Raw genomic sequence first — 54312 nt, 5'->3', positions numbered from 1 at the left:
GGACAGCCACCCAGACATCGACGCCACGCCGACACCAGCGCGCTCACCGCCGGCCGAGGCGAGAGCCACGCCCAGGAGGAGCCCGTGGCCGGCATGGGACGGAGCGAGCCGATGATGCGAGGATCCACCGCCGCACCCCGCACCTGAACACCGGCCCGCCCCGGACAGCCACCCAGACATCGACGCCACGCCGGCGCCGACGCCAGCGCGCTGGCCGCCGGAGGAGGGGCGGGCCGGGGCTGATGCCGGTGCTGCGTTCCGGTCGGCTGAGCGGGTCGGGCGAAGTCCGGTGCGGTTCGGCAGCGTCCCGAAGGGCGCGGGGCTGTACCGATATGCGGCTCCGCCGCGTGGGCGCGACCTGCCGGGGCGGACCCGCGGCCGGCCGACGGCCATGGCGCGGCACCGCGAGCGGAGCGCTCAGCGCAGGCCCGTGACCGCGCGTCCCAGGAGGGGCAGCGGGGCTTCTCCCCTGCGTCGCATCCGGTACCAGCGGTGGCCCATGTCGTAGGTCCGGCGGACCCTGCGCAGGGCCGGGAACTGGGTGGCCAGGTGAAGCTGGTAGCGCCAGTGGGGCTGGCGGCCGGTGCGGACGGCCATGGCGTAGGCGAAGGACACCGGGTCGCGGTCCAGGAAGTCGTCCAGCCGCTCGAACCAGGCCATGCTGGAGCGCGCTCCGGCCTGGACGCGGTGCAGATCCTGGCGGCGGCACTCGTCGTACGCCCGTAGCGCCGTGCCCGGATCCGCGTGCCGGGAGAGGCTGCGGGCCAGCGCGATCCCGTCGATCATCGCCAGCCGGGTGCCGGAGCCCAGGGTGAAGTGCGTGGTGTGCGCGGCGTCGCCGGCCAGGACGAGAGGACGCCCGCCGTCGGTGGCGTCGACCCACGTGCGGTTGGCGAGGTGGGTGAAGCGCTGCCATCGGGCCGGCGCGCCGCGGGAACTGCTGAGCAGCGCGTGGCCGTCGAGCGCCCGGTGGAAGACCTTCTCCAGCAGCGGCACGCTCTCCTCGGACTCGGCCGCGTCCAGGCCGAGGCCGTGCCACGTCTCGGGGGAGCACTCCACGATGCAGGTGCTGATCCCCCGGATCGAGGGGTACGCGTGGAACCAGATCCAGCCCGCCTCGGTCTGCTCGAAGCAGAACACGAAGCTGTCGAACTGCCGGTCCGTGCCGAGCCACAGATAGGGGTTGCGGCCGGTCTGCGTCGTCGTGCCGAAGTGCCCGGCGCGGCTCTGCCGGATCCGGCTGCCCGCCCCGTCGGCGGCCACGACCAGGTCGGCATCGGGCAGCTCCGCGAGGTCAGTCAGGTGTTCCCCGTGCCGCACCTCCACACCGAGGGACCGCGCGCGCCGGGTCAGCACCTCCAGCAGGGCCGCGCGGCCCATGCTGTAGCCGTAGCCCCCGAAGTACGCCGTACCGTCGTGGCCGCCGCCGTGCACCTGGATCTCCTGCCCCTGCCAGAGCACGGAACCGGCGCTGATCGCCCGGGCGCTCTCGGGGTCGTTGGCGTGCAGGAGGTCCAGCAGGCCCTCCCAGTACACGACGCCCCAGCCGTAGGTGGCCTCGGGCGGGTCGCGCTCGATCACCGTGATCTCGTGCCCGGCGTCGCGCAGCTTCGCCGAGATCGCGAAGTAAAGTCCGGCCGGGCCTCCGCCCACGCACACGATCCTCATCCGGTCACCGCCTTCACGGCCGCGGGTCGAACGGTCATATGAATCCGGGTGCCCTTGGAGCGGGCACCCGGGTCCCCTGCCTTGCCAGGGGTGTCATGTCAGCGGGGGGCAGTCGTCGTCAATCGCCCCAGCCCCAGCCGCCGTCGCCGCCGTGGTCGCCCCAGCCGCCGCCGTGGTCGCCCCAGCCGCCGCCGTCGCCCCAGCCGCCGTGGTCGCCCCAGCCGCCGCCGTGGTCGCCCCAGCCGCCGCCGTCGCCCCAGCCGCCGCCGTGGTCGCCGTGGTCGCCGTGGTCGCCGTGGTCGGCGACGACGTTGGTCGGTGCCGCGGCGGTGGTGGCGCTGGCGACGCCGGCTCCGGCCGCGAGGGCCAGTGCGGGCGCCGAGAGGACGGCGATGGCCAGTCTCTTGATGCGGGTGGTGTGCGCGCGCATGATGTGCCCCTCTCCGAGGGATGTGTGGATTTCTTCCGCGGCCGCTTCAGGGCCGACCTCTGGCGCTCCGGAGCCTGCGCGCAGCTCCGGGCGCGGTCCGCCGCCCGCGATGGCGATCCGCGGCGGATCCGTCACTTCAATGCCATATCAGACATAAGTGACGTTCAGGATTAAACCTACGTTGAGTGGCCGGGGAAGTCAAAAGCAGGCTCAGCGGGGGATAGTAAGAACGGGTAAAAGAACCAGCGCACTTGAACGCTTCAACCACCCGTAAAGCATCGGGGTCCCGCCATGACCGTTCAGGACATCCGCTCCTTCAACCGCTTCTACACCCACGCCATCGGCGCCCTCGACTACGGCCGGCGTCTGGGCGCGCCCTACACCCTCACCGAATGCCGGGTGCTCTACGAACTGGCGCACGCCGCGGGCCCCGGCGAGGACGGGCTGCGCACCCGACTCGGGCTGGACGGCGGGCACTTGAACCGGATCCTCGGCTCCTTCGAGGAGGCCGGACTGGTCGGGCGGGACGCCTCGGGCGCGCGGGTGGTGCTCACCGCGCGGGGGCGACAGGCCGCCACGCTGCTCGACGAGCGGGCCGGGGAATCGGCCGGCGTGCTGCTCGGGGCGGTCGGCCCGGCGGAGCGGGCGCGCCTGGCCGAGGCCATGCGGACCATCCGGACGATCCTCGGCGACCCGCCCCCGGCCCCGCAGGGCCCCGCCGAGGCCGTGCTGCGCGCGCCGATCCCCGGTGACCTGGGCTGGATCGTGCAGCGCAACGCCGCGCTGTACGCGGCGGAGTACGGCTGGAACGCCGACTACGAGGGGCTGGTCGCCCGGATCGTCGCGGACTACGCCGAGGACCACGACCCGCGTCTGGAGCGGGTGTGGATCGCGGAGCTGGCCGGCCGGCGCGTGGGGTGCGTGATGTGCGTGCGGGACGAGGCCCCGGACACCGCGCGGCTGCGGCTGCTGCTGGTCGAACCGGAGGCACGGGGGCACGGCATCGGGGACCTGCTGGTCGGCGCGGTCGTGGACTTCGCGCGCGGCGCCGGCTACCGCTACCTGGTGCTGTGGACCAACGACGTGCTCGCCGCCGCCCGGCGCCTCTACCGGCACCGCGGCTTCGTGCTCACCGCCGAGAAGCCGCACCGCTCCTTCGGCAAGGACCTGATCGGCCAGGACTGGCGCCTGGATCTGCACCGATCGGGCGAGTGACGAGTAGGGTCCGTGACCATGAAGCTAGCCTTCTCCACCCTCGGTGTTCCCGGTCTTCCGCTGCCCGACGTGCTGGCGCTGGCCACCACGCACGGCTACCACGGTGTCGAGCTGCGCGCCCATCCGGAGGAGCCGGTGCATCCGGGCCTCACGGCGACTCAGCGCGCCGACGCGGCCGCCGAGTTCGAGGCGGCCGGGGTCGAGGTCCTCGGCGTCGCCGGGTACGCGCGCGTGGCCGCGCCCGGCGCGGACGAGCCCGTCGTCGACGAGATACGCGCACTGCTGCGGCTCGCCCACGACCTCGGCGCCCCCTTCGTCCGGGTCTTCCCCGGCGCCGACCCCGGCCTGCCCGCCGCCGAGTCCGACGCGACCGCCGCCCGGCGGCTCGGCACGGTAGCCGAGGACGCGTCCGCACTCGGGGTACGGGTCCTGCTGGAGACCCATGACTCCCACCGCACCGGCGCCGCCGCGATCCGGGTGCTGGGCCCGGTCGGACACGGCCACGTCGGCGCGCTGTGGGACGTCATGCACACCTGGCTGGGCGGCGAGCAGCCCGCCGAGACCTACGCCGCCCTGGCCCCGCATCTGGGGTACGTGCAGGTCAAGGACATCGCGTCGGCCGACGACACGACCCCGCTGCCGCTGGGCGCGGGGGTGCTGCCGCTCACCGAGTGCGTGGACGTGCTGTGCCGGCACGGGTGGGACGGATGGCTCTGCTGGGAGTACGAGAAGCGGTGGTACGAGGCGGCCGCCCCGCTCGGCGGGCTGCTGGGCGGGGGCCGCGAGCACCTGCTGCGCCTGCTCGGCGAAGCGGCCTGACGCCCCTACAGGGTGCTCAGCTGCGCGAACGCCTCGTGGAAGCCCGGGAACGTCTTGCGGACGCAGCCGGGGTCGTCGTACGTCAGGCCGGGCGTGCGCAGCCCGGTCACGGCGAAGGACATCACGACGCGGTGGTCGCCGAAGGTCTTGATCTCCACGTCCGGCAGCGGGCTGCCCGGCTGGATCTCGATCCAGTCCGGGCCGGTCGTCACCCGCACGCCGAGCCGCCGGAGGTTGTCCGCGCAGGCCTCAAGCCGGTCGCACTCCTTCACCCGGGTGTTCGCCACGTCCTCGATGCGCACCGGCCCGCCGGCGAACGGCGCGATCGCGGCCAGCGTCGGCATGGTGTCGGAGATGTCCCGCATGTTCACGGTGAGCCCGCGCAGAACTCCCGTGCCGCGCACGGTCGTCCGGTCGGCCGCGATCTCCACCTCGGCGCCCATCCGCCGCAGCACCTCGACGAAGCGCAGGTCGCCCTGGAGCGCGCCCGCGCCGAGGCCGGGCACGGTCACCTCGCGGCCCGGGGTGACGGCGGCCGCCGCGAAGAAGTAGCTCGCGGTGGAGGCGTCCGGCTCGATCGCGTAGGTGGTGGCCCGGTAGCCGCCCGGCGGGACGTCGTACACCCGGCCGTCCCGGGCGACCTCCACCCCGAAGGCCCGCATCATCGCCAGCGTGATCTCCACGTACGGCGCCGAGACCAGCTCGGTGACGTGGATCCGCAGCCCGGTGCGGGTGAGCGGGCCGAGCAGGAGCAGCGCGGTCAGGTACTGGGACGACTGGCCGGCGTCCAGGGAGACCTCGCCGCCCTCGACGCCGCAGGCCCGGACGGTGAGCGGGTGGTGGTCCTCGGCCTCCTCGTGGCGCAGGTCGACGCCGAGGTCGCGCAGGGCGCGGGTGAGCGGGCCGAGGGGGCGGCGGCGCATCTGCGGGGAGGCGTCGAAGCGGTAGGTGCCGTGCCCGGCGGCGGCCAGGGCGGGCAGGAAGCGGGCCGTGGTGGCGCCGTCGCGGCAGTAGACGTCGGCCTCGGCGCGCGCCGGGCCCTGCGGGCGGCCGTCGACCTGCCAGGTGTCCGGGGTGCGGCCCACCCGGTAGCCGAGCCGGGCGAGGCCCTCGGCGAACCCCTCGGTGTCGTCGGAGCGCAGCGGCCGCACCAGGGTGGTGACGCCGTCGGCGGCCGCCGCGAGGAACAGGGCGCGGTTGGTGAGGGACTTGGAACCGGGGATGTCGACTGCGGGCATGGCCGCCATGATGGCCGTACGGGCCGCGGACCGGGACGCGATGTCCATGAACTGGGACACCCCGGCCATCGGCACGCTCCCTCAATGCGTCGGTGGCGACCCCTCCTGCGGTTACTGTGCAGTCCCTTGACGGAAAGAAACTTCCCGGATAGTGGTGACCTCGCGGAAGTTTCCTTCAGCGGTTCCCCCTGGAAGGAGCGCACGTGTCCGACACCAGCAGACCCTCCAGACGCGCCGTCCTCGCCGCCACCGCGGGTCTCACCGCCGCGCTGACCGTACCGGCACCGGACGCGCAGGCCACCGTCCCCGCCCCGCCACCCGACGACCGCGCGCTGCGCGCCCTGATCTCCCGGATGACGCTGGAGGAGAAGGTCGGCCAGCTCTTCGTGATGCGGGTCTACGGCCACTGCGCCACCGCCCCCGACCAGGCCGACATCGACGCCAACCTCAAGGAGATCGGCGTCCGCACCGCCGCCGAGCTGATCGCCGCCTATCGGGTCGGCGGCATCATCTACTTCAGCTGGGCCCACAACACCCGGGACCCACGGCAGGTCCGGGACCTGTCCGACGGCATCCAGCGGGCCTCCCTGGAGCAGCCGCGCGGCCTGCCGGTGCTCATCACCACCGACCAGGAGCACGGCGCCGTCTGCCGGATCGGCAGGCCTGCCACGCTCTTCCCGGGCGCGATGGCACTCGGCGCGGGCCGCTCACGGGCGGACGCGCGGACCCTCGGCCGGATCTCCGGTGCGGAGCTGCGCGCGATGGGCGTCAACCAGGACTACTCCCCCGACGCGGACGTCAACGTCAACCCGGCCAACCCCATCATCGGCGTCCGCTCCTTCGGCGCCGACCCGGCGGCGGTCGGCGAGCTGGTGGCCGCCGAGGTGAGGGGATATCAGGAGTCCCGGGTCGCGGCCACGGCCAAGCACTTCCCGGGCCACGGCGACACCGCCACCGACAGCCACACCGGGTTCCCGGTCATCACGCACAGCCGGGAGCTGTGGGAGCGGCTGGACGCCGTCCCGTTCCGGGCCGCGATCGCCGCCGGCATCGACTCGATCATGACCGCGCACATCCAGTTCCCGGCCCTGGACGGCTCCGGCGACCCGGCCACCCTCTCCCGTCCGATCCTCACGGGCATCCTGCGCGGCGACCTCGGCTACGACGGCGTCGTCGTCACCGACTCCCTCGGCATGCAGGGCGTGCGCGCCAAGTACGGCGACGACCGGGTGCCGGTGCTCGCGCTCAAGGCCGGGGCGGACCAGTTGCTCGACCCGCCCTCGATCTCGGTCGCCTGGCACGCCGTGCTGAAGGCCGTGCGGGACGGCGAGCTGACCGAGTCCCGCCTGGACGAATCGATCCTGCGCATCCTGCGGCTGAAGTCCCGGCTCGGCCTCTTCGCCGAGCCGTACCCCGACCGGGCGGACGTGGAGCGCACGGTGGGCACGAAGGCGCACCTGGCGGCGGCCGACCGGATCGCCGAGCGCACCACGACGCTGCTCGTCAACGAGGACCGCACCCTGCCCTTCACGCCGCGCGCCGAACGCCGGATCCTGGTCGTCGGCGCGGACCCCGACTCCCCCTCCGGCACCACCGGCCCGCCCACCCGCGTCCTGGCCGCCGCCCTCACCGAACTCGGTTTCGCCGCGACGGCGTTGGCCACCGGCACCGCCCCCTCCACCGCCACCGTCGCCGAGGCGGTCGCGGCGGCCCGGGACGCCGACGCGATCGTGGTGGCGACCTACAACGTGACGGCGGGCAGCACACAGCGCACCCTGGTGGACCAACTGCTCTCCACCGGCAGGCCGTTGGCGGCCCTCGCCGTCCGCAACCCCTACGACGTGGCCCAACTCCCCCCGGTCAAGGCCGCCTTGGCGTCCTACGGCTGGACCGACGTCGAGGTGCGGGCCGCCGCGCGGGTGATCGCCGGGCGCGTGTCGCCGCGCGGGAGGCTGCCGGTGCCGGTGCGGCGGGCGGACGATCCGGCGCAGGTGCTGTACCCGATCGGGCACGGGCTGACGTACTAGGCGTACGTCACGCACCGGGCGCGGTCGCGGCGGGCGGGCGCAAACCCGCCCGCGCCGTCTGGCGTGGCACCGGCGCCGCGGGCCACGCTGGGCGGGGGTGTTCGGGGGGATGACGATGCGTGCGAACGACGCCTGGGGACCGGTGTGCCTGCTGCTGGCCGGCGCCCTGCTGACCGGCTGCCGGGGCGGCGCGGGCGCGCCGGTGGCCGACGCCCGCCCCACCGCGGACGGCGGCCGCGGCGCCGGGTTCCTCGCCGTCGGCGCGTGCAGCTCCTTCGGCACGGCCCACGTCACCGAGGTGCCCTGCGCCGGCGAGCGGGCGGCGGCGCGGGTCGTCGCCCGCTACGACGGCGCGCCGGCCGACGGCCCCCTGTGCCCGCCGACCACCGACTTCGTCCTGCACATCGCCGCCGAGGGCTATGCCTGCATGCGGAACCTGGAACCCCCGCACCCCGGCGACCCCGGCGGCGGAGGCGGCCCGCGCACGATCCCGGGCGACTGCGTCTACACCTCCGGCGCCGGACAGGTCCGCGAGACGCGGTGCGACGGCACGGCCGCGCACCGGCCGCAGTACCGGATCACCACGGCGGCGGCGACGCGGGAGCGGTGCCCGGCGTCGACGGTGCTGTACGTGCAGCTGGGCGGCAGCGAACCGGTGGGCTGCGCCCGGCGGATGTGAGACCTCCGCCGGGCGGGTTTCAGCACATGATCCAGCCCGAGCTGACCGAACCCCGGCCCACCGAGCCCTTGATCCACACGCAGCGGTGGCCGGCGTGGACGGTGACCGGGCCCGCCTGGTACCGGTAGCCGCCGCTGTCGACCACCGGGCGGTTGCCGCGGGCCTGGACGCTCACGGACATCGTCTGCACGGCGCCGGGCCGCCGGGCGACGGTGAGCGCGCAGACGTATCCGTCCCGCTTGTACACGTGCGTGACGCCGGTGCCGAACGCCAGGGTCCGCACCTCGCGCCCCACGCAGGCGTCCGCCGGGGCGGCCTCCGCAGCGCCGGACGCCAGCAGGGCGAGCGTGGCCGACGCGGCCAGCACGGCCGCCCCGAGCGCCAGACGCCGGCGTGTCCCACCACGGTCCACAGCTGTTCCTCCCCGTTTCACGAACGCCTTCCCCCGACGGCCCGTACTGATGTACGGACGCTCGGGTGTGTCGGAAGGTTGCACGACCGTCAGCGGAACGCCTCAGCGGGTGGCCGCCACCGGCTCCTCCGGCTCGGATCCCCCGACGAAGGTGCGCCACAGCTCGGCGTACCGGCCGCCCCGGGCGAGGAGTTCGTCGTGGGTGCCGTCCTCCGCGACCCGGCCGTGGTCCATCACCACCACCCGGTCCGCGCGGGCGGCCGTGGTCAGCCGGTGCGCGACCACCAGCGTCGTACGACGGCCCGCCAGCCGCTCGGTGGCCTGGTTGACCTGGGCCTCCGTGGCCAGGTCCAGGGCGGCGGTGGCCTCGTCCAGGAGCAGGACGTCGGGGTCGACCAGCTCGGCGCGGGCGAGCGCGATCAGCTGGCGCTGGCCGGCGGAGAGGTTCCGGCCGCGCTCGGCGACCTCGTGCAGGTAGCCGCCCTCCAGCCCGGCGATCATCTCGTGCGCGCCGACCGCCCGCGCCGCCGCCTCCACCTCGGCGTCGGTGGCCTCGGGACGGCCGTAGGCGATGGCGTCGCGGACGGTGCCCGGGAACAGGTACGCCTCCTGCGGGACCACTCCGAGCCGGTGCCGGTAGGAGGTCAGGTCGAGGGCGCGCAGGTCCGTGCCGTCCGCCGTGACCCGGCCGGCGGTCGGGTCGTAGAACCGCGCGACCAGCTTGACCAGCGTCGACTTGCCCGCACCGGTCTCGCCGACGAACGCCACCGTCTGCCCGGCCGGGATCGTCAGGTCGATCCCGGTCAGCGCCTCCTCCTCGTCGCCGTAGGCGAAGTGCACGTCCTCGAAGGCGATCTCACCGCGCAGCGACAGCACCTCCAGCGGTTCCCGCGCCGCCTGCGTGGACGTCGGCTCGCGCAGCAGCTCCTGGATGCGGCCCAGCGAGACCGTGGCCTGCTGGTAGCCGTCGAAGACCTGCGACAGCTGCTGGACGGGGGCGAAGAACAGGTCGATGTACAGCAGGTAGGCGACCAGCGCACCCGTCGTCAGCGTGGCCGCCTCCACCCGGTGCGCGCCCGCGATCAGCACGGACGCCGAGGCGACCGACGACAGCAGCTGCACGAAGGGGAAGTAGACCGAGATCAGCCGCTGGCCCCGGACGCGGGCGCGGCGGTAGTCGTCGCTGCGCCCGGCGAACCGCGCCCCGCCGTCCCGCTCGCGCCGGAAGGCCTGCACGATCCGCAGCCCGGCGACCGACTCCTGCAGGTCGGCGTTGACGACCGACACCCGTTCCCGGGCCAGCTCGTACGCCTTCACGCTCGCCCGGCGGAAGAAGAACGTCGCGACGATCAGCGGCGGCAGGGTCACGAAGACGACGAGTGCGAGCTGCACGTCGATCAGCAGCAGGACGAGCATGATGCCGAAGAAGGTGACGACCGAGACGAAGGCGGTGACCAGGCCGGTCTGCAGGAACGTCGACAGGGCGTCGACGTCGGTCGTCATGCGGGTCATGATCCGGCCGGTCAGCTCGCGCTCGTAGTAGTCGAGGCCGAGCCGCTGGAGCTGGGCGAAGATCTTCAGCCGCAGCGAGTAGAGGACCCGCTCGCCGGTACGGCCGGTCATCCGGGTCTCGCCGATCTGGGCGGCCCACTGGACGAGGACGGTCAGCAGGGCGAGCAGGGAGGCCGCCCACACGGCGCCGAGGGCCGTCTTCGTGACGCCCTGGTCGATGCCGTGCCGGATCAGCACCGGCAGCAGCAGCCCCGCGCCCGCGTCCACGGCGACCAGCCCCAGGCTGATCAGCAGGGGCACACCGAAGCCGCGCAACAGCCGGCGCAGCCCGTAGGAGTCCTCGCGGCGCACCGCCCGGGCCTCGTCGACGTCCGGGGTGTCGGTGGCCGGGGGCAGCGCCTCGACCTGGGCGAGCAGTTCGGGGCTGGCGGGCGTGCCGCTGAGCGCCAGGTCCCTGGGCGCGCGGTCGCCGGTCCACAGCCGGGGGGTCACGCCCCGCTCGGCGTCGAACTCGGCGTCCAGCTCCGCGCGCAGGGTCGTGTCCTCGGCCGGACCGGCGGCCACGGCGTGGCCCGGGGAGACCCCGCCCAGCTCGTCGGGGTCGGTGAGCAGCCGGCGGTACAGGGCGGAGCGCTCCTGGAGTTCGTCGTGCGTGCCGATGTCGGCGAGCCGGCCGCCGTCCAGTACGGCGATGCGGTCGGCGAGGTTGAGGGTGGAGCGGCGGTGCGCGATCAGGAGCGTGGTCCGGCCCCGCATGACGTGCCTGAGGGCCTCGTGGATCTCGTGCTCGACGCGGGCGTCGACGGCGGAGGTGGCGTCGTCCAGGACGAGCAGCCGGGGGTCGGTGAGCAGGGCGCGGGCGAGTGCCACGCGCTGGCGCTGGCCGCCGGAGAGGGTCAGGCCCTGCTCGCCGACCTTGGTGTCGTAGCCCCTGGGCAGTTCCCGGATGAAACGGTCCGCCTGGGCGGCGCGGGCGGCCTCGCGGATCTCCTCGTCGGTGGCGTCGGGACGGCCGTACGCGATGTTGCCCCGCACGGTGTCGGAGAAGAGGAAGGAGTCCTCGGGGACCAGCCCGATGGCGGCCCGCAGGCTGTCCAGGGTGAGTTCGCGGACGTCGTGGCCGCCGACCAGGACGGCGCCGTGGGTGACGTCGTAGAAGCGCGGCAGGAGCAGGGAGAGGGTGGACTTGCCGGAGCCGGAGGAGCCGACGACGGCGAGGGTCTCGCCGGCGCGGATCTCGAAGCTCAGCCCGTGCAGCACCGGGCGCTCCTCGCCGTACCCGAAGGACACGTCGTCGAACTCGACGGTCGCGGGCGCGTCGGCGGGCAGGGTCTTGGTGCCGTCCCGCATCGTCGGCTCGGTGTCGATCAGCTCCAGCACGCGCTCGGTGCCGGCGCGGGCCTGCTGGCCGACGGTGAGGACCATGGCGAGCATCCGCACCGGGCCGACCAGCTGGGCGAGGTAGCTGGAGAAGGCGACGAACGTGCCGAGCGTGATGTGCCCGCGCACCGCCAGCCAGCCGCCGAGGGCCAGCATGGCGACCTGGCCGAGGGCCGGGACGGCCTGGAGGGCGGGGGTGTACCGGCTGTTCAGCCGTATGGTGCGCAGCCGCCCCGCGAAGAGCCGGCGGCCGACCTCCCTGAGCTTGCCGGTCTCCTGCTCCTCCTGCCCGAAGCCCTTCACCACGCGCACGCCGCTCACGGCGCCGTCGACCACGCCCGCGACGGCGGCGGCCTGGGCCTGGGCGTACCAGGTGGCGGGGTGCAGCCTGCTGCGGCTGCGCCGGGCGATCCAGCCGAGGGCGGGCGCGACGGCGAGGGCGACCAGGGTCAGCGGCAGCGACAGCCACGCCATGATCGCCAGGGAGATCAGGAAGAGCAGGACGTTCCCGATGGTCATCGGGAGCATGAAGAGCAGCCCCTGGATCAGCTGCAGGTCGCTGGTCGCCCGGCCGACGACCTGCCCGGTGGACAGCTCGTCCTGGCGGCGGCCGTCGAGCCGGGTGATCGTCCCGTACATCTCCGTGCGCAGGTCGTGCTGCACGTCGAGGGCGAGCCGGCCGCCGTAGTAGCGGCGGACGTAGGTGGCCGCGTAGACGAGGAGGGCCGCGCCGATCAGGGCGCCGGCCCAGGGGGCCATGGGGCGGCTGTGGTTCCCGATCACGTCGTCGATGATCATCTTGGTGATCAGCGGGACCACGGCCATGACCGCCATGCCGGCCAGGGACGAGCCGAGGGCCAGGACGACGTCCTTCGGATACCGCCAGGCGTAGGCCGCCAGCCGTCTTGCCCATCCCCGTTGCGCTGCCACGCCGGTGCCTCCCGTGAGTCTCGTCCACCGGAACACACCAACGCCCACGTGAGCGGATTTCATCCCTCCGCAACGAACCGGGGGCGTGATCGCATGCCTTCGACGTCGTCCGGGAGCGGGTTCGGCCGGGGCTGCCCGGCCGTGGCGCCGGGCGAGGGGCGGGCGGCGACGCCGGCCACGTGGTGGCCGCCGCCGGACCGGCGGCCAGGGCGGCGAGCACCGCCCCCAGGCGCATGCCCGCCACCGTGGAACGAGCGGGCGCACGGCAGGCCGCCCCGCCCTTCAGCCCGCGTCAGCCCTGCGGCGGCACCGCGACGAACGCCTCGCTCGGCCGGCTCGTCGGCACGTAGACGGCGGTCTCGGAGGTGATCGGCACGAGGTCCTTGTGGATGGCCTTGGCCACGTTCTGGATGGTCGTCACGCCGTCGTCCATGGTGCTGTTGTCCTGGGTCAGCACGGAGATCATGTAGTCGTGGCCGGCGCCGTTGAAGGTGCCGAGGCTGTGCACCCGCCAGCCGTGCGTCGAGCGCTGCAGCCAGCCGTTCTTGACGTGCACGGAGACGGTGGACGGGGCCCCGGCCGGGGTGCCCCAGCGCTGCGAGGAGATGACCTGGCCCATCAACTTCAGAATGTAGGCGCGGGAGTTGTCGCTCAGCACACTGTTCTTCGCGGTGACGAGCTTGAGCAGCTTCTGCTCGTCGGTGACGTTCTCCTGGGTCAGACCCCAGTAACCGCCCGTGCCCGGCACGGTCTTCGTCATCCCGGCGGCGGACAGGAAGCCCTTGATCTTCGTCAGGCCCAGCTGCTTCCACAGCTTGCTGGTGGCGGTGTTGTCGGACTGGGTGATCATGGCCTTGGCGAGCGACTGCTCGGTGCTCGTCAGGTACCGGTCGTGCTTCTTGGCGTCCCACAGCAGCGTCGCGAGCACGGTGACCTTCACGGTGCTGGCCGAGTCGTAGGCGCTGGTCGCCCGCAGGGTGCAGGTGGTGTTGGTGCCGCGGTCGTACAGCCCGAGGGCGACCGTGCTCCTGCGGCCCGCCAGGGCACCGGTGATGTCCTTCTGCAGCTTCGTGGCGAGGCCCGCCTTGGCGGACGTACAGCTGACGGCGGGCGCGGCCGCGGCGGCCGGGGTGGCGGTGGATACGGCGGTGGCCGCCGGTATGAGCAGGGCGGCGGCGAGGGCGGCGGTACGTACGCCGGTACGTCTTGATATCCGGTAATCCATGCCCACGTTGACTCACCGGGTCGGCGGAATGGTTGCACGCCTTTTCCCGTCAGGAGAGTTCGAGGGATTCGCGAGGGTGGGCAGGGGCAATGATTCGCTCATGCCAGGGGAGAGCGAGAGTCAGGTCCGGCGGTCGGGGCGGTTGTTCGCGGCAGTGGCGGTGCTGCGCTTCCTCGCGGATCCGGGCAAGCGCCTGCCCGGCGCGGACGCCTTCACGGGGAAGGACAGCCCGGAAAAGCGGATCAGCGACCTGAAGTCGAACCCGTACGACGCTCTGCTGGCGACATGCAAGAGGGGTGGCACGAACGGGGAGGCGGCGGCCTCGGTGTTCCGCTCCATACCGGGCCTTCTGGAGCAGGGGCCATTGCCCTACACCGACACCATCGGCCAGGACCGCCTCCCGGACTTCATCGCGGGCTACGACGCCCAACTGGCTCAGATCAGAGAGGACTTTCCCAAACTCCTGGACTGAGGCGGGCACCCCGGCTCTCGGCGATCCTGTGTACGTCGGCCAACGCCTCGCGCATCCGGGCGAGCAGGAACCGGAGCTGGGCAGAGGTCGCCCGGTCGTCGGCGAGCAGGTCGGTGGCGTGATCACTGGGCAACGCACTGCCGCTCAGGGAATCACTGGCTCTGCTCAGGACAACAGCGAGGGACTACGAACGCCATGGCTGACCGCATCAACGCTTGGCGGAAGTCCTCCCACAGCAACGACCAAGGCGGCAGCTGCCTCGAAGTCCTCGCCAACCACCCCTCAGACCGCGTGCCCGTCCGAGACTCCAAGACCCCCGACGGCCCCGCCCTGTACTTCCCCGCCCTCGGCTGGTCGTCGTTCGTCGCGGCGGTCAAGAACGGCGAGTTCACGGCCTGAGCCGATTCACAGGCCACAGCAAGGCACACCACAGCACACGCCCAAACCGCCTCTGCACGCTGCCACCGTGACATCTGCCACCGATCCCCTCCCCCGCGCCACGACCGAGACCGCGACCCTGGGCCCACCGGCTCCGGACGTCGACGTACCGCCGGGGCGCACCCCGCGCTGGTCGCTTCCCGTGCTGCTCGCGATCCTGCTGCTGGCGGCCGTGCTCTACACCTGGAATCTGTCCGGGTCGAACCTGAACACCTTCTACAGCGGTGCTGTCTGGGCCGGTACGAAGAGCTGGAAGGCCTGGTTCTTCGGCTCGCTGGACCCGGGCAACTTCCTCACCGTCGACAAACCGCCGTTCGCGCTCATGGTCATGGGCCTGTCGTGCCGCCTCTTCGGCTTCGGCACCTGGCAGATGATGGCGCCGATGATCGTCGTAGCGCTGGCCACGATCTGGATCCTGCACACGTCCGTGAAGCGGGTGTGGGGGCACGGGGCGGCGGCTGCTGCTGCCCTGGTCCTGGCGCTGACGCCGATCACGGTCGCCATCAACCGGGACAACAACCCCGACACGCTGCTGGTGTTCCTCATGGTGTCGGGCGCGGCGCTGGCGCTGAGGGCCACGCGTGAGGACCGGCTGCTGCCCCTGCTCGGCTCGGCGGCCTGCTTCGGCCTCGCCTTCCACACCAAGCTGCTCGCGGGGTACATCGCGCTGCCCGCCGTCTTCGCGGTCCACCTGTACGCGTCGCGGGCCCCGTGGGTGAAGCGGCTCGTCCATCTGCTGGGCGCGGCGGTCGTCCTGGCCGTCTTCAGCTTCTGGTGGGCGCTGGCGGTCTCCCTGGTCCCGGCCTCGGACCGGCCGTACATCGGCGGCTCGACGGACGGTACCGCCTGGGACCTGATCATGGGGTACGACGGTCTGGGCCGCGTCTTCGGCGGCGAGGGCAACGGCACACGCGGCGGGGGCGGCGCGAGCTTCTCCGGCACCTCGGGCCTCGGCCGGATGTTCAACGACGTCCTGGGCGGCCAGATCTCCTGGCTGCTGCCCTTCTCGGTGATCGCGCTGATCGGCGGCCTGGTGCTGTGCGGGCGAGCCCCGCGCACCGACCTGAAGCGGATGGCACTGGTCCTGTGGGGCGGCTGGACGCTGCTGCACTACTCCATCTTCGCCACGGCCCAGGGCACCATGCACCCCTACTACACGACCGCGCTCGCCCCGGGCATCGCGGCACTGTGCGGCGGCGGTGGCGTGATGCTGCTGAACGCGTTCCGCGCCGACAAGCGCTGGGCATGGGTGCTGCCGGCCGGTCTCGCGGTCACGGCGATCTGGGCGATCGTCCTGCTCCGCCGGGCCTCCGGCTGGAACACCTGGCTGTGGCCGACCATCGGTGTGGTCATGGCGGCGGCGCTCGTCGGCCTGTTCGTCTCCCGGTCCGGAGGTCGGGCATGGCTCCTGGCGGCCTCCCTCGCCGCGGCGGTCGTCGCCGCGCTCGCGGGCCCGGCGGCGTACGCCTGGTCGGTGCTGTCCGGTTCGGGCGGCGGGATGGGCGGTACGAACCCGACGGCCGGTCCGTCGACGGACAACGGCTTCGGCGGGCCCGGCGGGGGCGGCCGGGGTGGCTTCCCGGGCGGCGGCCGAAGCGCCGAGGCGGGTGGCGGCTTCCCCGGGGGTGCGATGCCGGGCGGCGGCGGACAGCAGGCTGGAGGCTTCCCGGGCGGCGGGGAGAACGGTGAACTTCCCAGCGGACAGGGTGCGTCGGGCGGTACGACGCCGGGCGGCGCCGACGCCGCCACGGGCGAGTCGGGACGCGTGGGCGGCCGTACGGGAGCCGGCATGGGCGGCGGAGGTATGCGCGGCGGCGGTATGGGCGGCGGCGGTATGGGCGGCGCGAGCAGCGAGCTGATCACGTACCTGGAGAAGCGCCGGGACGGCGCCACCTGGCTGCTCGCGGTCTCCAACTCCCGGAGCGCGGCCCAGATCGAGCTGAGCGCGCAGGTGCCGGTCATCTCCATGTGGGGCTTCACCGGCACCGACAAGGCGATGACCGTCGCCAAGCTCCAGGAGCTGGTCAAGAAGGGCGAGCTGCACTACGTCCAGCTCGGCGGCGGCATGGGCGGCGGCCCCGGCGGCGACAACAGCAGCGTGTCCTCCGAGGTCACGGCCTGGGTGAAGAGGCACGGCACGCTGGTGAAGGAGAGCGCGTACAGCAGGACGGGTTCGTCCACGTCCTCGTCGGGCACGGCGTCACGGTCCAACCAGTCGGCGCTCTACCGCCTGGACCCGTCGGACGTGAGCTGACGCAACGCGAACCACAGCTCCATGCGCACGTCCGGGTCGTCGAGGTCGGCGTCCAGCAGGGCGGCGCAGCGGGCGATGCGCTGGCGCACGGTGTTGCGGTGGACGTCCAGGGCGACCGCCGCGCGGTCCCAACTGCCGTGCAGTGAGAGCCAGTTGCGCAGTGTCTCGGTGAGGGCCGGCCGGCCGGCGAGCGGCGCCAGGAGGGTGTGGGCGTGGGCCTCGGCGTCCGCGCGTGGCACCAGGTCCGCCAGCGCCGGCCGCGCCCCGTGCCGGACCAGCGGGGCGCGGGTGGCGCGGGCCCGGGCCAGGGCGCGGGCCGCCTGGGTGTCGGCGTCCGGCCACGCGTCCGGCGCCACGACGGCACTGGCCCCGAGCGTCCAGCCGGGCTGCGCCTCCGGCTCCCGCCCGCCCGGCACCGAGACGGGCACGAGTACCCGTACGACCTCACGCCCGAGGTCGACCAGCGGCGACCCCAGGGCGGCGCCGAGCGCCGAGGCGGCGACGGCGTCCGGGAGCTGGGTCTCGGGCCGGGCGTGCACGACGACCCAGCCGCCCTCCCCGAGCAGCGGCGCCACCTCGGCGGGCCGCGCGCCGAGCAGCAGCCGTACGAAGGCCGAGGAGCGCGCGGCCCCGGCTCCGCTGTGGTGCTCGCCGGTCAGCAGTGACAGCAGGACGGAGGCCACGGAGGCGATGGTGTGGTCGCCGGGCTCGCGCCGGGCGCTCGCCACCGCGAGGACGAACCCCTCACCGGCCCCGAGGGCGTAGGCGGTCAGGTGCGTGTCGCCGAGGGTGTCCGTGGCGGAGGTGGGGGCGGGGGGCGCGCTCCCGCCGGGCCGTACGACCCGCGCCAGCTTCGTCAGCGCCCGCCCCACCCCCGCCGCCGGTTCACGGCCGGCGGCGGCGATCCGGGTGCCGTCGGGGCCGTAGAGCACCGCGTGGCCGGCCAGCCGATGGGCCAGCTGGCGCAGGACCGAGGGGACCGGGTCGGGCCGGGCGGCGGCGGAGGCGAGGCTCTGCTGGGCCTCGGTGACGCGCCGCAGCTCGGCCAGCCGGGCCTGCGCCATCAGCTGCCACACCGCGCGCGCAACGCCGGAGAAGGTGGTCTGCGGGGGGACCTCCAGGAGCGGGAGGCCGTGGCGGTCGCAGGCGGCGACCAGGGCGCGCGGGACCGTGTCGTGCACCGGGGCCACCCCGAAGCCGAGGGCCGCGCCGCCCGCCGCGACGATCCGGGCGACGTAGTCGTCGAAGTAGGTCCCCGAGCCCGCCGCCTCAGGGACGTGCACCCCGGCCGTGAGCAGCAGCTCCCCGCCGAGCAGGTACGGGTACGGGTCGGCCATCTCCGACGTGTGCGCCCAGTGGATCACGGTCGAGGCGTCCGCCGGGCCCGCGATCCGCCGCAGGGCCAGGTCCTCGCGGGCCAGCAGGGCCGACAGCGGGATCGGCGGGGTCGGCGGGACCGCCGGGGCAGGCGAGGACGGTGAGGTCGCCGCTGGGGTGATCGGTTCCGGCATGGTGTGCGTTCCCTCCACTCCACCCCGTGCATATGGATGAAACGTACACTTCGCAGTCGCTTTCCGGCCACCTAGTGTCAAGTCCGTACGGCAGCCGCGGGTACGGGCGGATGTCCCCGCGAGCCCCTGCCGTCGTCCCCACTCCCCTGCATCTGCACGACACGCCACCGACAGTGCGCGAAGGAGGGCCCCCACCATGGCCGTCGACTACACAGTGATCGTCGTCTATCTCGCCGGGATGCTGGCGATGGGCTGGTGGGGCATGCGCCGCGCCAGGTCGAAGAGCGACTTCCTGGTGGCGGGCCGCCGCCTCGGGCCCGCCATGTACTCCGGCACCATGGCGGCGATCGTCCTCGGCGGCGCGTCCACCATCGGCGGTGTGGGCCTCGGCTACCGGTACGGCCTCTCCGGCGCCTGGATGGTCTTCACCATCGGTCTCGGCCTGCTGGCGCTGTCGGTCTTCTTCTCCGCCCGCATCGCCCGCCTGAGGGTCTACACCGTCTCGGAGATGCTCGACCTGCGCTACGGCGGCAGGGCGGGCGTCATCTCGGGCGTGGTCATGTGGGCGTACACCCTGATGCTGGCCGTCACCTCGACGATCGCCTACGCCACGATCTTCGACGTCCTCTTCGACATGAACCGCACGCTCGCGATCGTCATCGGCGGCTCCATCGTCGTCGCGTACTCCACGCTCGGCGGCATGTGGTCGATCACCCTCACGGACATGGTCCAGTTCGTGGTGAAGACCATCGGCGTGCTGCTCCTGCTCCTGCCGATCGCGGTCGTCAAGGCAGGCGGCTTCGGGGCGATGCGGGCCAAGCTGCCGACCTCCTACTTCGACCCGCTGGGTATCGGCGGCGAGACGATCTTCACCTACGTCCTGATCTACACGTTCGGCATGCTGATCGGCCAGGACATCTGGCAGCGCGTGTTCACCGCCCGCAGCGACAGGACGGCCAGGTGGGGCGGCACGGTGGCCGGGACCTACTGTCTGGCCTACGCCCTGGCCGGCGCGGTGATCGGTACGGCCGCCAAGGTGCTGTACCCGAAGCTGGGCAGCCCCGACGACGCCTTCGCCACCATCGTCAAGGCCGAACTCCCCGTCGGTGTCCGCGGGTTGGTGCTGGCCGCCGCGCTCGCCGCCGTGATGTCGACGTCCTCCGGCGCCCTGATCGCCTGTGCGACGGTGGCCAACAACGACATCTGGTCGCGGCTGCGGGGCCGCACCGGGCGCCCGTCCGGGGACCATGACGAGGTCGGCGGCAACCGCGCCTTCATCCTGATCATGGGCGTGGCGGTGATCGGCACGGCGATCGCGCTGAACAACGTGGTCGAGGCGCTGACCGTCGCCTACAACCTGCTCGTCGGCGGCCTGCTCGTCCCGATCCTCGGCGGTCTGCTGTGGAAGCGCGGCACGGCCCAGGGCGCGCTCGCCTCGGTGGTCGCCGGCGGCCTCGCGGTCATCGGCCTGATGGCCGGGTTCGGCATCCTCGCCAACGAACCCGTCTACTACGGCCTGCTCGCCTCCCTCGCCTCCTACGTCGCCGTGTCCCTGGCCACCCGGCCCACCGACGAGACGGTCCTCGCCACCTGGCGGGAACGCCTCGCCGGACGGAACCCCGAACTCACCTCCGATCCGGTCCCGGCTCCCCAGTAGAGTCGTACGACAAGCAGTACATGCGCGACGAAGCGCAGGAAAGAAGGCATTTCACCATGAGCAGCAACGAGACGCCCCGCGGCCCCGTCGACTCCTCCCGCGTCCCGCGCTACGCCGGACCCGCGACCTTCGCCCGGCTGCCCCGCCTGGACGAGGTCGGCACCGCCGACGTCGCCGTCGTGGGCGTGCCGTTCGACTCCGGCGTCTCGTACCGGCCGGGCGCCCGCTTCGGCGGCAACGCCATCCGCGAGGCGTCCCGGCTGCTGCGCCCGTACAACCCGGCGCAGGACGCCTCCCCCTTCGCGCTCGCCCAGGTGGCGGACGGCGGCGACATCGCCGTGAACCCGTTCAACATCAACGAGGCCGTGGAGACCGTCGAGGCGGCGGCCGACGACCTGCTCGGCACGGGCGCGCGTCTGATGACGCTGGGCGGCGACCACACCATCGCGCTGCCGCTGCTGAGGAGCGTGGCGAAGAAGCACGGCCCGGTGGCCCTGCTGCACTTCGACGCCCACCTGGACACCTGGGACACCTACTTCGGCGCCGAGTACACCCACGGCACCCCGTTCCGCCGCGCGGTGGAGGAAGGCATCCTCGACACCTCGGCGCTGTCCCACGTCGGCACGCGCGGCCCGCTGTACGGCAAGCAGGACCTGACGGACGACGAGAAGATGGGCTTCGGCATCGTCACGTCGGCGGACGTCATGCGGCGCGGTGTGGACGAGATCGCCGACCAGCTGCGCCAGCGCGTCGGCGACCGCCCGCTGTACATCTCCATCGACATCGACTGCCTGGACCCCGCCCACGCGCCCGGCACGGGCACCCCGGAGGCGGGCGGCATGACCTCGCGGGAGCTGCTGGAGATCCTGCGCGGCCTGGCGTCGTGCAACCTGGTCTCGGCGGACGTGGTCGAGGTGGCCCCGGCGTACGACCACGCCGAGATCACCTCGGTCGCGGCCTCCCACACGGCCTACGAACTGACCACCATCATGAGCCGCCAGATCGCGGCGGCCCGGAAGGACGCGGAAGCGAAGTGACCCACGACCACGACCTGGTACTCCGCCCGACGCCGGCGCAGATCACCGCCGCCCTGAACCCCCCTGCGGGCCGCAACGGCGGGGACCTGGTCGTGGAGACGCTGACCGGGCTCGGCGCGACGACGGTCTTCGGCCTGCCCGGCCAGCACGCGCTCGGCATGTTCGACGCGCTGCGCAGGTCGTCGCTGCGGTACGTGGGCCTGCGGGTGGAGAACAACGCGGGCTTCGCGGCGGACGCGTACGGCCGCGTCACGGGCGAGGCCGCCCCGCTCCTCCTCTCGACGGGCCCCGGCGCGCTGACGTCGCTCGCGGCGCTCCAGGAGGCGGCGGCGGCGAGCGCGCCGGTGCTGGCGATCAGCAGCCAGGTCCCGACGGCCGGCCTGGGCGGCGGCCGGCACGGCTACCTGCACGAACTCCCGGACCAGTCCGCCTCGTTCCGGGGCGTCGTCAAGTCCGTCCACACGGTCCGCACGCAGTCCCAGGTCCCGTCCGCGATCGCCGACGCCTGGAGGTCGGCGCTGACGGCCCCGCACGGACCGGTGTGGGTGGAGATCCCCCAGGACGTCCTCCTCGCGCCGACCGCCCTGCCGGTGGTGACGGCACCGGACGCAACCCCGGAGGACCTGCCGCCCCGCCCCGAACTGACCGCTCTGGCCGCGCACCTGCTGTCCCGTGCCGCCCGCCCGGCGGTCATCGCGGGCGGCGGGGTCGTCCGCGCGGACGCCTCGGGCAAGCTGAGGCTGCTGGCCGAGAGACTCAAGGCCCCGGTCGTGACGACGTTCGGCGGCAAGGGCGCGTTCCCCTGGAACCACCCCCTCTCCCTCCAGTCCTGGCTGGAGGACCGGCACACGACGGACTTCCTTCAGGACGCGGACGTCCTCCTGGTCGTCGGCTCGGGCCTCGGTGAACTCTCCTCCAACTACCACACGTTCAAGCCCCGTGGCCGCGTGATCCAGATCGAGGCCGACCTCGGCAAGCTGGAGTCCAACCACCCGGCTCTGGGCATCCACGCGGATGCCCGCCTGGCGCTCCAGGCCTTGCTGGAGACGGTGCAGGAGCGCACGGACACGACGGCGCCGCAGCGGGTGCGAGAGCTGCTGGAGAAGGTGGCGGCCCGCATCGCCGGGCAGGAACTGGCGCTGGAGCAGCAGGTGTTGGGGGCCGTCCGTGACGCGCTGCCCGCCGGCTCCCCGTCCTTCTGGGACATGACGATCCTCGCCTACTGGGCGTGGTCGGCCTTCGACGCCAAGGGCCCGAACCTCATGCACTCGGCCCAGGGCGCCGGCGGCCTCGGCTACGGCTTCCCGGCGGCGCTGGGCGCGGCGGCGGCCGACCCGGGCCGCCCGGTCCTCGCGGTCTCCGGCGACGGCGGCGCCCTGTACTCGATCGCGGAACTGGCCACCGCGCGCCAGTACGACCTCCCGGTCACCTGGCTGATCGTCGACGACGGCGGCTACGGCATCCTCCGCGAGTACATGACGGACGCCTTCGGCCGGCCGACAGCCACGGAGCTGACCCGCCCGGACTACGTGGCCCTGGCGGAGTCCTTCGGCGTCCCGGGCGTACGGACCTCTGCGCAGACCCTGCGGGAGGACCTGGCGAAGGCCCTCGCGACGCCGGGCCCCTCGGTGGTCGTACTCCCCGCGCTGCTGCGGATGTTCGCGCCGACGCACCTGGGCTGACCGGCCCGCTTCAGGGGTTCGACGGGCGGGTCACGCCAGGGCCGTCGCCGTCGCGCGGGCGAAGCCTTCCGGGTTGTCCAGCATGATGTTGTGGCCGCACCCCGGCACCCGGGCGACCGTGACGCCGGCCGACTCCAGGGAGCCGATGCCGGTGAGCGTGTCGTCGTCCTCGGGGAGGAGGAAGGTGCGCGGGATCGGCAGGCCGGCGAGGAGTTCGCGCAGGGTGGGGGTGGTGCCGCGGACCAGGTGCACGGCGCTGCGGTGCAGGGCCTCGCGGCCCGCCAGGCGCATGGTGGACCACCAGTGGGGGCCGACCCGGTCGCGGACCTCGGCCCAGCCGCCCGCCAGGAACTCCTCCTCCGGGTAGTGGGCGATGCCGCTGCTGCCGGGCCCGCCCGGCCGGGGCGTGAGCGGGTCGAGGTTGGCGTCGATCAGCACCAGGCGCGAGACCAGCTCGGGATGCCGGGCGGCCAGCACGATCGCCACGGAGCCGCCCATGCTGTGCGCGACGAGTCCGGCGCCCGTGACACCGGCGGACCTCAGGGCTGCGGCCAGCGTGTCCGCGTGGGACTCCAGCGTGTAGTCGAAGTCCGCGGGGCGGTCGCTGATGCCGTGGCCGAGCAGGCCGACCAGGAGGCAGCGGCGCCCGGACAGCAGGGGGTGGCACGCGGCCTCGGCGAAGTAGGCGGGCGCGGTGGCCCCCAGGCCGTGCACGTACACGCGGGCCGGTTCCTCCCCCGGCAGTTCGACCCAGCGCATCAGGTCGCCGGCGGGTGTCCCGACGGCGGCACGCATTTCTTCCCCCTTTGCGAATATGTCGTTTCGACATACCCTAGCCGCGGCCGCCCCCTGCCCCACAATGGGAGGCATGCCGATACCCGGGACACCCAGCCGCGCCCAACTCGTCGACCACCTGGTGAGGACCCGTATCGCGGGGGACGTCGCCACGCCCCGCGAGAACAACCTCTCCCACTACCGCAAGCTGGCCAACGGCGACCGTCACTACTGGCTCGGTCTGGAGCTGGGCGACCGCTGGGCGGACGAGCAGGACGTGCTCGCCGTGATGGCGGAGCGGGCCGGAGTCAACGACGACCCCGAGTACCGGTACGGACAGGACACCATCGACCCGGAGTTGACCGTCGACGCGCTGGAGCGGATGGCGGCGCGGCTGCGCAAGGCGGCCAAGGGGCGGCAGCGGGTGCTGTTCGCCACCGGCCACCCGGGCGGCCTGCTCGACGTGCACCGGGCCACCGCCGCCGCGCTGCGCGCCGCCGGCTGCGAGATCGTGGTCATCCCGGACGGGCTGCAGACGGACGAGGGGTACGTCATGCAGTTCGCGGACGTGGCCGTGCTGGAGCACGGGGCGACGCTGTGGCACACCCACTCCGGCGAGCCGATGCGGGCCGTTCTGACGGGACTTGAGCGCACGGGGCGCCCGCTGCCCGATCTCGTCGTCGCCGACCACGGCTGGGCCGGGTACGCCGGACAGCACGGCGTCGACTCCGTCGGCTACGCCGACTGCAACGACCCCGCGCTGTTCCTCGCCGAGTCCGAGGGCACCCTCCAGGCCGTCGTACCACTGGACGACCGGGTGCCGAGCCCGCGCTTCTACGACCCGATGACGGCCTACCTGCTGGCACAGGCGGGGCTTTCCTGACCGCCGGGGTCAGCGCGGTACGCGGACCACGCCCTCCTGGATCACGGTGATGGCGAGCTGCCCGTCCTGCGTGTAGATGCGGGCCTGCCCCAGGCCCCGGCCGCCGTGCGCGGACGGCGACTCCTGGTCGTACAGCAGCCAGTCGTCGGCGCGGAAGGGGCGGTGGAACCACATCGCGTGGTCCAGGGAGGCCCCGACCACGTCCCCGACCGCCCAGCCGCCGCGGCCGTGCGCGAGCAGGACCGAGTCGAGCAGCGTCATGTCGGAGACGTAGGTCGCGAGGACGACGTGCAGCAGCGGGTCGTCGTCGAGCTTGCCGTTGGTGCGGAACCACACCTGGCTGTGCGGCTCGCGCGGCGCGCCGAACTGCCCGTACGGCGGCTCCTCGACGTAGCGCAGGTCGACCGCCTCGCGGGCCTCCAGGAACCGCTCGACCACGGCCGGGTCGAGGTGGCCGTAGCCGCGCAGCCGCTCCTGGGAGGTCGGCAGGGTCGCCGGGTCCGGGGCGGACGGCATCGGCGCCTGGTGGTCGAGTCCCTCCTCGTGCGCCTGGAAGGAGGCGGAGAGGTGGAAGATCGGCTTGCCGTGCTGGACGGCGACCACACGGCGCGTGGTGAAGGAGCGGCCGTCGCGGATGCGGTCCACGGTGTAGACGATCGGGGCGCCGGGGTCGCCCGGCCGCAGGAAGTAGGCGTGGAGGGAGTGGGCGGGCCGGTCCGCGGGGACCGTCCGGCCGGCGGCGACCAGCGCCTGCGCCGCGACCTGCCCCCCGAAGACGCGGGGGACGACGGCGGAGCGGGACTGGCCGCGGAAGATGTCCTCCTCGATCTGCTCCAGGTCGAGCAGATCGAGGAGGTCCTGAAGTGCCTGGCTCATGGCAGGTAGTTGTACAGGGCAGAGATTGCGCGGCCCTTACAGGCCCATGTCCTTGGCGATGATCGTCTTCATGATCTCGCTGGTGCCGCCGTAGATGCGGTTGACGCGGTTGTCGGCGTACAGGCGGGCGATCGGGTACTCGTTCATGTAGCCGTAGCCGCCGTGCAGCTGGAGGCAGCGGTCGATCACGCGGTGGGCGACCTCGGTGCAGAACAGCTTGGCGGAGGCGGCCTCGGCGGGGGTCAGCTCACCGGCGTCCAGGGCCTCGGTCGCGCGGTCGGCGACGGCCTCGGCGGCGTCCACCTCGGCCTGGCAGGCGGCCAGCTCGAACTTGGTGTTCTGGAAGTGCGCGACCGGCTTGCCGAAGACGGTGCGCTCCTGCACGTACTGCTTGGCGAACCGGACGGCGGCCTTGGCCTGCGCGTAGGCGCCGAAGGCGATGCCCCAGCGCTCGGAGGCGAGGTTGTGGCCGAGGTAGTAGAAGCCCTTGTTCTCCTCGCCGAGCAGGTCCTCGACCGGAACCTTGACGTCGACGAAGGCCAGCTCGGCGGTGTCGGAGGTCTTCAGGCCGAGCTTGTCGAGCTTGCGGCCGACGGAGTAGCCCTCGGACTTGGTGTCCACGGCGAACAGGGAGATGCCGTGGCGGCGGTCCTCGGCGGTCGGCGCGGCGGTGCGGGCACACACGATCACGCGGTCGGCGTGGACGCCGCCGGTGATGAAGGTCTTGGCGCCGTTGAGGACGTAGTGCGTGCCGTCCTCGGAGAGCTTGGCGGTGGACTTCATGCCCGCGAGGTCGGAGCCGGTGCCCGGCTCGGTCATCGCGATGGCCCACATCTCCTCGCCGGTGACGAACTTCGGCAGGTAGCGCTTCTTCTGCTCGTCCGTGGCCAGCATCTTGATGTAGGGCAGGGCGAGCAGCACGTGCACGCCGGAGCCGCCGAACTGGACGCCCGCGCGGGCGGTCTCCTCGTAGAGGACGGCCTCGAACTTGTGGCTGTCCAGGCCCGCGCCGCCGAACTCCTCCGGCACGTTGATGCCGAAGATGCCCAGCTCACCGAGCTTGTAGTAGAAGTCGCGCGGCGCCTGACCGGCGGCGAACCACTCGTCGTAGACCGGCACGACCTCGGCCTCGATGAAGGCCCGGAGGGTCTCCCGGAACGCCTCGTGATCCTCGTTGAACACCGTACGGCGCACGGCTACCTCCACGTCCCTCGGCACATCGGCATGTCTAAGCGCTTGCTCAGATTCGAAGATACCGGCGAGTACGGCAGCCGTCCAGGGTGAGCTAGCCCACCCGCCCCGCCCCGGCTACTCCTCTCCCGCCGCCTCGAACGCCCCGCACGCCATCCGGTGCAGCAGGGCGGCCGTGGCGGCCCGGCCGGGGAGGGTGCCGGCGCGGCCGAGGTGGGGGGTGGAGTTGAGCAGGCCGAAGACCGAGTGGACGGCGGAGCGGGCGGCGGGCTCCCGCAGCGCCGGGTACACCTCGCGGACCACCTCCACCCACAGCTCGACGTACTGCCGCTGGAGCTGGCGCACCAGCTTGCGGTCGCTGTCGCGCAGCCGGTCCAGCTCGCGGTCGTGCAGGGTGATCAGCGGGCGGTCGTCGAGGGCGAAGTCGATGTGCCCCTCGATCAGGGAGTCCAGGATCCGGCGCGCGGGCACCCCGTCGGCCTCCGCCAGGCGCCGCTTGGCCCCCGTCAGCAGCTGGCCGCTGATGCCGACCAGCAGCTCGGCGAGCATCGCGTCCTTGCCCGGGAAGTGGCGGTACAGGCCGGGGCCGCTGATGCCGACCGCGGCGCCTATCTCGTCCACACCGACGCCGTGGAAGCCACGCTCGGCGAAGAGCCGCGCGGCTTCCTTCAGGATCTGCTCGCGCCGGGTGGGGGCGTCGGTTCTCGTGACCATGCGAGTAATTCTAGACAGGGAGGTTAGCGGTCGTTAACCTGGAGGAGATGGTTAACGCTCATTAACAGGCGATCCACGGACGTCGATCACCGGTGAGGGGACCGCAGGATGCAGGAGGCACCGGAGCTTCGGAGCGCGGCAGATCCCGCGTCGGAGGCGTGGCGGGCCAATGAACAAGCCCATCTCGCGCTCGTCGAGGAACTGCGCGGCAAGCTGGCCGCGGCGGCGCTGGGCGGCGGCGAGAAGGCACGCGCCCGGCACACCGCGCGCGGCAAGCTGCTGCCCAGGGACCGGGTGGACACGCTGCTCGATCCGGGCTCGCCGTTCCTGGAGCTGGCCCCCCTCGCGGCCGACGGGATGTACGACGGCCAGGCCCCGGCCGCCGGCGTGATCGCCGGGATCGGGCGGGTCAGCGGGCGCGAGTGCGTGATCGTCGCCAATGACGCCACCGTCAAGGGCGGCACGTACTACCCGATGACCGTGAAGAAGCATCTGCGCGCCCAGGAGGTGGCCCTCGACAACCGCCTGCCGTGCGTGTACCTGGTGGACTCCGGCGGCGCGTTCCTGCCGATGCAGGACGAGGTGTTCCCGGACCGCGAGCACTTCGGGCGGATCTTCTACAACCAGGCGCGGATGTCCGGCGCGGGCATCCCGCAGATCGCCGCCGTCCTCGGCTCGTGCACGGCCGGCGGCGCGTACGTGCCCGCGATGAGCGACGAGGCGGTCATCGTACGGAACCAGGGCACGATCTTCCTCGGCGGCCCGCCCCTGGTGAAGGCGGCGACGGGTGAGGTCGTGACGGCGGAGGAGCTGGGCGGCGGCGAGGTCCACTCCCGGGTCTCCGGCGTCACCGACCACCTCGCCGAGGACGACGCGCACGCGCTCAGGATCGTGCGGAACATCGTCGCCACGCTCCCGGCCCGGCGGTCCCTGCCCTGGGACGTCCAGCCGTCGGTGGAGCCCAAGGCCGACCCCTACGGGCTGTACGGCGCGGTCCCGGTCGACTCCCGTACCCCCTACGACGTACGCGAGATCATCGCGCGGATCACGGACGGCTCCCGGTTCGCCGAGTTCAAGAGCGAGTTCGGGCAGACGCTCGTCACCGGCTTCGCGCGCGTGCACGGCCACCCGGTCGGGATCGTCGCCAACAACGGCATCCTGTTCTCGGAGTCCGCCCAGAAGGGCGCCCACTTCATCGAGCTGTGCGACCAGCGCGGCATCCCGCTGCTGTTCCTGCAGAACATCTCGGGGTTCATGGTCGGCAAGGACTACGAGGCGGGCGGCATCGCCAAGCACGGCGCCAAGATGGTGACGGCCGTCGCCTGCACGCGCGTGCCGAAGCTGACCGTGGTGGTCGGCGGGTCGTACGGCGCGGGCAACTACTCGATGTGCGGCCGGGCCTACTCCCCCCGCTTCCTGTGGATGTGGCCCAACGCCAAGATCTCGGTCATGGGCGGCGAGCAGGCGGCCAGCGTGCTCGCCACGGTCAAGCGGGACCAGTTGGAGGCGCGCGGGGAGCACTGGCCCGCCGAGGACGAGGAGGCCTTCAAGGCGCCGATCCGCGCGCAGTACGAGCGCCAGGGCAACGCCTACTACGCCACGGCCCGCCTGTGGGACGACGGCGTGATCGACCCCCTGGACACCCGTCAGGTGCTGGGCCTCGCCCTGACGGCCTGCGCCAACGCGCCACTTGCCGAAAAGGACTCCACGACGCCCCAGTTCGGCGTCTTCCGGATGTGAGGAGGGGACCCGTGTTCGACACAGTGCTGGTCGCCAACCGGGGCGAGATCGCCGTACGCGTCATCCGTACGCTCCGTTCGCTGGGCGTGCGCTCGGTGGCGGTCTTCTCCGACGCCGACGCGGACGCGCGCCATGTCCGGGAGGCCGACACGGCGGTGCGGATCGGCCCGGCGCCGGCCGCCGAGAGCTATCTGTCGGTGCAGCGGCTGCTCGATGCCGCCGCCCGCACCGGCGCACAGGCGGTCCACCCCGGCTACGGCTTCCTCGCCGAGAACGCCGGCTTCGCGCGCGCGTGCGAGCAGGCGGGGCTCGTGTTCGTCGGCCCGCCGGCGGACGCGATCGCGCTCATGGGCGACAAGATCCGCGCCAAGGAGACGGTGCGGGCGGCCGGGGTGCCGGTCGTCCCGGGCGGCCGCGATCCCGAACTGGCCGAGGCCGCCCGTGCGTTGGGCGCGCCCGTGCTGCTGAAGCCGTCGGCCGGCGGGGGCGGCAAGGGTATGCGGCTGGTGCGGGACATGACCGTCCTGGAGGAGGAGATCGCCGCCGCCCGCCGCGAGGCCCGCGCCTCCTTCGGCGACGACACCCTGCTGGTGGAGCGGTGGATCGACCGGCCCCGGCACATCGAGATCCAGGTCCTCGCGGACGGGCACGGGGGCGTCGTGCACCTCGGCGAGCGCGAGTGCTCGCTCCAGCGGCGCCACCAGAAGATCATCGAGGAGGCGCCGAGCGTGCTCCTCGACGAGGCCACGCGCGCGGCGATGGGCGAGGCGGCCGTGCAGGCGGCCCGCTCCTGCGGGTACCGGGGCGCGGGCACGGTGGAGTTCATCGTGCCGGGCGGGGATCCCTCGCAGTACTACTTCATGGAGATGAACACCCGTCTCCAGGTGGAGCACCCGGTCACCGAACTCGTCACCGGCCTGGACCTGGTGGAGTGGCAGCTGCGGGTGGCGGCCGGGGAGAAGCTGGGCTTCGGGCAGCAGGACGTGACGCTCACCGGGCACGCCGTCGAGGCCCGCGTCTGCGCCGAGACCGTGTCCGTCAAAGAGGGCGCGCGCGGCTTCCTCCCCTCCGGCGGCACGGTGCTGCTGCTGGACGAGCCGCAGGGTGACGGCGTGCGCACCGACTCCGGGCTCAGCGAGGGCAGTGAGGTCGGCAGCCTGTACGACCCGATGCTGAGCAAGGTCATCGCCTGCGGTCCCGACCGCGAGACGGCGCTGCGCAAGCTGCGGGCGGCGCTCGCGCGGACGGTGACGCTGGGCGTGCCGACCAACGCGGGCTTCCTGCGGCGGCTGCTCGCGCATCCGGCGGTCGTCCGGGGAGAGCTGGACACCGGGCTGGTCGAGCGGGAGATGGACGGGCTGGTGCCGGACGGGGTGCCGGAGGAGGTCTACGCGGCGGCGGCACTGCTGCGCCAGGCCGCGCTCGCCCCCTCACCCGCACCCGCCGGCGCCCCCGGCTGGACGAACCCGTTCGCCGTCGCGGACGGCTGGCGCATGGGCGGGGAGCGGGCCTGGACACCGCACCACCTGCGGGTGCCGGGGCACGAGCCGGTCACCGTGCGCGTGCGCGGCACCCGGGACGGCGGCACGGAGCTGCTGCTGCCGGGGGCGGACACGCCGGTCCGGGCGTCCGGGGGCGTGCCCCCGCGGCCCGGCACCCGGGACCGGTTCGGCTTCCGGCTCGACGGCCTCGCCCACACCTTCGCCGTCTCGCCGGACGGCGGCTGGCTCGGCCGGGACGGTGACGCCTGGCAGGTGCGTGACCACGACCCGGTCGCCGCGTCCCTCACCGGGGCCGCGCACACGGGCGCCGACTCCCTCACCGCGCCGATGCCCGGCACGGTCACCGTGGTCAAGGTCGCCGTCGGCGACGAGGTGGCCGCCGGGCAGAGCCTGCTGGTGGTGGAGGCGATGAAGATGGAGCACGTCATCTCCGCCCCGCACGCCGGCACGGTCGCCGAGCTGGACGTGGCGCCGGGTGCGACGGTCGCCATGGACCAGGTGCTGGCCGTGATCGCACCGCACGGGGAGGTGGCGCCGTGAGCGCCGCGCAACTGCCCATGGTCGTGCCGGCCTCGGACCTGCCCGCGCGGGTGCGGATCCACGAGGTCGGCGCGCGGGACGGGCTCCAGAACGAGAAGCGGACCGTCCCGTCCGAGGTGAAGGCGGAGTTCATCCGCCGACTGGCCGACGCGGGGCTGACGACGATCGAGGCGACGAGCTTCGTGCACCCGAAGTGGGTGCCCCAACTGGCCGACGCCGAGCAGCTGTTCCCGATGGTCCAGGACCTTCCCGGGGTCGCGCTGCCGGTGCTGGTGCCCAACCAGCGCGGCCTGGAGCGGGCCCTGGCCCTCGGCGCCGAGCGGATCGCCGTGTTCGCCAGCGCCACCGAGTCCTTCGCGAAGGCCAATCTCAACCGCACGCTGGACGAGTCGCTGGCGGTGTTCGCGCCGGTGGTGCGCCGGGCGAAGGACGAGGGCGCGCACGTGCGCGGCTATGTGTCGATGTGCTTCGGCGACCCGTGGGAGGGGGCGGTCCCCCTGCACCAGGTGGCCCGCGTCTGCACCGCCCTGAGGGACATGGGCTGCGACGAGCTGAGCCTCGGGGACACGATCGGGGTCGCGACCCCCGGCCATGTGCTCGAGCTGCTGTCCCTGCTGAACGAGGAGGGGGTGCCGACGAACATGATCGGCGTCCACTTCCACGACACCTACGGCCAGGCGCTCGCGAACACCTACGCGGCCCTGGAGCACGGGGTGACGACGATCGACGCGTCCGCGGGCGGCCTCGGCGGCTGCCCGTACGCCAAGTCCGCCACCGGCAACCTCGCCACCGAGGACCTCGTCTGGATGCTGCACGGCCTCGGCATCGAGACCGGGGTCGACCTCGGCCGTCTGACCGCCACCAGCGTGTGGATGGCCGCCCATCTGGACCGGCCCAGCCCGTCCCGTACCGTCCGCGCTCTCTCCCACAAGGACCAGTGATCAGCATGGACCACCGCCTCAGCCCCGAGCTGGAGGAACTCCGCCGTACGGTGGCCGAGTTCGCGCACGACGTCGTGGCGCCGAAGATCGGCGACTTCTACGAGCGGCACGAGTTCCCGTACGAGATCGTCCGCGAGATGGGCCGCATGGGCCTGTTCGGGCTGCCGTTCCCCGAGGAGTACGGCGGCATGGGCGGCGACTACCTGGCCCTCGGCATCGCGCTGGAGGAGCTGGCGCGGGTCGACTCGTCCGTGGCGATCACCCTGGAGGCCGGGGTCTCGCTGGGCGCGATGCCGCTGCACCTGTTCGGCACGCAGGAGCAGAAGCGGCAGTGGCTGCCCCGGCTCTGCTCGGGCGAGATCCTCGGCGCGTTCGGCCTGACCGAGCCGGACGGGGGCAGCGACGCGGGCGCGACCCGTACGACGGCCCGCCTCGACCCCGACACCGGCGAATGGGTGATCAACGGCACCAAGTGCTTCATCACCAACTCCGGCACCGACATCACGGGTTTGGTGACGGTCACCGCCGTCACCGGCCGCAAGCCCGACGGCAGGCCGCTCATCTCCTCCATCATCGTCCCGTCCGGCACCCCGGGCTTCACCGTCGCGGCGCCGTACTCGAAGGTGGGCTGGAACGCCTCCGACACCCGCGAGCTGTCGTTCGCCGACGTCCGGGTCCCGGCGGCCAACCTGCTGGGCGAGGAGGGCCGGGGCTACGCCCAGTTCCTGCGCATCCTGGACGAGGGCCGCATCGCCATCGCGGCGCTCGCGACGGGTCTGGCCCAGGGCTGTGTGGACGAGTCGGTGAAGTACGCGAAGGAGCGCGAGGCCTTCGGCCGCCCGATCGGCGCCAACCAGGCCATCCAGTTCAAGATCGCGGACATGGAGATGAAGGCCCACACGGCCCGGCTCGCCTGGCGCGACGCGGCGAGCCGGCTGGTCGCCGGGGAGCCGTTCAAGAAGGAGGCGGCCCTGGCCAAGCTCTACTCGTCCACCGTCGCGGTGGACAACGCCCGCGACGCCACCCAGATCCACGGCGGCTACGGCTTCATGAACGAGTACCCGGTGGCCCGGATGTGGCGCGACTCCAAGATCCTGGAGATCGGCGAGGGCACGAGTGAGGTCCAGCGGATGCTGATCGCACGGGAGTTGGGGCTGGTGAGCTGATCCGCGAGCCACCCGACCCTGGACATCAAGAAAGGTTAGGCTAACCTTTCTTCGAACCTGTCCAGCGGGCGCTCCGCCCCGGTCGAAAGCAGTCAGACCCATGCCCCTTGCCCGTGCCACCCACCTGACTCGCCGCGGAATCCTCTCCGCGGGCGGCGCCCTCGGACTCGGTGCCGCGCTCGCCGCCTGCGGGGACGGCAAGGGCAAAGGCAGTGGCTCGGACAAGGGGGCGGCCGGCGCCTCCGGGCCCTGGTCGTTCACGGACGATCGCGGCACGACCGTGAAGCTGGACAAGGCCCCCGCCCACATCGTCGCGTTCACCGGCGTAGGCGCCGCGCTCCACGACTACGGCATCCAGGTCACCGGCGTCTTCGGCCCGACGACCACCAAGGACGGCAAGGCCGACGTCCAGGCCGGCGACATGGACGTCAGCAAGGTCACGGTCCTCGGCAACGCCTGGGGGCAGTTCAACATCGAGAAGTACGCCTCGCTCGCGCCCGACGTGCTGATCTCCACGATGTTCGACGACGCCGGCACACTCTGGTACGTCCCGGAGGAGTCCAGGAAGAAGATCGCCGAGCTGGCTCCCAGCATCGGCATCTCCGTCTACGACCGCCGGCTGACCCGCTCACTGGAGCGGATGTGGGACCTCGCCGAGTCGCTCGGCGGTGACATGAAGGCCGCGAAGGCGACGGACGCCAAGAAGCGGTTCGAGGACGCCTCCGCCCGGCTGCGCGCCGCCGCCAAGGCCAAGCCGGGCATCAAGGTGATGGCCGGCTCGGCGAGCGACACCCTCTTCTACGTCTCCGGCACCCGGCTCTCGGTCGACCTGGAGTACTTCACGTCCCTCGGCGTGAACTTCGTCGAGCCCCCGGATTCCGCCAAGGCGAGGACCGGCGGCTGGTTCGAGTCGCTGAGCTGGGAGAACGCCGACAAGTACCCGGCCGACATCATCATGATGGACGACCGCACCTCGGCGATCCAGCCGGCCGCCCTCACCAAGCCGACGTGGAAGCAGCTGCCGGCGGTGAAGGCGGGCCAGGTCATCGCGCGCTCCCCGGAGCCGATCCTCTCCTACGACAAGTGCGTGCCGCTGGTGACGAGTCTGGCCGAGGCGCTGGAGAAGGCCAGGAAGGTCAGCTGACCGGTGAGCCGACCGCAGGGCCTGACCGCCGGACAGGCCCTGGCCAAGCCCTGACACCACCCCTCTCAGGAGCCCCCCATGACGACGGCCGTAGCCGCCCCGTTCCGCTTCTTCTCCCTCCAGGTCGTACGGACGAGGCGGCTCGGTCCGTCTCTGGTCCGGGTGACCTTCGCCGGCGACGACCTGGGCGAGTTCCGGTCGCTGGGGCACGACCAGTCCCTCTCGCTCTTCCTGCCGCACCCCCACCAGAGCGCGCCCGCCGTGCCCCTCGACCTCGGCGACGGCTGGTGGCAGGGCTGGCGCGAACTCCCGGACGACGTGCGGGCGGTGATGCGCTCGTACACACTGCGGGCGCTGCGCCGGGACCCCGACGAGATCGACGTCGACTTCGCCCTGCACACCCCCGCCGGCCCCGCCTCCCGCTGGGCCGCCCGCGCCGCGGCCGGCGACCGGGTGCTGGTGCTCGGCCCGGCCCTCGCCGACAACCGCGCCATCCGCTTCCGGCCGCCCGCGGACACCGACCTCGTCGTGCTGTGGGGCGACGAGACCGCCGTACCCGCCGCGACCGCGGTCCTCGAAGCCCTCCCCGCCCACGCCCGCGTCCGCGCCTGGCTGGAGGTGCCGCACGCCGGTGACATCCAGGACGTGCGCACCGCGGCGGACGCGGAGATCACATGGCTCGTGCGGCACGACGGGTCCCCCACGGCCGTCGACGCCGTACGGGCCGCCGAACTCCCCGCCGCCGAGCGGCCGTACGTGTGGCTCGCCGGCGAGTCCGGCCGGGTGAAGGCGCTGCGGCGGCACTTCGTCGCGCAACGCGGGGTCGACCGGCGGCGGGTGACCTTCGTCGGGTACTGGCGGCAGGGGATGACCGAAGAGCAGCTGCGGGCCGCCGAGTAACACACCGTCACGTGATCGTGATCACGGGTGAGGCATGCCTTGATCCAAATAACTTAGGTTAGGCTAACCTGAGTTAGGCGCTCCCGCAGCGGCTTCCGCTCCCACCCCCGCACGGACTGTCCCCCCGGAGGACCCCCACATGCGCTCGCACCTGCTCAATGGCCTCACCGCGGAGCACTACCGCAGCTCCGTGACCGAAGGAGTCGAGCGGGTGGCGGCCAGACTCGCCACCACCGACCGTCCGTTCACCGGCGTCACCGTGGACGCCCTCGCCCCCCGCGTCGACGCCATCGACCTGGACCGGCCGCTCGGCGACACCGCCGCCGTCCTGGACGAGCTGGAGGACGTCTACCTCCGCGACGCGGTCTACTTCCACCACCCCCGCTACCTCGCCCACCTCAACTGCCCGGTCGTCATCCCCGCGGTGCTCGGCGAGGCGGTGCTCGCCGCGGTCAACTCCTCCCTCGACACCTGGGACCAGTCGGCCGGCGGCACCCTCATCGAGCGCAAGCTCATCGACTGGACGGCCCGGCGGATCGGCCTCGGACCCGCCGCCGACGGCGTGTTCACCTCCGGCGGCACCCAGTCCAACCTCCAGGCGCTGCTGCTGGCCCGCGAGGAGGCCAAGACCGGCTCCCTCGCGAAACTGCGGATCTTCGCCTCCGAGGCCGGCCACTTCAGCGTGCAGAAGTCCGCCCGGCTCCTCGGCCTGGGCGAGGACGCGGTCGTGTCCGTCCCCGTCGACCACGACAAGCGCATGCGGACCGTGGCCCTCGCCCGCGAACTGGAGCGCTGCGCGCGGGGCGGCCTCGTCCCCATGGCCGTCGTCGCCACCGCCGGCACCACCGACTTCGGCTCCATCGACCCGCTGCCCGAGATCGCCGAGCTGTGCGCGCAGTCCGGCACCTGGCTGCACGTCGACGCCGCCTACGGCTGCGGGCTGCTCGCCTCGCCCACCCGGCGCCACCTCCTCGCGGGCATCGAGCGCGCCGACTCGGTCACCGTCGACTACCACAAGTCCTTCTTCCAGCCGGTGAGTTCCTCCGCCGTGCTGGTGCGGGACGCGGCCACCCTGCGCCACGCCACCTTCCACGCGGACTACCTCAACCCGCGCAGCACGGTGCGCGAACGCATCCCCAACCAGGTCGACAAGTCCCTGCAGACCACCCGCCGCTTCGACGCCCTCAAGCTGTGGACGACGCTGCGCGTGATGGGCGCGGACGGCATCGGCGCGCTCTTCGACGAGGTCTGCGACCTGGCCGCGCAGGGCTGGCGGATGCTCGCCGCCGACCCCCGCTTCGACGTCGTCGTGGAGCCCTCGCTGTCCACCCTCGTCTTCCGCTACATCCCGGCGGCCGTCACCGATCCGGCCGAGATCGACCGCGCCAACCTCCACGCCCGCAAGGCCCTGTTCGCCTCCGGCGACGCCGTGGTCGCGGGCACCAGGGCCGACGGCCGCCACTACCTGAAGTTCACCCTGCTCAACCCCGAGACGACCGCGGCCGACATCGCCGCCGTCCTCGACCTGATCGCCGGCCACGCCGAGCAGTACCTGGGAGACTCCCTTGACCGCGCTTCCTGAAGCCAGCCGCACCCATGACGTCGTGGGGATCGGGCTCGGCCCCTTCAACCTCGGCCTCGCCTGCCTCACCGAACCGATCGCCGAGCTGGACTGCGTGTTCCTGGAGTCCAAGCCGGACTTCGAGTGGCACGCCGGCATGTTCCTGGACGGCGCCCACCTGCAGACCCCGTTCCTGTCGGACCTGGTCACCCTGGCCGACCCGACCTCGCCGTACTCCTTCCTCAGCTACCTGAAGGAGAAGGGCCGGCTGTACTCGTTCTACATCCGCGAGAACTTCTATCCCCTGCGGGTCGAGTACGACGACTACTGCCGCTGGGCGGCGGGCCGGCTGGGCAGCGTGCGCTTCGGCACGACGGTCACCGAGGTGCGGTACGAGGACGAGGACGAGGTCTACGTCGTCCGCACGGACAACGGCACGGCCTACCGGGCCCGCCACCTCGTCCTCGGCACCGGCACCCCGCCGCACATCCCCGACGCCTGCCGGGGCCTGGCCGGCGACTTCATCCACAACTCCCGCTATCTGCGGCACAAGAGGGAACTGCAGGCCAAGAAGTCGATCACGCTGGTCGGCAGCGGCCAGTCGGCGGCGGAGATCTACCACGACCTGCTCGCCGAGATCGACGTCCACGGCTACCGGCTGAACTGGGTCACCCGCTCCCCGCGCTTCTTCCCGCTGGAGTACACCAAGCTCACGCTGGAGATGACCTCGCCGGAGTACATCGACTACTACCGCGCGCTGCCCGAGGCCACCCGCTACCGGCTGGCGAGCGAGCAGAAGGGCCTGTTCAAGGGCATCGACGGCGACCTGATCAACGAGATCTTCGACCTGCTCTACCGCAAGAACCTGGCCGGCCCCGTGCCGACCCGGCTGCTCACCAACTCCTCCCTGAACGGCGCGCGGTACGCGGACGGCACGTACACCCTCTCCTTCCGCCAGGAGGAGCAGGAGAAGGACTACGAGCTGACCAGCGAGGGCCTGATCCTCGCCACCGGCTACCGGTACACCGAGCCGGAGTTCCTCAGGCCCGTGCGGGACCGCCTGCGCTACGACGCGCACGGCAACTTCGACATCGCCCGCAACTACTCCGTCGACACCACGGGCCGGGGCGTCTTCCTGCAGAACGCCGGCGTCCACACCCACAGCATCACCAGCCCCGACCTGGGCATGGGCGCGTACCGCAACAGCTGCATCATCCGGGAGCTGCTCGGCACCGAGTACTACCCGGTCGAGAAGACCATCGCCTTCCAGGAGTTCGCGGTTTGACTTTTCCTCATCCCAAAGGGGCGGGGATTCTTCGCCGGTGGACAGAGTCACGAGTCTGACGAGACCGGCGTCAATCCCCACTGCTGTGCCGTTGCCCTGTGTCGCAGCTGCGGTCGGTCCTCAACCAAGATGCTGACGAACCAGCGTCCACCCGCATCACGGGACACTGTCACGGTCGTCGGCCGGGCATCCGTAGGCAGCGGTCGCGACCCGCGAATGTCCAGTGGCGATTGCATCTTCGCCAGGGTCAGCTCGCCATTGTGCCACCTGAAAGCGGACCCCTCGAAAGCCGAGCGTAAATGACGCAGGGTCTGCTGGAGCGGAACCGAGGACACGCCTGGAAAGGTAGAAGAACTCATCTTTCTTCTTCCACTCAGTCAGCATCGTAGAGGTCTCCGCATAGCTGATCCGACGGCGCTCCTCTGTGTAGCCGCCGGGAGAAATCCATGGTGCGGTTTTCCTGAATCCAACACCCGAACTGATGAACGCGCGGCCCCTTCCGCTCTGCCGTACAGGGACACGCGTCCAAGGAGTCATCGATGAGCACCACCCCACTGGTGGGCACCTTCACGTTCCGCCCCCTCGACCCCCTGAAGGACGCCGAGCTCCTCCACGCCTGGGTCACCCATCCCAAGGCTGCCTTCTGGATGATGCAGGACGCCACGCTGGCGGACGTCGAGCGGGCCTACATGGAGATCGCGGCCGACGAGCACCATCACGCGCTGCTCGGGCTCCGGGGCGGTGAACCGGTTTTCCTCATGGAGTACTACGACCCCGCGCACCGCGAACTGATCGGCCTGTACGAGCCGTTGCCCGGTGACGTCGGCATGCACTTCCTGACCCCCCCGACCGACACACCGGTGCACGGGTTCACCCGGGCGGTCCTCACCGCGGTGCTGGCACGCCTGTTCGCGGACCCGGCCGTGACACGGGTCGTCGTCGAGCCGGACGTGGCCAACACGGCCGTACACGCCCTGAACAAGGCCGTCGGGTTCGTGCCCGAGCGGGAGATCCAGAAGCCGGAGAAGAAGGCGTTGTTGAGTTTCTGCACGCGAGAGCAGTTCACGGCCGCGACGGGGGTGGCGATATGAGCCTCGCCGACGCCGTCGCGCACCTGTCCCCCGAGCGCTGGGCGAGCGCCAACCGGGCCCTCGTCCGCAAGGCCCTCGCCGAGTTCGCCCACGAGCGCCTCGTCACCCCCGAGGAGTACGGCGGCCAGTACGTCGTCCGCAGTGACGACGGGCTCACCTCCTACCGCTTCACCGCCGTCCGCCGCGCCCTCGACCACTGGCAGATCGACGCCGGCTCCCTCACCCGGTACCGCGACGGAGCCGAACTCCCCCTGGAAGCCCTGGACTTCTTCGTCGAGCTGAAGGGCTCACTCGGCCTGAGCGACGAGGTCCTGCCGGTCTACCTGGAGGAGATCTCCTCCACCCTCTCCGGCACCTGCTACAAGCTGACCAAGCCCCGCGTCACCTCCGCGGAGCTGGCCCGCGGCGGCTTCCAGGCGATCGAGACCGGGATGACCGAGGGACACCCGTGCTTCGTCGCGAACAACGGGCGGCTCGGCTTCGGCGTCCACGAGTACCTGTCCTACGCCCCGGAGACCGCGAGCCCCGTCCGGCTGGTGTGGCTGGCCGCGCACCGATCGCGGGCCGCGTTCACGGCGGGCGCCGGCATCGAGTACGAGTCCTTCCTGCGGGACGAGCTGGGCGAGCGGACCCTGGACCGGTTCCGCGCCACCCTCACCGGGCAGGGCCTCGACCCCGGTGACTACCTGCTGATCCCGGTCCACCCCTGGCAGTGGTGGAACAAGCTGTCCGTCACCTTCGCCGCCGAGGTGGCCCGGCGGCACCTGGTCTGCCTCGGCGAGGGCGACGACGAGTACCTGGCCCAGCAGTCCATCCGGACGTTCTTCAACCGCAGCCACCCGCACAAGCACTACGTGAAGACGGCCCTGTCCGTGCTCAACATGGGCTTCATGCGCGGTCTGTCGGCCGCCTACATGGAGGCCACCCCGGCGATCAACGACTGGCTGGCCCAGCTGATCGAGAACGACCCGGTGCTGAAGTCGGCCGGCCTGAGCATCATCCGGGAGCGGGCCGCCGTCGGCTACCGGCACCTGGAGTACGAGCGTGCCACCGACCGCTACTCGCCGTACCGCAAGATGCTGGCCGCGCTGTGGCGGGAGAGCCCGGTGCCCTCCCTCCAGGACGGCGAGTCGCTCGCGACCATGGCGTCCCTGCTGCACGTCGACCACACCGGCGCCTCCTTCGCGGGCGCGCTGATCGAACGCTCCCAACTCGCGCCCACCGAGTGGCTGCGGCGGTACCTGCGGGCCTACTACACCCCGCTGCTGCACAGCTTCTACGCCTACGACCTGGTCTTCATGCCGCACGGCGAGAACGTGATCCTCGTGCTGGCGGACGGGGTCGTCCGGCGGGCCGTCTACAAGGACATCGCCGAGGAGATCGCGGTGATGGACCCGGACGCGGCCCTGCCTGCGCAGGTGCGGCGGATCCGGGTCGAGGTCCCCGAGGACAAGAAGCTGCTGTCGCTCTTCACGGACGTCTTCGACTGCTTCTTCCGGTTCCTCGCCGCGCACCTGGCCGCCGAGGGCGCCTTGACGGAGGACGGCTTCTGGCGCACGGTCGCGGAGGTCACCCGCGAGTACCAGGAGGCCAACCCCCAGCTGGCCGACCGGTTCCGGCAGTACGACCTCTTCGCCCCCGAGTTCGCCCTGTCCTGCCTCAACCGGCTCCAGCTGCGCGACAACCGGCAGATGGTGGACCTGGCCGATCCCTCCGGCGCGCTCCAGCTCGTCGGGACCCTGCGCAACCCCATCGCCGGGTTCTGACCGTGCGGACGGGCGGGCACCGGCGGTGTACGGTCCACCGCCGGTGCCCGCCAGGCTCAGCCTAGGCCGCGGGCCACGGCACCTGCGGCGAGCGGTAGTAGCCGATCCCGAGGGCGTCCCAGCGCGGGGCCTGGGCGGCGAGGCGCACCTTGTAGGCGTCCCAGTCGTGCGTGGCCGCCGGGGACCAGCCCAGCTCGGCCGCGCCCGGCAGCCGCGGGAAGGCCATGTAGTCGATGTCGGCGGACGTCTTCAGCGTCTCGGACCACAGCGGCGCCTCCACGCCCCGGACCGCCGGCGCCGGCGCGCCGGCCAGGTAGCTCCCCGGGTCCCAGTCGTACGACCGCCGCACCTCCACCAGCCCGGCCCAGGTGAGGCCCAGCCTGGTGTCCTTGGTGTACTTCATGTCGAGGTAGACCCGGTCGGCCGGGGACAGGATCAGCCCGGTGCCGCCCCGCGCGGCCGCGACGACCTGGTCCTTGTCGGCGGCACTGGTGCTGTCCAGGCCCCAGTACTGGGCGAGGGCGCCCTTGACCGGATGGGCGCCGGTGAGCTGGTGCCAGCCGATGACCGTCTTGCCGTACTTCGCGACGACGGGCTGGATCCGGTCCATGAAGGTCACGTAGTCGGCGTGGCTGGTGGAGTGGGCCTCGTCGCCGCCGATGTGGAGGTAGCGGCCCGGGGTGAGCGCGGCCAGCTCGCGCACGACGTCGGCCACGAAGTCGTACGTCGCCTGCTTGGGCACGCACAGCGAGCTGAAGCCGACCTTGGTGCCGGTGTAGAGCGGGGGCGCGGTGCCGTCGCAGTCGAGCCGGGCGTAGGAGGCGAGGGCCGCGTTGGTGTGGCCGGGCATGTCGATCTCGGGGACGACCTCCAGGTAGCGGGAGGCCGCGTACCGGACGATCTCGCGGTACTGCGCCTTGGTGTAGTAGCCGCCCGGGCCGCCGCCGACCTCGGTGGAGCCGCCGTAGGTGGCCAGGCGGGGCCAGGAATCGACGGCGATGCGCCAGCCCTGGTCGTCGCTGAGGTGCAGGTGCAGCTCGTTGATCTTGTAGAGGGCGAGTTCGTCGATGTACCGCTCGACCTGGGCGACGGTGAAGAAGTGCCGGGCGACGTCCAGCATGGCGCCGCGGTAGGCGTAGCGGGGGCGGTCCTCGACGGTGCCGCCGGCGATCTGCCAGGGGCCGGGCTGGACGGTCCTCTTCTCCACGGCGGGCGGCAGCAGCTGACGCAGGGTCTGCACGCCGTGGAAGAGACCTGCGGGGGCGCTCGCGGTGATGGTGACACCGCCGGCGCCGCTGTTCAGCCGGTAGCCCTCGGCGCCGAAGCCGCTCTTCACGAGGTGGAGCCGGATGCCACCGGTGCCGTGCTCGGTGAGCGGCAGCCGGTAGCCGGTGGAGGGCCGCAGCAGGCCGGCGAGGTAGGCGCCGATCCGGCGGACCTGGGGGGTGGCGTCGACGCGGACGCCGGTGTCGCGGGTGATGCGGTACGCGGCGGCGCCGGGTGCGGCCGAGGCGGGCGCCGGCACCACCTGGCCGAGGGGGGTCGGGGCGGCGGCCCCGGCGGCGGGGGCGGCCCCGAGGGTGCCGATCCCGGCCGCCGCGACGAGCAGCAGGGACCCGAGGACGCGGGGGACGACGGTGGTTCGGGGAGTCGTGCTGTGGTTGCGTCTCACATGCGCTCCCTTCAAATGTGGTCGAGACCACTGTCCCGCAGATCCGGTGAAACAATCCCTCCATGGCGGAAATCATCCAGAAGGACGGCACCTGGGCCTTCGACGGCGACGCGCTGCGGCTCACTCCGGGCCGGGACAAGAGCGTGGGTCCGCTCCGCCGGGCGCTGGGCGAACTCGTCGTACCTCTGGGGGCGTTGGCCGGGATCTCCGTCGAGCAGGGGCGCAGGTCGGGGCGGCTGAGGCTGCGGTTGCGCGACGGCGCCGACCCTCTGACCCAGGCGACCGGCGGGCGGCTCGCGGAGGGGGACGACCCGTATCAGCTGGCGGTGCAGTCCGACCGGTACGGGGTCGCCGAGTACGTCGCGGACGAGGTGCGCCGCGCGCTGCTGCTGGAGCAGGTCCCGCCGGAGCCGGCCCAGGCGTTCCTGCTGCCCGGCCCGGCGCTGCCGGTGTCCGTCTCCGCCGGGGACGGCACGGCGAGCTTCGACGGGGAGCAGGTGCGGCTGGAGTGGAACTGGAAGACGGAGGACGCCAAGGCCGCCGCCGGGCCCCGGACGATACCGCTCGACGAGATCACCGGCGTCGAGTGGCAGCCGGCGGCCGGGCTGGAGAACGGGCACCTGCGGTTCCGGTTACGCGGCGCGCCGGTCGCGGCGCCGCCCAAGTACGACCCGAACGCGGTCGAGTTGTGGGGCTTCAAGAAGGACCCGCTCATGGCGCTGGTCGCCGCCGCCGTCCAGGCACGGCTGCCGCACCCCATGGCGCGCGCCGCGGACGCCGGCCGGACGCGGCGCCCGGCACCGGCCACGGAGCCGGCGGCCGGGGCCGACGGCCATGACACGCTGCTGCGCCGGCTGCGCGAGCTGGGCGAGCTGCACCGGGACGGGGTGCTGACGGACGACGAGTTCGCCCTGGCCAAGCAGGCGGTCCTCAAGCGGATGTGAGGGCCCGTGTGACGACCGCCACGCCCGCCACCCGCCCCCCCCCTGCCCGAAATCGGGCACGTTTCTTGCGAAACCGGCGCCGGTGGCTCAGGATCTACCGGGTGCACGACGAACTCGTAGATCATCTGACGCGTTCCTCGCCCCTGAACCGGGGCGAGGCGCTGCGGGTGATCCAGGACGTGCTCGCCTACTTCGACGAGTCGACCGAGGACTACGTCCGTCGCCGCCACCGCGAACTCCAGGCGCAGGGCCTGGTCAACGCGGAGATCTTCGAGAGGATCGCGGCGGACCTCAAGTACCGAGCGGTGGCACCGCCCGAGCTGACCCTCAGGCAGCTGCGCCGCATCGTCTACGGCTAGGAATACCTATACATGTGCGGAATTGTCGGATACATCGGGAAGCGTGACGTGGCCCCGCTGCTGCTCGAAGGGCTGCAGCGGCTGGAGTACCGCGGCTACGACTCCGCGGGGCTGGTCGTCACCTCCCCGAAGACGCCGGGCCTGAAGATGGTCAAGGCCAAGGGCCGGGTCCGCGACCTGGAGGCCAAGGTCCCGGCGCGCTTCAAGGGCACCACCGGCATCGCCCACACCCGCTGGGCCACCCACGGCGCCCCCTCCGACGTCAACGCCCACCCGCACATGTCGGCCGACAACAAGGTCGCCGTGGTGCACAACGGCATCATCGACAACGCCGCCGACCTGCGCCGCAAGCTGGAGGCGGACGGCGTCGAGTTCCTCTCCGAGACCGACACCGAGGTCCTCACCCACCTCATCGCCCGCTCAGGCGCCGAGAAGCTGGAGGACAAGGTCCGCCAGGCGGTCCGGCTGGTCGAGGGCACCTACGGCATCGCCGTCCTGCACGCCGACTTCCCCGACCGCATCGTGGTGGCCCGCAACGGCTCCCCGGTCGTCCTCGGCATCGGCGAGAAGGAGATGTTCGTCGCCTCGGACATCGCCGCGCTGGTCACCCACACGCGCCAGATAGTGACCCTCGACGACGGCGAGATGGCCACCCTGAAGGCCGACGACTTCCGCACCTACACCACCGAGGGCACGCGCACCACGGCCGAGCCCACCACGGTGGAGTGGGAGGCCGAGTCGTACGACATGGGCGGCCACGACACCTACATGCACAAGGAGATCTTCGAGCAGGCCGACGCCGTGGACCGCGTGCTGCGCGGCCGCATCGACGACCGCTTCTCCACCGTGCACCTCGGCGGCCTCAACCTCGACGCCCGCGAGGCCCGGCAGATCCGCCGCGTGAAGATCCTCGGCTGCGGCACCTCGTACCACGCGGGGCTCATCGGCGCCCAGATGATCGAGGAGCTGGCCCGCATCCCCGCCGACGCCGAGCCGGCCTCCGAGTTCCGCTACCGCAACGCGGTCGTGGACCCCGACACCCTGTACGTCGCGGTCTCCCAGTCCGGCGAGACGTACGACGTCCTCGCCGCCGTGCAGGAGCTGAAGCGCAAGGGCGCCCGGGTCTTCGGCGTCGTCAACGTGGTGGGCTCGGCGATCGCCCGCGAGGCGGACGCCGGCATCTACGTCCACGCGGGCCCGGAGGTCTGCGTGGTGTCGACCAAGTGCTTCACCAACACCACGGTCGCCTTCGCCCTGCTCGCCCTGCACCTGGGCCGCACCCGCGACCTCTCGGTCCGCGACGGCAAGCGGATCATCGAGGGCCTGCGCAGGCTGCCGGACCAGATCACCGAGATCCTCAAGCAGGAGGAGAAGATCAAGGAGCTGGCCGAGCTGTACGCCGACGCCCGCTCGATGCTCTTCATCGGCCGTGTGCGGGGCTACCCGGTCGCCCGCGAGGCCTCCCTCAAGCTCAAGGAGGTCTCCTACATCCATGCCGAGGCCTACCCCGCCTCCGAGCTGAAGCACGGCCCGCTGGCCCTGATCGAGCCCGCCCTGCCGACGGTCGCGATCGTCCCCGACGACGACCTGCTGGAGAAGAACCGCGCGGCCCTGGAGGAGATCAAGGCCCGCAGCGGCAAGATCGTCGCGGTGGCCCACCAGCACCAGGAGAAGGCGGACCAGACGATCGTCGTCCCGAAGAACGAGGACGAACTCGACCCCATCCTGATGGGCATCCCGCTCCAGCTCCTCGCCTACCACACGGCGCAGGCCCTGGGCCGGGACATCGACAAGCCGAGGAACCTGGCGAAGTCGGTGACGGTGGAGTAGATCCGGCCGGCGACAGAACGGGACCCCCACGCGTGCCACCCTGCGCGTGGGGGTCCGTTCGGTGCCGCTGCGGATCAGCCGGTGGCCGTCACCCCCCGGCCGGCGGCACGCCCCGGAAGCGTCGTCGGCCAGTGCGCGAGCGCGGCCGTCGCCGCGTACCAGGCCACCGCCCCGGCGACAGCGGCGACCCACCCCCCGGCCTTGGTCAGGGAGGAGCTGCCGGCGAAGGCCGCGACGGCCAGCACCAGCATCGCCAGGAACAGCAGCCCGTACATGAGCTGCCCGAGGCCGCCCCCGCCCGCGAGGGTGAGCGTGAGCGCCACGAGGGCGAACAGCAGAAGGAAGAGGCCGCCCGCGTCGGCGGACGAGTGCGCCGCGACGGCCCAGGTGAACCAGAGCGCGCCGAGGGCCGCGAAGCCCGTGCCGGAGGCGCTGTCCCCGCCGCGGAGGGCCAGCAGGCCGATGAGGAACAGGGCAACTCCGCCCACGTAGTGGGCCACTGAGACGGCGTCGGACGCGGCCACGCCGTGGATGACACCGGTCGTACCGAGGCCGAACGCCAACAGGGTTACCCCCAGGGCGAGTCGGCCGACCACGGTCGTGCTTCCGCTTCCCGCGGAGACTTCGTTGTCCACGGCGGGCTCCCTTCGTGCTGTGCAGTTGCGCGGTGACCGGTATATGCCCTTCACAAGGGCACAAACCACCTCTACGCGCGAGTAGTTTCGCGCTGCACCAAGGGAGTTGACAGGCTCAGGGGATGACGATCACAGGCCGCCGCGCCCGCTTGGCGAGCCGCCCGGCGACGGAACCGAAGATGCGGCCGACCAGGCCGTGCGTGGAGCCGACGACGATCGCGTCCGCCTCGTACTCCCGCCCGACCTCCTCCAGTTCGTGACAGATGTCCCCGCCCCGCTCGACCAGGATCCACGGCACCTCGGCCAGATAGTCCGCACAGGCCAGTTCCAGACCGAGGACCTCGGTGCGGTGGTCCGGTACGTCGACGAAGACCGGTGGCTCGCAGCCGGCCCACACGGTGGTCGGCAGCCGGTTGGCGACGTGCACGATGATCAGGCCGGAGTGGGAGCGGTGGGCCATGCCGATCGCGTAGGCGAGGGCACGCTCGCTGGAGGTGGAGCCGTCGAAGCCGACGACGACTCCGTGCCGGAAGGCGGGGTCGCAGGAGGGGCGTGACTCTTCCGCCGCCAGGGGCTCGGACGCCGTGGGATCGGCGACGGGCCGCTTGCGGTCCGCTGGTTCGAAGAATTCGTGACCGGCCATGGCTGTCTCGGCGTTGTGATCCTTTATGGGCGGGGGACGACAGTGTGCGACGGAGCGGTGCCACGGAGCTGTGTCCGGGAAACATCTTCCCAACCCCATACCCCCAAGGGTACGGCGGCACGCCTCCCGGGCCCAGCTCTCGCGCACGCTCCGTAAGCGGTCCCCCGATGTCCGTGAGTGGGTTCACCGGAGCATGCACGAGCCGCGCCCGTAACGCAATGGTTGCTGCCCCGTACAGGCGGTTTGCTCACGGTTCACAGACGTACGGTTGGTAATCGGCGGTGACCGACCGCTCGAACAGGCGTTGAACCGGACGAACCGCCCACCCCGGGAGTACCCGCAAGGAGTACCCCGGAGGAGCACGAAGGGGAGTACGCGATGCCGCGAGCGCGGTCCACCTCCGAGCCGGACCCCGGGCCGGACGGCGCGAGCGAGGTGATCCGCTGGGCCGCCTTCAGCTGCGTCCTCGTCCCCGTCGTCCTGGTCTGGTACGGCACCTCGCTGGCCGGCGCGGCGGGGGCCGCGGCGGGGCTGGCCGCCGTCACGGCCGTGTGCCGGATGCTGCTGCGGCGCTCGGAACGGACCGCCGCGCGCTGCGCCGGGCGGCACGGCGGGCGACCCGGCGGACGTTCCGGCTCGCAAAGCGGCAGACGTCACACCCGGCGACGGACACCGGGTGACTGACCTGTTTCCACACCCCCCAACGTCTCTTTTCAGCCAACTTCTCAATGTCGCCCCCAGGGGGCCTGTACCACCCCCCAACCCCCGTTTGACCTGCACGGAAAGGGTCCACAGGCGGCTGCGCACCCTACGCGGTTCGGCCACCGCCACAAGGCGCACTTCCCTACGCCCCCCGCGAGTGCAACGCTTCGTGATCGAATGCTTCACGCCAAGTTGTCATGTCGACAATGTCCGGCGTGTCGAACCGGCCACCGTGAGACCGCGGTAGCCACTAGATTCGATCTTGACTGTCTTTACGGCGGGGGACTCGTGCAGGACCGAGGGGAAACGTGCAGGAGCGACACAACCGAGGAGCCGCGACCACCGAGGGGGGCTTAGCAGTATGAGCCACGACTCCACTGCCACGCCGGAAGCCGCGGCCCGGAAACTCTCCGGGCGCCGCCGCAAGGAGATCGTCGCGGTGCTGCTGTTCAGCGGCGGCCCCATCTTCGAGAGTTCCATTCCGCTGTCGGTCTTCGGGATCGACCGCCAGGACGCCGGCGTGCCGCGCTACCGACTGCTGGTGTGCGCCGGCGAGGAGGGCCCGCTGCGGACCACAGGGGGCCTGGAACTCACCGCACCGCATGGGCTGGAGGCGATCTCACGCGCCGGGACGGTCGTCGTACCGGCCTGGCGTTCGATCACCTCTCCGCCGCCGGAGGAGGCGCTCGACGCACTGCGCCGGGCGCACGAGGAGGGAGCCCGCATCGTCGGGCTGTGCACGGGCGCGTTCGTCCTCGCGGCGGCGGGCCTGCTGGACGGCCGCCCCGCGACCACCCACTGGATGTACGCGCCGACGCTGGCCAAGCGCTATCCGTCGGTGCACGTCGATCCACGCGAGCTGTTCGTGGACGACGGCGACGTGCTGACCTCGGCCGGTACGGCGGCCGGGATCGACCTCTGCCTCCACATCGTGCGGACGGACCACGGCAACGAGGCGGCCGGCGCGCTGGCCCGCCGCCTGGTGGTCCCGCCGCGCCGGACAGGCGGCCAGGAGCGCTACCTCGACCGGTCTTTACCGGAGGAGATCGGCGCCGACCCGCTCGCCGAGGTCGTCGCCTGGGCGCTGGAACACCTCCACGAGCAGTTCGACGTGGAGACACTGGCGGCACGCGCCTACATGAGCCGCCGTACGTTCGACCGCCGGTTCCGCTCGCTGACCGGAAGCGCGCCGCTGCAGTGGCTGATCACGCAGCGGGTGCTCCAGGCCCAGCGGCTGCTGGAGACGTCGGACTACAGCGTGGACGAGGTGGCGGGCCGCTGCGGCTTCCGCTCCCCCGTCGCGCTGCGCGGGCACTTCCGCCGCCAGCTCGGCTCGTCCCCCGCCGCCTACCGGGCCGCCTACCGGGCCCGCCGGCCGCAGGGCGACAAGCCGGGTGAGCCGGAGGCCGCGATGCCCCAGCCCGGGGCCCCGGCCGGGCTCGCCGGCCCGGGCCCGGTGACCGGCCCGGTCCCCGCCCTCCTCCACCCGGAGAGCGGTGTCCCGATGCAGAGCCGCCGCCAGACCGCGGGCGCCGTGGGCCTCCTGCCGGGCCCGAGGCACGGCATCTGAGCACGGCGCAAGAGGGGGCGGGCCATCCCGCCCCCTCTTCCCGTTCCGGCTTCCCGCCCCCTCTTCCCGTTCCGGCTTCCCGTTCCGGCATTCCGTTCCGGCCGACGGGCCGCGTGCCCCCGGCCGAGCCCGGCACCGACGCGGGGGACCGAAAAACACCGGCCCGCTTTAGGGTGGTCGCATGAACGATCGCATGGTGTGGATCGACTGCGAGATGACCGGCCTCTCGCTGTCCGACGACGCTCTCATCGAGGTGGCCGCCCTCGTCACCGACTCCGAGCTGAACGTACTCGGCGAGGGGGTGGACATCGTCATCCGCCCGCCGGACCAGGCGCTGGAGACGATGCCGGAGGTGGTGCGTCAGATGCACACCGCGTCCGGGCTGCTCGCCGAGCTGCCGAACGGCACCACCCTGAAGGACGCCGAGGAGCAGGTGCTGGCGTATGTGAAGGAGTACGTCAAGGAGCCCGGCAAGGCCCCGCTGTGCGGCAACTCCGTCGGCACCGACCGCGGCTTCCTGCTGCGCGACATGCCGACCCTGGAGGACTACCTCCACTACCGGATCGTCGACGTGTCCTCCATCAAGGAGCTGGCCCGCCGCTGGTACCCGAGGGCGTACTTCAACAGCCCGGAGAAGAACGGCAACCACCGGGCCCTCGCCGACATCCGCGAGTCGATCGCCGAGCTGCGCTACTACCGCGAGGCCGTCTTCGTGCCGCAGCCCGGCCCGGACTCCGACACCGCGAAGGCGATCGCCGCCAAGTACGTCCTGCCCGCGCGGTAGCGCCCGGGGAGGACAGCGCGAAGGGCGGCTCGCGAAAACGTGTGCGCGAGCACCCCTTCGGACCCTGTAGACTTCTTCTCGGCCGGTCGGGGAAACGACAAGTTCCACCACCGGTCGTGGTGGGTGTAGCTCAGCTGGTAGAGCACCTGGTTGTGGTCCAGGATGTCGCGGGTTCGAGTCCCGTCACTCACCCTGATCAGTCGGCCGGTGGCCCGCGCGAGCGGACCACCGGCCGAACTGTTTCCCGGCCCTCCTCAGCCCCCGTCAGATCCCGCGCCCCGGGCCCTGCCGCGACCGTCGGTCTTCCGTGACCGCGCCGGCAGCAGCCCGATGCCGGACACCGGCCCGAGGTGAGCGAGTTTGTCGGGATTGGTCATGGAGTGGATCGCCCGGACGCGGCCGTCGGCGGCGACGTCGAGCGCGACGACACTGGCGACCCGCCCCTCGGCGTCGTAGGCCACACCGCCCGGCCGGCCGTTGACCCGGGCCGGCTCCAGCACGGCCCCGAGCGTCCGGACCCGGCGAAAGCCGCCGACGAGCAGCCGCACGACCCGGTGCGCCTCGGTCACCGTCGTCCCGATCGCCTGCGCCTTGCCGCCGCCGTCGCCCTGGAACACCACGTCCGGGGCGAGCATGCCGAGCAGGGCGTCCACGTCGCCGCTGTCGGCGGCGGCGAAGAACCGGTCGGCCAGCCGCGCGCCCTGCGACCGCCGCACCGGCTCCGGCGCCGGGCCGGCCGCCCGCCCTTCGGGCGCGACGCGCTTGCGGGCGCGGGCGAAGATCTGCCGGCAGTTCGCCTCCGACTTGCCGGTGATCCCCGCCACCTGCGGGTAGCCGTACCCGAAGACCTCGCGCAGCACGAACACCGCGCGCTCCACGGGGGTCAGGACCTCCAGCAGCACGAGGAACGCCATCGACAGCGCGTCGGTCAGCTCGGCGTGCTCGGCCGGTCCGGGCCGCTCGGCCGTCACGACGACCGGCTCGGGCAGCCAGTCGCCGACGTACGTCTCGCGCCGCACCCGCGCCGAGCGCAGGTGGTTGATGGCCAGCCGCGTCACGGACGTGGTCAGGTACGCCTTGACGTTCTCGACCTCGGTCCCGGCCCGGCGCGCCCGGGTCAGCCCGAGGAAGGCGTCCTGCACCAGGTCCTCGGCGTCACCTACGGAACCGGTCATGCCGTAGGCGATGGAGAACAGCAGCGGCCGGTACCCGTACGCGTCCGTCTCCACGGAGACGCACATCACATCCCTCCCCTTTCACAGCGTGCCGGGCTCTCCTGTCTCAGAGGGGCGACAGCACACGGGCAACCACCCCCGCGAGGAGAAGTCCCATGAACGTCGCTCTGTGGATCGTCGCCGGACTGCTGGCCGCCGCCTATCTGTTCGGCGGCAGCTACAAGGTACTCACACCGAAGGAGAGGATCGCCGCCGCCGGAGCCGGTGGGCGGTGGGTCGAGGACTTCAGCGCCGGCGGGGTGAAGTCCATCGGCGCCCTGGAGGTCCTGGCCGCGGCGGGCCTGGTCCTGCCCGCCGTCCTCGGCGTCGCGCCGGTCCTCGTGCCGCTGGCCGCCCTCGGCCTGGTGCTGCTGATGACCGGCGCCGCGATCACGCGCTACCGCCGCCACGAGCTGAAGCTCGTCGCCGTGGACCTGCTCTACATCGCCCTGGCCGCCTTCGTGGCCTGGGGCCGCTTCTGACCGGCAGCCCCTGGCCCGGCGGGCCGCCGTCACGACGACGCCCGCACCACCAGCTCCGCGGGCAGCACCGCGTGCCGCCGCTCCAGGTCGCGCGAGGCGGCCGGGCGGCGGTCGGCGATCTCGGCGAGGAGGAGGTCGATCATCGCGCGGCCCATCTCCTCGATGGGCTGGCGGACGCTGGTCAGCGGCGGGTCCATGTGCCGGGCGATGGCGGAGTCGTCGTAGCCGATCAGCGCCACGTCGTCCGGGATGCGGCGGCCCGCCTCGCGCAGCACCTGGCGGGCGCCCGCCGCCATCACGTCCGAACCGGCGAAGACCGCGTCCAGGCCGGGGTGCCGCGCCAGCAGCGCGGTCATCGCGCGCCGGCCGCCCTGCTCGGTGAAGTCCCCGGGCTCGACGAGGAGTTCGTCCGCCCCGTGACCCGCGTCGCGCAGGGCGTCGCGATAGCCGTCGACGCGGCGCTGGGCGCCGTAGACGTCCAGGCGGCCGGTGATGTGGGCGACCCTGCGACGGCCCCGGGCCAGCAGGTGTTCCACGGCCAGGCGGGCGCCGCCGTAGTTGTCGGAGTCCACCGAGGTGAGCGTCTCGCCGGCCGAGCGCGGGCCGCTGATCACGGCCGGGATCTCCAGCTGGGCCAGCAGATCGGGCAGCGGGTCGTCGGCGTGCACCGAGACCAGCAGGACGCCGTCCACGCGGTGCGCCGCGAGGTACTGGGCGAGGCGCTGGCGCCCGCGGTCGTTGCCCGCGAAGGTCAGCAGCAACTGCATCTCGCTGTCGGCGAGTTCGGCACCGACACCGCGCAGCATGTCCGAGAAGTACGGCTCCGCGAAGAAGCGGGTCTCGGGCTCGGGGACGACGAGGGCGATCGCGTCGGTGCGGTTCGCGGCGAGGGCGCGGGCGGCGGTGTTGGGGACGTAGCCCAGTTCGGCGACGGCCGCCTCGACCGCGGCGCGGGTGGCGTCACTGACCCGGGGCGAGCCGTTGATCACCCGCGACACCGTGCCCCGGCCGACGCCGGCCCGGGCGGCGACCTCCTCGAGCGTGGGCCGCCCCCCGCCCCGGCCCCGCGCCCCGTGGCTTGCCATGGCTCCGCCTTTCCCGACCGTGTCGCGTCCCTGAGGGGAGGACCGCGTCCCGTCCCTGGCGGGAGGACCGCGTCCCGTCCCTGGCTGGAATCTAACAGCCCTGGCCAGAGCGGCGGCTCCGCACAAGCCGCCCCGGCCCCTCTGCTAACGCTCAGATAACTGAACGCGCTCCTCCGCGTTCCCTCCCTTGACACCCCGCCCCGAACCGACGACTCTTCAACACATCACGTGTGGGAGCGCTCCCACACTACCTGACACATACACGTCCCGCACGTTCCCCGCCCGAGCCGCAGCGAGCAACAGACGGGCCCAACAGTGCAGTTGGCCGGGGGGTCGGCACGTCAGGCAACAGGAGGACGCAATGCGCACGAGCATCCGCCGGTCACGCAGGCTGGGGGCCCTCGCGGCCGTGGCCGCGCTGACCACGGGGCTGCTGGCCGGCTGCGCCAACGACAGCGGCAGCAAGTCCGACACCTCGGGCGATGGCGGCGGCAAGGGCAAGACCACGATCACCCTGGGCCTGTTCGGCACCATGGGCTTCAAGGAGGCCGGCCTCTACACCGAGTACGAGAAGCTGCACCCGGACATCTCGATCCAGGAGAACGTGATCGAGAAGAACGAGAACTACTATCCGGCCCTGGTCAACCACCTCACCACCAACAGCGGCCTGCAGGACGTGCAGGCCGTCGAAGTCGGCAACATCGCCGAGGTCGTGCAGACCCAGGCGGGCAAGCTGGTGGACCTGTCCAAGGCCGCGGGTGTCGACAAGAGCAACTGGCTGGACTGGAAGTGGCAGCAGGCCACCACCAAGGACGGGCAGACCGTCGGCCTCGGCACCGACATCGGCCCGATGGCGATCTGCTACCGCAAGGACATGTTCAAGGCCGCCGGGCTCCCGACCGACCGCGACCAGGTGTCCAAGCTGTGGGCCGGTGACTGGAGCAAGCTCGTCTCCACCGGCGAGCAGTACAAGAAGAAGGCACCCGGCGGCACCACCTTCATGGACTCCCCCGGCGGTCTGCTCAACGCGATCCTCAGCAGCGCGAGCCAGAAGTTCTACGACTCCTCCGGCAAGGTCGTCTACAAGACGAACCCGGCCGTGAAGAGCGCCTTCGACCTGACCGCCCAGGCCGCCAAGGACGGGCTGGTGCAGTCGCAGCCGCAGTTCCAGCCGGGCTGGGACCAGCTGATCTCCAACAGCAAGTTCGCCTCCGTGGCCTGCCCACCGTGGATGCTCGGCTACATCAAGGGCAAGTCGAAGGCGGACGCCGCCGGCCAGTGGGACGTGGCCCAGGCCCCGCAGTCCGGCAACTGGGGCGGGACCTTCCTGGCCGTGCCCAAGTCCGGCAAGCACGTCACCGAGGCGGAGAAGTTCGTCGCCTGGCTGACCGCGCCCGCCCAGCAGGCCAAGCTCTTCGCCGTCCAGGGCAGCTTCCCGAGCGCGCCGCCCGCGTACGCCATGTCCGAGGTCACCGGCGCGAAGAACCAGATGACGGGTGACGCCCCGATCGGCGCGATCTTCGCCCAGGCCGCCAAGTCCATCCCGAACCAGCCGATCGGCCCGAAGGACCAGATCGTCCAGCAGGGCCTGACGGACAACGGCGTCATCCTCGTCACCAAGGGCAAGTCGGCCGAGGACGCCTGGAACACGGCCGTCAAGACCATCGACAACAACCTGGAGAAGTGACCGGCATGGCCACCCGGCACGACACCGCCGCGCCCCCCGCGAAGG

General features: G+C 72.2%; 46 protein-coding genes and 1 tRNA gene (1 of these 47 cut by a window edge). 31 read left to right on the top strand and 16 right to left on the bottom strand.

Annotated elements, in window-relative coordinates:
- Positions 1–417: 417 nt before the first annotated feature.
- Both ACZ60X_RS22925 and ACZ60X_RS22920 read right to left on the bottom strand, forming a co-directional pair.
- On the bottom strand, positions 418–1668 hold the full coding sequence (locus tag ACZ60X_RS22925) for an FAD-dependent monooxygenase (RefSeq protein WP_469601373.1): 1251 nt from the start codon (positions 1666–1668) through the stop codon (positions 418–420).
- Positions 1669–1786: 118 nt separating this feature from the next.
- Complete coding sequence (locus ACZ60X_RS22920) at positions 1787–2098, bottom strand: hypothetical protein (RefSeq protein WP_469601371.1); 312 nt, start codon at positions 2096–2098, stop codon at positions 1787–1789.
- Positions 2099–2389: 291 nt separating this feature from the next.
- Between ACZ60X_RS22920 and ACZ60X_RS22915 the strand changes: the two genes are divergently transcribed.
- Together ACZ60X_RS22915 and ACZ60X_RS22910 are read left to right on the top strand one after the other, a co-directional pair.
- Positions 2390–3313 (top strand): bifunctional helix-turn-helix transcriptional regulator/GNAT family N-acetyltransferase, encoded by a 924-nt coding sequence (locus ACZ60X_RS22915; protein ID WP_469601366.1) that lies wholly within the window; start codon positions 2390–2392, stop codon positions 3311–3313.
- 18 nt (positions 3314–3331) lie between these two features.
- A complete protein-coding gene (locus ACZ60X_RS22910) occupies positions 3332–4132 on the top strand; it encodes a sugar phosphate isomerase/epimerase family protein (RefSeq protein WP_469601363.1) in 801 nt (266 codons plus the stop codon).
- A 5-nt stretch (positions 4133–4137) separates the two neighbouring features.
- On the opposite strand, the gene aroA is transcribed toward ACZ60X_RS22910, so the two are convergent.
- The gene (gene aroA / locus ACZ60X_RS22905) at positions 4138–5370 is read right to left on the bottom strand and encodes a 3-phosphoshikimate 1-carboxyvinyltransferase (protein WP_469601597.1); all 1233 of its coding nucleotides are present in this window, start codon (positions 5368–5370) and stop codon (positions 4138–4140) included.
- A gap of 203 nt (positions 5371–5573) precedes the next feature.
- On the opposite strand from aroA, the gene ACZ60X_RS22900 reads away from it, so the two are divergent.
- Positions 5574–7397 carry a glycoside hydrolase family 3 protein gene (locus tag ACZ60X_RS22900; RefSeq protein ID WP_469601360.1) on the top strand — a complete coding sequence of 608 codons (1824 nt, stop codon included), beginning with the start codon at positions 5574–5576 and terminating at the stop codon, positions 7395–7397.
- A 115-nt stretch (positions 7398–7512) separates the two neighbouring features.
- On the top strand, positions 7513–8076 hold the full coding sequence (locus ACZ60X_RS22895) for a hypothetical protein (RefSeq protein WP_469601595.1): 564 nt from the start codon (positions 7513–7515) through the stop codon (positions 8074–8076).
- Between the two features lie 19 nt (positions 8077–8095).
- Here ACZ60X_RS22895 and ACZ60X_RS22890 read toward each other — a convergent pair whose 3' ends face one another.
- The 3 genes from ACZ60X_RS22890 to ACZ60X_RS22880 all read right to left on the bottom strand — a co-directional run bounded on the left by ACZ60X_RS22890 (position 8096) and on the right by ACZ60X_RS22880 (position 13535).
- Entirely contained in the window at positions 8096–8488 is a 393-nt protein-coding gene (locus tag ACZ60X_RS22890; protein WP_469601356.1) for a hypothetical protein, read from the bottom strand.
- A 102-nt stretch (positions 8489–8590) separates the two neighbouring features.
- Positions 8591–12310 (bottom strand): ABC transporter ATP-binding protein, encoded by a 3720-nt coding sequence (locus ACZ60X_RS22885; RefSeq protein ID WP_469601354.1) that lies wholly within the window; start codon positions 12308–12310, stop codon positions 8591–8593.
- A gap of 292 nt (positions 12311–12602) precedes the next feature.
- Positions 12603–13535 carry a serine hydrolase gene (locus tag ACZ60X_RS22880; protein ID WP_469601352.1) on the bottom strand — a complete coding sequence of 311 codons (933 nt, stop codon included), beginning with the start codon at positions 13533–13535 and terminating at the stop codon, positions 12603–12605.
- Positions 13536–13635: 100 nt separating this feature from the next.
- Here ACZ60X_RS22880 and ACZ60X_RS22875 point away from each other — a divergent pair, with 100 nt between their 5' ends.
- The 3 genes from ACZ60X_RS22875 (at position 13636) to ACZ60X_RS22865 (ending at position 16699) form a co-directional block, all read left to right on the top strand.
- Positions 13636–14007, top strand: coding sequence for a hypothetical protein (locus tag ACZ60X_RS22875; RefSeq protein ID WP_469601349.1), 372 nt, complete (start codon positions 13636–13638; stop codon positions 14005–14007).
- Positions 14008–14202: 195 nt separating this feature from the next.
- The gene (locus ACZ60X_RS22870; RefSeq protein WP_469601346.1) at positions 14203–14406 is read left to right on the top strand and encodes a DUF397 domain-containing protein; all 204 of its coding nucleotides are present in this window, start codon (positions 14203–14205) and stop codon (positions 14404–14406) included.
- 67 nt (positions 14407–14473) lie between these two features.
- On the top strand, positions 14474–16699 hold the full coding sequence (locus ACZ60X_RS22865; protein WP_469601343.1) for an ArnT family glycosyltransferase: 2226 nt from the start codon (positions 14474–14476) through the stop codon (positions 16697–16699).
- Here the strand turns inward: ACZ60X_RS22865 and ACZ60X_RS22860 are convergent.
- A complete protein-coding gene (locus ACZ60X_RS22860) occupies positions 16669–18210 on the bottom strand; it encodes a PucR family transcriptional regulator (protein WP_469601340.1) in 1542 nt (513 codons plus the stop codon). The two genes, ACZ60X_RS22865 and ACZ60X_RS22860, sit on opposite strands and share 31 nt — an antisense overlap.
- 196 nt (positions 18211–18406) lie before the next feature.
- On the opposite strand from ACZ60X_RS22860, the gene ACZ60X_RS22855 reads away from it, so the two are divergent.
- From ACZ60X_RS22855 to ACZ60X_RS22845, 3 genes are read left to right on the top strand one after another with little or no spacing between them, the layout of a single operon-like run.
- Positions 18407–19867: a sodium:solute symporter family protein gene (locus tag ACZ60X_RS22855; RefSeq protein WP_469601337.1), complete on the top strand. Its 1461-nt coding sequence runs from the start codon at positions 18407–18409 to the stop codon at positions 19865–19867.
- Positions 19868–19923: 56 nt separating this feature from the next.
- Positions 19924–20904 carry an agmatinase gene (gene speB / locus ACZ60X_RS22850; protein WP_469601335.1) on the top strand — a complete coding sequence of 327 codons (981 nt, stop codon included), beginning with the start codon at positions 19924–19926 and terminating at the stop codon, positions 20902–20904.
- A complete protein-coding gene (locus ACZ60X_RS22845; protein WP_469601332.1) occupies positions 20901–22586 on the top strand; it encodes a thiamine pyrophosphate-binding protein in 1686 nt (561 codons plus the stop codon). Before speB ends, ACZ60X_RS22845 begins: the two co-directional genes overlap by 4 nt.
- Positions 22587–22616: 30 nt before the next feature.
- Here ACZ60X_RS22845 and ACZ60X_RS22840 read toward each other — a convergent pair whose 3' ends face one another.
- Positions 22617–23381, bottom strand: coding sequence for an alpha/beta fold hydrolase (locus tag ACZ60X_RS22840; RefSeq protein ID WP_469601330.1), 765 nt, complete (start codon positions 23379–23381; stop codon positions 22617–22619).
- A 73-nt stretch (positions 23382–23454) separates the two neighbouring features.
- Between ACZ60X_RS22840 and ACZ60X_RS22835 the strand changes: the two genes are divergently transcribed.
- Entirely contained in the window at positions 23455–24243 is a 789-nt protein-coding gene (locus ACZ60X_RS22835; RefSeq protein WP_469601326.1) for a phosphatase, read from the top strand.
- 9 nt (positions 24244–24252) lie between these two features.
- On the opposite strand, the gene tesB is transcribed toward ACZ60X_RS22835, so the two are convergent.
- From tesB to ACZ60X_RS22820, 3 genes are all read right to left on the bottom strand, one after another.
- Positions 24253–25119, bottom strand: a complete 867-nt coding sequence (tesB, locus tag ACZ60X_RS22830; RefSeq protein ID WP_469601323.1) for an acyl-CoA thioesterase II — start codon at positions 25117–25119, stop codon at positions 24253–24255.
- Between the two features lie 36 nt (positions 25120–25155).
- Positions 25156–26313, bottom strand: coding sequence for an acyl-CoA dehydrogenase family protein (locus ACZ60X_RS22825; protein WP_010046948.1), 1158 nt, complete (start codon positions 26311–26313; stop codon positions 25156–25158).
- Positions 26314–26427: 114 nt separating this feature from the next.
- Positions 26428–27024: an SACE_7040 family transcriptional regulator gene (locus ACZ60X_RS22820; RefSeq protein WP_469601319.1), complete on the bottom strand. Its 597-nt coding sequence runs from the start codon at positions 27022–27024 to the stop codon at positions 26428–26430.
- 108 nt (positions 27025–27132) lie between these two features.
- Between ACZ60X_RS22820 and ACZ60X_RS22815 the strand changes: the two genes are divergently transcribed.
- The 10 genes from ACZ60X_RS22815 (at position 27133) to ACZ60X_RS22770 (ending at position 40660) form a co-directional block, all read left to right on the top strand.
- Complete coding sequence (locus tag ACZ60X_RS22815) at positions 27133–28764, top strand: carboxyl transferase domain-containing protein (protein WP_469601316.1); 1632 nt, start codon at positions 27133–27135, stop codon at positions 28762–28764.
- Between the two features lie 11 nt (positions 28765–28775).
- The gene (locus tag ACZ60X_RS22810; RefSeq protein ID WP_469601313.1) at positions 28776–30806 is read left to right on the top strand and encodes an acetyl/propionyl/methylcrotonyl-CoA carboxylase subunit alpha; all 2031 of its coding nucleotides are present in this window, start codon (positions 28776–28778) and stop codon (positions 30804–30806) included.
- A gap of 17 nt (positions 30807–30823) precedes the next feature.
- Complete coding sequence (locus tag ACZ60X_RS22805; protein WP_469601592.1) at positions 30824–31747, top strand: hydroxymethylglutaryl-CoA lyase; 924 nt, start codon at positions 30824–30826, stop codon at positions 31745–31747.
- 5 nt (positions 31748–31752) lie between these two features.
- Complete coding sequence (locus ACZ60X_RS22800) at positions 31753–32913, top strand: acyl-CoA dehydrogenase family protein (RefSeq protein ID WP_469601310.1); 1161 nt, start codon at positions 31753–31755, stop codon at positions 32911–32913.
- A gap of 100 nt (positions 32914–33013) precedes the next feature.
- Positions 33014–34057 carry an ABC transporter substrate-binding protein gene (locus ACZ60X_RS22795; RefSeq protein WP_469601308.1) on the top strand — a complete coding sequence of 348 codons (1044 nt, stop codon included), beginning with the start codon at positions 33014–33016 and terminating at the stop codon, positions 34055–34057.
- Positions 34058–34135: 78 nt separating this feature from the next.
- A complete protein-coding gene (locus tag ACZ60X_RS22790; protein ID WP_469601305.1) occupies positions 34136–34957 on the top strand; it encodes a siderophore-interacting protein in 822 nt (273 codons plus the stop codon).
- Between the two features lie 139 nt (positions 34958–35096).
- Positions 35097–36539 (top strand): lysine decarboxylase DesA, encoded by a 1443-nt coding sequence (gene desA / locus ACZ60X_RS22785; RefSeq protein ID WP_469601302.1) that lies wholly within the window; start codon positions 35097–35099, stop codon positions 36537–36539.
- Complete coding sequence (locus ACZ60X_RS22780; RefSeq protein ID WP_469601300.1) at positions 36523–37803, top strand: lysine N(6)-hydroxylase/L-ornithine N(5)-oxygenase family protein; 1281 nt, start codon at positions 36523–36525, stop codon at positions 37801–37803. Before desA ends, ACZ60X_RS22780 begins: the two co-directional genes overlap by 17 nt.
- Before the next feature lie 539 nt (positions 37804–38342).
- Positions 38343–38894 (top strand): GNAT family N-acetyltransferase, encoded by a 552-nt coding sequence (locus ACZ60X_RS22775; RefSeq protein WP_469601297.1) that lies wholly within the window; start codon positions 38343–38345, stop codon positions 38892–38894.
- On the top strand, positions 38891–40660 hold the full coding sequence (locus ACZ60X_RS22770) for an IucA/IucC family protein (protein ID WP_469601294.1): 1770 nt from the start codon (positions 38891–38893) through the stop codon (positions 40658–40660). Before ACZ60X_RS22775 ends, ACZ60X_RS22770 begins: the two co-directional genes overlap by 4 nt.
- A 61-nt stretch (positions 40661–40721) precedes the next feature.
- Here the strand turns inward: ACZ60X_RS22770 and ACZ60X_RS22765 are convergent, their stop codons facing one another.
- A complete protein-coding gene (locus tag ACZ60X_RS22765; protein WP_469601291.1) occupies positions 40722–42332 on the bottom strand; it encodes a beta-N-acetylhexosaminidase in 1611 nt (536 codons plus the stop codon).
- Between the two features lie 62 nt (positions 42333–42394).
- Between ACZ60X_RS22765 and ACZ60X_RS22760 the strand changes: the two genes are divergently transcribed.
- The 3 genes from ACZ60X_RS22760 (at position 42395) to glmS (ending at position 45465) form a co-directional block, all read left to right on the top strand.
- A complete protein-coding gene (locus ACZ60X_RS22760) occupies positions 42395–43276 on the top strand; it encodes a DUF4429 domain-containing protein (protein WP_469601288.1) in 882 nt (293 codons plus the stop codon).
- Positions 43277–43377: 101 nt separating this feature from the next.
- Positions 43378–43635: a hypothetical protein gene (locus tag ACZ60X_RS22755; RefSeq protein WP_469601285.1), complete on the top strand. Its 258-nt coding sequence runs from the start codon at positions 43378–43380 to the stop codon at positions 43633–43635.
- Positions 43636–43647: 12 nt separating this feature from the next.
- Positions 43648–45465 carry a glutamine--fructose-6-phosphate transaminase (isomerizing) gene (gene glmS / locus ACZ60X_RS22750; protein WP_469601280.1) on the top strand — a complete coding sequence of 606 codons (1818 nt, stop codon included), beginning with the start codon at positions 43648–43650 and terminating at the stop codon, positions 45463–45465.
- A 74-nt stretch (positions 45466–45539) separates the two neighbouring features.
- Here the strand turns inward: glmS and ACZ60X_RS22745 are convergent, their stop codons facing one another.
- Together ACZ60X_RS22745 and ACZ60X_RS22740 are read right to left on the bottom strand one after the other, a co-directional pair.
- Entirely contained in the window at positions 45540–46100 is a 561-nt protein-coding gene (locus ACZ60X_RS22745) for a GPR1/FUN34/YaaH family transporter (protein WP_469601277.1), read from the bottom strand.
- 115 nt (positions 46101–46215) lie between these two features.
- A complete protein-coding gene (locus ACZ60X_RS22740) occupies positions 46216–46743 on the bottom strand; it encodes a universal stress protein (protein ID WP_469601275.1) in 528 nt (175 codons plus the stop codon).
- A 378-nt stretch (positions 46744–47121) separates the two neighbouring features.
- Between ACZ60X_RS22740 and ACZ60X_RS22735 the strand changes: the two genes are divergently transcribed.
- From ACZ60X_RS22735 to ACZ60X_RS22720, 4 genes are all read left to right on the top strand, one after another.
- The gene (locus tag ACZ60X_RS22735; protein WP_469601272.1) at positions 47122–47427 is read left to right on the top strand and encodes a hypothetical protein; all 306 of its coding nucleotides are present in this window, start codon (positions 47122–47124) and stop codon (positions 47425–47427) included.
- A 379-nt stretch (positions 47428–47806) separates the two neighbouring features.
- Positions 47807–49015, top strand: coding sequence for a helix-turn-helix domain-containing protein (locus ACZ60X_RS22730; RefSeq protein WP_469601269.1), 1209 nt, complete (start codon positions 47807–47809; stop codon positions 49013–49015).
- A 181-nt stretch (positions 49016–49196) separates the two neighbouring features.
- Positions 49197–49799, top strand: a complete 603-nt coding sequence (gene orn / locus ACZ60X_RS22725; protein WP_469601266.1) for an oligoribonuclease — start codon at positions 49197–49199, stop codon at positions 49797–49799.
- 119 nt (positions 49800–49918) lie between these two features.
- Positions 49919–49991 (top strand) — tRNA-His (locus ACZ60X_RS22720).
- Positions 49992–50053: 62 nt separating this feature from the next.
- Here the strand turns inward: ACZ60X_RS22720 and sigJ are convergent.
- Positions 50054–51040, bottom strand: coding sequence for an RNA polymerase sigma factor SigJ (gene sigJ, locus ACZ60X_RS22715; protein WP_469601264.1), 987 nt, complete (start codon positions 51038–51040; stop codon positions 50054–50056).
- 89 nt (positions 51041–51129) lie between these two features.
- On the opposite strand from sigJ, the gene ACZ60X_RS22710 reads away from it, so the two are divergent.
- Positions 51130–51495, top strand: coding sequence for a DoxX family protein (locus ACZ60X_RS22710; RefSeq protein ID WP_469601262.1), 366 nt, complete (start codon positions 51130–51132; stop codon positions 51493–51495).
- 29 nt (positions 51496–51524) lie between these two features.
- Here ACZ60X_RS22710 and ACZ60X_RS22705 read toward each other — a convergent pair whose 3' ends face one another.
- Positions 51525–52580: a LacI family DNA-binding transcriptional regulator gene (locus ACZ60X_RS22705; RefSeq protein WP_469601260.1), complete on the bottom strand. Its 1056-nt coding sequence runs from the start codon at positions 52578–52580 to the stop codon at positions 51525–51527.
- 361 nt (positions 52581–52941) lie between these two features.
- On the opposite strand from ACZ60X_RS22705, the gene ACZ60X_RS22700 reads away from it, so the two are divergent.
- Together ACZ60X_RS22700 and ACZ60X_RS22695 are read left to right on the top strand one after the other, a co-directional pair.
- Positions 52942–54267, top strand: a complete 1326-nt coding sequence (locus tag ACZ60X_RS22700) for an ABC transporter substrate-binding protein (protein WP_469601257.1) — start codon at positions 52942–52944, stop codon at positions 54265–54267.
- Between the two features lie 5 nt (positions 54268–54272).
- On the top strand, positions 54273–54312 hold the beginning of the coding sequence (locus ACZ60X_RS22695) for a carbohydrate ABC transporter permease (RefSeq protein ID WP_469601255.1). Its footprint extends 968 nt past the window's final position; only the first 40 of its 1008 coding nucleotides appear in the window; the start codon lies at positions 54273–54275; its stop codon lies beyond the right edge, outside the window.

The organism is Streptomyces sp. NPDC104106 (genome assembly GCF_055584345.1).
Note: the sequence above shows the minus strand (reverse complement) of the source record. Positions and strands in the feature narration are given on the sequence as shown.

Bases quoted from the DNA above. Each gene is read 5' to 3' on its own strand.
- ACZ60X_RS22925 (WP_469601373.1), bottom strand. From the start codon at position 1,668: ATGAGGATCGTGTGCGTGGGCGGAGGCCCGGCCGGACTTTACTTCGCG.
- ACZ60X_RS22920 (WP_469601371.1), bottom strand. From the start codon at position 2,098: ATGCGCGCGCACACCACCCGCATCAAGAGACTGGCCATCGCCGTCCTC.
- ACZ60X_RS22915 (WP_469601366.1), top strand. From the start codon at position 2,390: ATGACCGTTCAGGACATCCGCTCCTTCAACCGCTTCTACACCCACGCC.
- ACZ60X_RS22910 (WP_469601363.1), top strand. From the start codon at position 3,332: ATGAAGCTAGCCTTCTCCACCCTCGGTGTTCCCGGTCTTCCGCTGCCC.
- aroA (WP_469601597.1), bottom strand. From the start codon at position 5,370: ATGCCCGCAGTCGACATCCCCGGTTCCAAGTCCCTCACCAACCGCGCC.
- ACZ60X_RS22895 (WP_469601595.1), top strand. From the start codon at position 7,513: ATGCGTGCGAACGACGCCTGGGGACCGGTGTGCCTGCTGCTGGCCGGC.
- ACZ60X_RS22880 (WP_469601352.1), bottom strand. From the start codon at position 13,535: ATGGATTACCGGATATCAAGACGTACCGGCGTACGTACCGCCGCCCTC.
- ACZ60X_RS22875 (WP_469601349.1), top strand. From the start codon at position 13,636: ATGCCAGGGGAGAGCGAGAGTCAGGTCCGGCGGTCGGGGCGGTTGTTC.
- ACZ60X_RS22870 (WP_469601346.1), top strand. From the start codon at position 14,203: ATGGCTGACCGCATCAACGCTTGGCGGAAGTCCTCCCACAGCAACGAC.
- ACZ60X_RS22860 (WP_469601340.1), bottom strand. From the start codon at position 18,210: ATGCCGGAACCGATCACCCCAGCGGCGACCTCACCGTCCTCGCCTGCC.
- ACZ60X_RS22855 (WP_469601337.1), top strand. From the start codon at position 18,407: ATGGCCGTCGACTACACAGTGATCGTCGTCTATCTCGCCGGGATGCTG.
- speB (WP_469601335.1), top strand. From the start codon at position 19,924: ATGAGCAGCAACGAGACGCCCCGCGGCCCCGTCGACTCCTCCCGCGTC.
- ACZ60X_RS22840 (WP_469601330.1), bottom strand. From the start codon at position 23,381: ATGCGTGCCGCCGTCGGGACACCCGCCGGCGACCTGATGCGCTGGGTC.
- ACZ60X_RS22835 (WP_469601326.1), top strand. From the start codon at position 23,455: ATGCCGATACCCGGGACACCCAGCCGCGCCCAACTCGTCGACCACCTG.
- tesB (WP_469601323.1), bottom strand. From the start codon at position 25,119: ATGAGCCAGGCACTTCAGGACCTCCTCGATCTGCTCGACCTGGAGCAG.
- ACZ60X_RS22820 (WP_469601319.1), bottom strand. From the start codon at position 27,024: ATGGTCACGAGAACCGACGCCCCCACCCGGCGCGAGCAGATCCTGAAG.
- ACZ60X_RS22815 (WP_469601316.1), top strand. From the start codon at position 27,133: ATGCAGGAGGCACCGGAGCTTCGGAGCGCGGCAGATCCCGCGTCGGAG.
- ACZ60X_RS22805 (WP_469601592.1), top strand. From the start codon at position 30,824: ATGGTCGTGCCGGCCTCGGACCTGCCCGCGCGGGTGCGGATCCACGAG.
- ACZ60X_RS22800 (WP_469601310.1), top strand. From the start codon at position 31,753: ATGGACCACCGCCTCAGCCCCGAGCTGGAGGAACTCCGCCGTACGGTG.
- ACZ60X_RS22795 (WP_469601308.1), top strand. From the start codon at position 33,014: ATGCCCCTTGCCCGTGCCACCCACCTGACTCGCCGCGGAATCCTCTCC.
- ACZ60X_RS22790 (WP_469601305.1), top strand. From the start codon at position 34,136: ATGACGACGGCCGTAGCCGCCCCGTTCCGCTTCTTCTCCCTCCAGGTC.
- desA (WP_469601302.1), top strand. From the start codon at position 35,097: ATGCGCTCGCACCTGCTCAATGGCCTCACCGCGGAGCACTACCGCAGC.
- ACZ60X_RS22775 (WP_469601297.1), top strand. From the start codon at position 38,343: ATGAGCACCACCCCACTGGTGGGCACCTTCACGTTCCGCCCCCTCGAC.
- ACZ60X_RS22770 (WP_469601294.1), top strand. From the start codon at position 38,891: ATGAGCCTCGCCGACGCCGTCGCGCACCTGTCCCCCGAGCGCTGGGCG.
- ACZ60X_RS22760 (WP_469601288.1), top strand. From the start codon at position 42,395: ATGGCGGAAATCATCCAGAAGGACGGCACCTGGGCCTTCGACGGCGAC.
- glmS (WP_469601280.1), top strand. From the start codon at position 43,648: ATGTGCGGAATTGTCGGATACATCGGGAAGCGTGACGTGGCCCCGCTG.
- ACZ60X_RS22740 (WP_469601275.1), bottom strand. From the start codon at position 46,743: ATGGCCGGTCACGAATTCTTCGAACCAGCGGACCGCAAGCGGCCCGTC.
- ACZ60X_RS22735 (WP_469601272.1), top strand. From the start codon at position 47,122: ATGCCGCGAGCGCGGTCCACCTCCGAGCCGGACCCCGGGCCGGACGGC.
- ACZ60X_RS22730 (WP_469601269.1), top strand. From the start codon at position 47,807: ATGAGCCACGACTCCACTGCCACGCCGGAAGCCGCGGCCCGGAAACTC.
- orn (WP_469601266.1), top strand. From the start codon at position 49,197: ATGAACGATCGCATGGTGTGGATCGACTGCGAGATGACCGGCCTCTCG.
- sigJ (WP_469601264.1), bottom strand. From the start codon at position 51,040: ATGTGCGTCTCCGTGGAGACGGACGCGTACGGGTACCGGCCGCTGCTG.
- ACZ60X_RS22710 (WP_469601262.1), top strand. From the start codon at position 51,130: ATGAACGTCGCTCTGTGGATCGTCGCCGGACTGCTGGCCGCCGCCTAT.
- ACZ60X_RS22705 (WP_469601260.1), bottom strand. From the start codon at position 52,580: ATGGCAAGCCACGGGGCGCGGGGCCGGGGCGGGGGGCGGCCCACGCTC.
- ACZ60X_RS22700 (WP_469601257.1), top strand. From the start codon at position 52,942: ATGCGCACGAGCATCCGCCGGTCACGCAGGCTGGGGGCCCTCGCGGCC.